Source organism: Mesorhizobium sp. M1143, assembly GCF_040318435.1.
In the GTDB taxonomy this organism is placed as follows: Bacteria; Pseudomonadota; Alphaproteobacteria; order Rhizobiales; family Rhizobiaceae; genus Mesorhizobium.
The window spans coordinates 1-47,443 of the sequence record NZ_JAMYMJ010000046.1 but is presented as its reverse complement, the minus strand read 5'-3'; the positions used below and the strand labels follow the sequence as shown (position 1 = coordinate 47,443).

Annotated in this window: 65 protein-coding genes and 1 pseudogene; 36 read left to right on the top strand and 30 right to left on the bottom strand. The window is 60.6% G+C overall.

Annotated elements, in window-relative coordinates; genetic code table 11:
• Nucleotides 1-130 precede the first annotated feature (130 nt).
• Nucleotides 131-877, bottom strand: a complete 747-nt coding sequence (locus tag NKH35_RS24675) for a 3-oxoacyl-ACP reductase family protein (RefSeq protein ID WP_352916692.1) — start codon at nt 875-877, stop codon at nt 131-133.
• Between the two features lie 100 nt (nt 878-977).
• On the opposite strand from NKH35_RS24675, the gene NKH35_RS24670 reads away from it, so the two are divergent.
• Both NKH35_RS24670 and NKH35_RS24665 read left to right on the top strand, forming a co-directional pair.
• Nucleotides 978-1,586 (top strand): TetR/AcrR family transcriptional regulator, encoded by a 609-nt coding sequence (locus NKH35_RS24670; protein ID WP_023690748.1) that lies wholly within the window; start codon nt 978-980, stop codon nt 1,584-1,586.
• Between the two features lie 62 nt (nt 1,587-1,648).
• Nucleotides 1,649-2,047, top strand: coding sequence for a rhodanese-like domain-containing protein (locus tag NKH35_RS24665; protein ID WP_023690747.1), 399 nt, complete (start codon nt 1,649-1,651; stop codon nt 2,045-2,047).
• A gap of 45 nt (nt 2,048-2,092) precedes the next feature.
• On the opposite strand, the gene NKH35_RS24660 is transcribed toward NKH35_RS24665, so the two are convergent.
• Nucleotides 2,093-3,001 (bottom strand): alpha/beta hydrolase, encoded by a 909-nt coding sequence (locus NKH35_RS24660; protein ID WP_352916690.1) that lies wholly within the window; start codon nt 2,999-3,001, stop codon nt 2,093-2,095.
• 48 nt (nt 3,002-3,049) lie between these two features.
• Here NKH35_RS24660 and NKH35_RS24655 point away from each other — a divergent pair, with 48 nt between their 5' ends.
• Nucleotides 3,050-3,502 carry a MarR family winged helix-turn-helix transcriptional regulator gene (locus NKH35_RS24655; RefSeq protein WP_023682500.1) on the top strand — a complete coding sequence of 151 codons (453 nt, stop codon included), beginning with the start codon at nt 3,050-3,052 and terminating at the stop codon, nt 3,500-3,502.
• 26 nt (nt 3,503-3,528) lie between these two features.
• On the opposite strand, the gene NKH35_RS24650 is transcribed toward NKH35_RS24655, so the two are convergent.
• Both NKH35_RS24650 and NKH35_RS24645 read right to left on the bottom strand, forming a co-directional pair.
• Nucleotides 3,529-4,140: a pyridoxamine 5'-phosphate oxidase family protein gene (locus tag NKH35_RS24650; protein ID WP_352916689.1), complete on the bottom strand. Its 612-nt coding sequence runs from the start codon at nt 4,138-4,140 to the stop codon at nt 3,529-3,531.
• 65 nt (nt 4,141-4,205) lie between these two features.
• Complete coding sequence (locus NKH35_RS24645; RefSeq protein WP_352916687.1) at nt 4,206-4,559, bottom strand: gamma-butyrobetaine hydroxylase family protein; 354 nt, start codon at nt 4,557-4,559, stop codon at nt 4,206-4,208.
• Nucleotides 4,560-4,759: 200 nt separating this feature from the next.
• Here NKH35_RS24645 and moaA point away from each other — a divergent pair, with 200 nt between their 5' ends.
• The 13 genes from moaA (at nt 4,760) to NKH35_RS24580 (ending at nt 14,620) form a co-directional block, all read left to right on the top strand.
• Nucleotides 4,760-5,755, top strand: coding sequence for a GTP 3',8-cyclase MoaA (gene moaA / locus NKH35_RS24640; RefSeq protein WP_031195678.1), 996 nt, complete (start codon nt 4,760-4,762; stop codon nt 5,753-5,755).
• Between the two features lie 115 nt (nt 5,756-5,870).
• A complete protein-coding gene (locus NKH35_RS24635; RefSeq protein WP_352916685.1) occupies nt 5,871-6,308 on the top strand; it encodes a hypothetical protein in 438 nt (145 codons plus the stop codon).
• Between the two features lie 96 nt (nt 6,309-6,404).
• A complete protein-coding gene (locus NKH35_RS24630; protein WP_023750703.1) occupies nt 6,405-6,761 on the top strand; it encodes a hypothetical protein in 357 nt (118 codons plus the stop codon).
• 228 nt (nt 6,762-6,989) lie between these two features.
• Nucleotides 6,990-7,910, top strand: coding sequence for a DMT family transporter (locus NKH35_RS24625; protein WP_352916683.1), 921 nt, complete (start codon nt 6,990-6,992; stop codon nt 7,908-7,910).
• 7 nt (nt 7,911-7,917) lie between these two features.
• Nucleotides 7,918-8,550: a molybdenum cofactor guanylyltransferase MobA gene (gene mobA / locus NKH35_RS24620; protein WP_352916682.1), complete on the top strand. Its 633-nt coding sequence runs from the start codon at nt 7,918-7,920 to the stop codon at nt 8,548-8,550.
• Nucleotides 8,547-9,050: a molybdopterin-guanine dinucleotide biosynthesis protein B gene (mobB, locus tag NKH35_RS24615; RefSeq protein ID WP_352916681.1), complete on the top strand. Its 504-nt coding sequence runs from the start codon at nt 8,547-8,549 to the stop codon at nt 9,048-9,050. The genes mobA and mobB overlap by 4 nt, the downstream gene beginning before the upstream one ends.
• Before the next feature lie 319 nt (nt 9,051-9,369).
• The gene (locus tag NKH35_RS24610) at nt 9,370-10,155 is read left to right on the top strand and encodes an ABC transporter substrate-binding protein (protein WP_023688509.1); all 786 of its coding nucleotides are present in this window, start codon (nt 9,370-9,372) and stop codon (nt 10,153-10,155) included.
• A gap of 74 nt (nt 10,156-10,229) precedes the next feature.
• The gene (locus NKH35_RS24605) at nt 10,230-10,946 is read left to right on the top strand and encodes an ABC transporter permease (protein ID WP_023669007.1); all 717 of its coding nucleotides are present in this window, start codon (nt 10,230-10,232) and stop codon (nt 10,944-10,946) included.
• Nucleotides 10,943-11,773, top strand: coding sequence for an ABC transporter permease (locus NKH35_RS24600; protein WP_023688511.1), 831 nt, complete (start codon nt 10,943-10,945; stop codon nt 11,771-11,773). Before NKH35_RS24605 ends, NKH35_RS24600 begins: the two co-directional genes overlap by 4 nt.
• A 103-nt stretch (nt 11,774-11,876) precedes the next feature.
• On the top strand, nt 11,877-12,746 hold the full coding sequence (locus tag NKH35_RS24595; RefSeq protein ID WP_023726595.1) for an NAD(P)-dependent oxidoreductase: 870 nt from the start codon (nt 11,877-11,879) through the stop codon (nt 12,744-12,746).
• Nucleotides 12,747-12,755: 9 nt separating this feature from the next.
• Complete coding sequence (locus NKH35_RS24590) at nt 12,756-13,460, top strand: DNA alkylation repair protein (RefSeq protein WP_023710489.1); 705 nt, start codon at nt 12,756-12,758, stop codon at nt 13,458-13,460.
• Nucleotides 13,420-14,004, top strand: a complete 585-nt coding sequence (locus tag NKH35_RS24585) for a GNAT family N-acetyltransferase (protein WP_023669011.1) — start codon at nt 13,420-13,422, stop codon at nt 14,002-14,004. Before NKH35_RS24590 ends, NKH35_RS24585 begins: the two co-directional genes overlap by 41 nt.
• A gap of 46 nt (nt 14,005-14,050) precedes the next feature.
• Nucleotides 14,051-14,620: a DUF3299 domain-containing protein gene (locus tag NKH35_RS24580; RefSeq protein ID WP_023669012.1), complete on the top strand. Its 570-nt coding sequence runs from the start codon at nt 14,051-14,053 to the stop codon at nt 14,618-14,620.
• A 48-nt stretch (nt 14,621-14,668) separates the two neighbouring features.
• On the opposite strand, the gene NKH35_RS24575 is transcribed toward NKH35_RS24580, so the two are convergent.
• From NKH35_RS24575 to NKH35_RS24560, 4 genes are all read right to left on the bottom strand, one after another.
• Nucleotides 14,669-15,160 carry an Lrp/AsnC family transcriptional regulator gene (locus tag NKH35_RS24575; RefSeq protein ID WP_023669013.1) on the bottom strand — a complete coding sequence of 164 codons (492 nt, stop codon included), beginning with the start codon at nt 15,158-15,160 and terminating at the stop codon, nt 14,669-14,671.
• A gap of 143 nt (nt 15,161-15,303) precedes the next feature.
• The gene (locus NKH35_RS24570) at nt 15,304-15,921 is read right to left on the bottom strand and encodes a uracil-DNA glycosylase family protein (RefSeq protein WP_352916698.1); all 618 of its coding nucleotides are present in this window, start codon (nt 15,919-15,921) and stop codon (nt 15,304-15,306) included.
• Nucleotides 15,921-16,532: a glutathione S-transferase gene (locus NKH35_RS24565; RefSeq protein WP_352916679.1), complete on the bottom strand. Its 612-nt coding sequence runs from the start codon at nt 16,530-16,532 to the stop codon at nt 15,921-15,923. Before NKH35_RS24565 ends, NKH35_RS24570 begins: the two co-directional genes overlap by 1 nt.
• Nucleotides 16,533-16,570: 38 nt before the next feature.
• A complete protein-coding gene (locus tag NKH35_RS24560; protein ID WP_352520351.1) occupies nt 16,571-17,194 on the bottom strand; it encodes a thermonuclease family protein in 624 nt (207 codons plus the stop codon).
• A gap of 75 nt (nt 17,195-17,269) precedes the next feature.
• On the opposite strand from NKH35_RS24560, the gene NKH35_RS24555 reads away from it, so the two are divergent.
• Nucleotides 17,270-18,793: a sensor histidine kinase gene (locus tag NKH35_RS24555; RefSeq protein ID WP_352916678.1), complete on the top strand. Its 1,524-nt coding sequence runs from the start codon at nt 17,270-17,272 to the stop codon at nt 18,791-18,793.
• Between the two features lie 9 nt (nt 18,794-18,802).
• Here the strand turns inward: NKH35_RS24555 and NKH35_RS24550 are convergent.
• Nucleotides 18,803-19,801: pseudogene (locus NKH35_RS24550) on the bottom strand (nicotinate-nucleotide--dimethylbenzimidazole phosphoribosyltransferase).
• A 187-nt stretch (nt 19,802-19,988) separates the two neighbouring features.
• On the opposite strand from NKH35_RS24550, the gene NKH35_RS24545 reads away from it, so the two are divergent.
• Together NKH35_RS24545 and NKH35_RS24540 are read left to right on the top strand one after the other, a co-directional pair.
• Nucleotides 19,989-20,222 (top strand): DUF1289 domain-containing protein, encoded by a 234-nt coding sequence (locus NKH35_RS24545; RefSeq protein ID WP_023824914.1) that lies wholly within the window; start codon nt 19,989-19,991, stop codon nt 20,220-20,222.
• Between the two features lie 13 nt (nt 20,223-20,235).
• A complete protein-coding gene (locus NKH35_RS24540) occupies nt 20,236-20,940 on the top strand; it encodes a TIGR02281 family clan AA aspartic protease (protein WP_023726599.1) in 705 nt (234 codons plus the stop codon).
• Between the two features lie 5 nt (nt 20,941-20,945).
• On the opposite strand, the gene dusA is transcribed toward NKH35_RS24540, so the two are convergent.
• Both dusA and NKH35_RS24530 read right to left on the bottom strand, forming a co-directional pair.
• Nucleotides 20,946-21,941, bottom strand: coding sequence for a tRNA dihydrouridine(20/20a) synthase DusA (gene dusA, locus NKH35_RS24535; protein WP_023726600.1), 996 nt, complete (start codon nt 21,939-21,941; stop codon nt 20,946-20,948).
• Nucleotides 21,942-22,169: 228 nt separating this feature from the next.
• Entirely contained in the window at nt 22,170-22,466 is a 297-nt protein-coding gene (locus tag NKH35_RS24530) for a hypothetical protein (RefSeq protein WP_023726601.1), read from the bottom strand.
• 248 nt (nt 22,467-22,714) lie between these two features.
• On the opposite strand from NKH35_RS24530, the gene NKH35_RS24525 reads away from it, so the two are divergent.
• The 3 genes from NKH35_RS24525 (at nt 22,715) to NKH35_RS24515 (ending at nt 24,285) form a co-directional block, all read left to right on the top strand.
• The gene (locus tag NKH35_RS24525) at nt 22,715-23,062 is read left to right on the top strand and encodes a DUF1294 domain-containing protein (protein ID WP_023726602.1); all 348 of its coding nucleotides are present in this window, start codon (nt 22,715-22,717) and stop codon (nt 23,060-23,062) included.
• Nucleotides 23,063-23,427: 365 nt separating this feature from the next.
• A complete protein-coding gene (locus NKH35_RS24520; protein ID WP_156931615.1) occupies nt 23,428-23,616 on the top strand; it encodes a hypothetical protein in 189 nt (62 codons plus the stop codon).
• Between the two features lie 129 nt (nt 23,617-23,745).
• On the top strand, nt 23,746-24,285 hold the full coding sequence (locus NKH35_RS24515; RefSeq protein WP_023726603.1) for a hypothetical protein: 540 nt from the start codon (nt 23,746-23,748) through the stop codon (nt 24,283-24,285).
• Nucleotides 24,286-24,308: 23 nt separating this feature from the next.
• On the opposite strand, the gene NKH35_RS24510 is transcribed toward NKH35_RS24515, so the two are convergent.
• From NKH35_RS24510 to NKH35_RS24460, 11 genes are all read right to left on the bottom strand, one after another.
• Entirely contained in the window at nt 24,309-24,902 is a 594-nt protein-coding gene (locus tag NKH35_RS24510; RefSeq protein WP_023734694.1) for a hypothetical protein, read from the bottom strand.
• Nucleotides 24,899-25,498 carry a L,D-transpeptidase gene (locus tag NKH35_RS24505; RefSeq protein ID WP_352916676.1) on the bottom strand — a complete coding sequence of 200 codons (600 nt, stop codon included), beginning with the start codon at nt 25,496-25,498 and terminating at the stop codon, nt 24,899-24,901. Before NKH35_RS24505 ends, NKH35_RS24510 begins: the two co-directional genes overlap by 4 nt.
• Nucleotides 25,482-26,645 carry a CpaE/TadZ family protein gene (locus NKH35_RS24500; RefSeq protein ID WP_352916675.1) on the bottom strand — a complete coding sequence of 388 codons (1,164 nt, stop codon included), beginning with the start codon at nt 26,643-26,645 and terminating at the stop codon, nt 25,482-25,484. The genes NKH35_RS24505 and NKH35_RS24500 overlap by 17 nt, the downstream gene beginning before the upstream one ends.
• Nucleotides 26,642-27,277 (bottom strand): TadE/TadG family type IV pilus assembly protein, encoded by a 636-nt coding sequence (locus NKH35_RS24495; protein WP_023726607.1) that lies wholly within the window; start codon nt 27,275-27,277, stop codon nt 26,642-26,644. Before NKH35_RS24495 ends, NKH35_RS24500 begins: the two co-directional genes overlap by 4 nt.
• Nucleotides 27,271-27,765 carry a TadE/TadG family type IV pilus assembly protein gene (locus tag NKH35_RS24490; RefSeq protein WP_023726608.1) on the bottom strand — a complete coding sequence of 165 codons (495 nt, stop codon included), beginning with the start codon at nt 27,763-27,765 and terminating at the stop codon, nt 27,271-27,273. Before NKH35_RS24490 ends, NKH35_RS24495 begins: the two co-directional genes overlap by 7 nt.
• A gap of 5 nt (nt 27,766-27,770) precedes the next feature.
• Complete coding sequence (locus NKH35_RS24485) at nt 27,771-29,222, bottom strand: TadE/TadG family type IV pilus assembly protein (protein WP_023726609.1); 1,452 nt, start codon at nt 29,220-29,222, stop codon at nt 27,771-27,773.
• 69 nt (nt 29,223-29,291) lie between these two features.
• Entirely contained in the window at nt 29,292-29,573 is a 282-nt protein-coding gene (locus tag NKH35_RS24480; protein ID WP_023753016.1) for a hypothetical protein, read from the bottom strand.
• Nucleotides 29,574-29,577: 4 nt separating this feature from the next.
• Complete coding sequence (locus NKH35_RS24475) at nt 29,578-31,023, bottom strand: type II and III secretion system protein family protein (RefSeq protein WP_023726611.1); 1,446 nt, start codon at nt 31,021-31,023, stop codon at nt 29,578-29,580.
• 51 nt (nt 31,024-31,074) lie between these two features.
• The gene (cpaB, locus tag NKH35_RS24470) at nt 31,075-32,115 is read right to left on the bottom strand and encodes a Flp pilus assembly protein CpaB (RefSeq protein ID WP_023726612.1); all 1,041 of its coding nucleotides are present in this window, start codon (nt 32,113-32,115) and stop codon (nt 31,075-31,077) included.
• A gap of 92 nt (nt 32,116-32,207) precedes the next feature.
• Nucleotides 32,208-32,426: a Flp family type IVb pilin gene (locus NKH35_RS24465; protein WP_023726613.1), complete on the bottom strand. Its 219-nt coding sequence runs from the start codon at nt 32,424-32,426 to the stop codon at nt 32,208-32,210.
• 29 nt (nt 32,427-32,455) lie between these two features.
• The gene (locus NKH35_RS24460) at nt 32,456-32,674 is read right to left on the bottom strand and encodes a Flp family type IVb pilin (protein ID WP_023726614.1); all 219 of its coding nucleotides are present in this window, start codon (nt 32,672-32,674) and stop codon (nt 32,456-32,458) included.
• 527 nt (nt 32,675-33,201) lie between these two features.
• On the opposite strand from NKH35_RS24460, the gene NKH35_RS24455 reads away from it, so the two are divergent.
• The 5 genes from NKH35_RS24455 to NKH35_RS24435 are packed head-to-tail and all read left to right on the top strand — an operon-like array spanning nt 33,202 to nt 37,674.
• Nucleotides 33,202-34,590: a TadA family conjugal transfer-associated ATPase gene (locus NKH35_RS24455; RefSeq protein ID WP_023726615.1), complete on the top strand. Its 1,389-nt coding sequence runs from the start codon at nt 33,202-33,204 to the stop codon at nt 34,588-34,590.
• On the top strand, nt 34,590-35,561 hold the full coding sequence (locus NKH35_RS24450) for a type II secretion system F family protein (protein ID WP_352916672.1): 972 nt from the start codon (nt 34,590-34,592) through the stop codon (nt 35,559-35,561). Before NKH35_RS24455 ends, NKH35_RS24450 begins: the two co-directional genes overlap by 1 nt.
• Before the next feature lie 30 nt (nt 35,562-35,591).
• The gene (locus NKH35_RS24445) at nt 35,592-36,533 is read left to right on the top strand and encodes a type II secretion system F family protein (RefSeq protein ID WP_023753010.1); all 942 of its coding nucleotides are present in this window, start codon (nt 35,592-35,594) and stop codon (nt 36,531-36,533) included.
• 52 nt (nt 36,534-36,585) lie between these two features.
• A complete protein-coding gene (locus tag NKH35_RS24440) occupies nt 36,586-37,134 on the top strand; it encodes a tetratricopeptide repeat protein (protein WP_352670607.1) in 549 nt (182 codons plus the stop codon).
• A 9-nt stretch (nt 37,135-37,143) separates the two neighbouring features.
• Complete coding sequence (locus tag NKH35_RS24435; RefSeq protein WP_352916671.1) at nt 37,144-37,674, top strand: prepilin peptidase; 531 nt, start codon at nt 37,144-37,146, stop codon at nt 37,672-37,674.
• 658 nt (nt 37,675-38,332) lie between these two features.
• Here NKH35_RS24435 and NKH35_RS24430 read toward each other — a convergent pair.
• Both NKH35_RS24430 and NKH35_RS24425 read right to left on the bottom strand, forming a co-directional pair.
• The gene (locus NKH35_RS24430) at nt 38,333-38,833 is read right to left on the bottom strand and encodes a hypothetical protein (RefSeq protein ID WP_352916670.1); all 501 of its coding nucleotides are present in this window, start codon (nt 38,831-38,833) and stop codon (nt 38,333-38,335) included.
• 86 nt (nt 38,834-38,919) lie between these two features.
• Nucleotides 38,920-39,144: a DUF768 domain-containing protein gene (locus NKH35_RS24425; RefSeq protein WP_023741142.1), complete on the bottom strand. Its 225-nt coding sequence runs from the start codon at nt 39,142-39,144 to the stop codon at nt 38,920-38,922.
• 787 nt (nt 39,145-39,931) lie between these two features.
• Here NKH35_RS24425 and NKH35_RS24420 point away from each other — a divergent pair.
• Complete coding sequence (locus NKH35_RS24420) at nt 39,932-40,150, top strand: hypothetical protein (RefSeq protein ID WP_352497378.1); 219 nt, start codon at nt 39,932-39,934, stop codon at nt 40,148-40,150.
• Between the two features lie 270 nt (nt 40,151-40,420).
• Here the strand turns inward: NKH35_RS24420 and NKH35_RS24415 are convergent, their stop codons facing one another.
• Nucleotides 40,421-41,164: a hypothetical protein gene (locus NKH35_RS24415; protein WP_352916668.1), complete on the bottom strand. Its 744-nt coding sequence runs from the start codon at nt 41,162-41,164 to the stop codon at nt 40,421-40,423.
• A 490-nt stretch (nt 41,165-41,654) separates the two neighbouring features.
• Nucleotides 41,655-41,888: a hypothetical protein gene (locus tag NKH35_RS24410; protein ID WP_352670596.1), complete on the bottom strand. Its 234-nt coding sequence runs from the start codon at nt 41,886-41,888 to the stop codon at nt 41,655-41,657.
• Nucleotides 41,889-41,994: 106 nt separating this feature from the next.
• Between NKH35_RS24410 and NKH35_RS24405 the strand changes: the two genes are divergently transcribed.
• Nucleotides 41,995-42,399 (top strand): hypothetical protein, encoded by a 405-nt coding sequence (locus tag NKH35_RS24405; protein WP_156937238.1) that lies wholly within the window; start codon nt 41,995-41,997, stop codon nt 42,397-42,399.
• A 189-nt stretch (nt 42,400-42,588) separates the two neighbouring features.
• On the opposite strand, the gene NKH35_RS24400 is transcribed toward NKH35_RS24405, so the two are convergent.
• Nucleotides 42,589-42,786, bottom strand: coding sequence for a hypothetical protein (locus NKH35_RS24400; protein ID WP_023707506.1), 198 nt, complete (start codon nt 42,784-42,786; stop codon nt 42,589-42,591).
• A gap of 86 nt (nt 42,787-42,872) precedes the next feature.
• Here NKH35_RS24400 and NKH35_RS24395 point away from each other — a divergent pair, with 86 nt between their 5' ends.
• The 3 genes from NKH35_RS24395 (at nt 42,873) to NKH35_RS24385 (ending at nt 44,242) form a co-directional block, all read left to right on the top strand.
• Nucleotides 42,873-43,214 carry a hypothetical protein gene (locus tag NKH35_RS24395; protein WP_023734669.1) on the top strand — a complete coding sequence of 114 codons (342 nt, stop codon included), beginning with the start codon at nt 42,873-42,875 and terminating at the stop codon, nt 43,212-43,214.
• A gap of 59 nt (nt 43,215-43,273) precedes the next feature.
• On the top strand, nt 43,274-43,477 hold the full coding sequence (locus NKH35_RS24390; RefSeq protein ID WP_023706890.1) for a hypothetical protein: 204 nt from the start codon (nt 43,274-43,276) through the stop codon (nt 43,475-43,477).
• Nucleotides 43,478-44,059: 582 nt separating this feature from the next.
• Nucleotides 44,060-44,242, top strand: coding sequence for a DUF3606 domain-containing protein (locus tag NKH35_RS24385; protein WP_023734668.1), 183 nt, complete (start codon nt 44,060-44,062; stop codon nt 44,240-44,242).
• A gap of 199 nt (nt 44,243-44,441) precedes the next feature.
• Here NKH35_RS24385 and NKH35_RS24380 read toward each other — a convergent pair whose 3' ends face one another.
• Both NKH35_RS24380 and NKH35_RS24375 read right to left on the bottom strand, forming a co-directional pair.
• The gene (locus tag NKH35_RS24380; RefSeq protein WP_156937237.1) at nt 44,442-44,672 is read right to left on the bottom strand and encodes a hypothetical protein; all 231 of its coding nucleotides are present in this window, start codon (nt 44,670-44,672) and stop codon (nt 44,442-44,444) included.
• Nucleotides 44,673-44,777: 105 nt separating this feature from the next.
• Nucleotides 44,778-44,963, bottom strand: coding sequence for a DUF768 domain-containing protein (locus tag NKH35_RS24375; RefSeq protein WP_023734666.1), 186 nt, complete (start codon nt 44,961-44,963; stop codon nt 44,778-44,780).
• A 73-nt stretch (nt 44,964-45,036) separates the two neighbouring features.
• Here NKH35_RS24375 and NKH35_RS24370 point away from each other — a divergent pair, with 73 nt between their 5' ends.
• Nucleotides 45,037-45,300 carry a hypothetical protein gene (locus NKH35_RS24370; RefSeq protein WP_031262500.1) on the top strand — a complete coding sequence of 88 codons (264 nt, stop codon included), beginning with the start codon at nt 45,037-45,039 and terminating at the stop codon, nt 45,298-45,300.
• 11 nt (nt 45,301-45,311) lie between these two features.
• On the opposite strand, the gene NKH35_RS24365 is transcribed toward NKH35_RS24370, so the two are convergent.
• Nucleotides 45,312-45,524, bottom strand: coding sequence for a hypothetical protein (locus NKH35_RS24365; RefSeq protein ID WP_023672644.1), 213 nt, complete (start codon nt 45,522-45,524; stop codon nt 45,312-45,314).
• A gap of 80 nt (nt 45,525-45,604) precedes the next feature.
• Between NKH35_RS24365 and NKH35_RS24360 the strand changes: the two genes are divergently transcribed.
• The 3 genes from NKH35_RS24360 to NKH35_RS24350 all read left to right on the top strand — a co-directional run bounded on the left by NKH35_RS24360 (nt 45,605) and on the right by NKH35_RS24350 (nt 47,145).
• Nucleotides 45,605-45,838 carry a hypothetical protein gene (locus tag NKH35_RS24360; RefSeq protein WP_032894393.1) on the top strand — a complete coding sequence of 78 codons (234 nt, stop codon included), beginning with the start codon at nt 45,605-45,607 and terminating at the stop codon, nt 45,836-45,838.
• 284 nt (nt 45,839-46,122) lie between these two features.
• On the top strand, nt 46,123-46,656 hold the full coding sequence (locus NKH35_RS24355) for a J domain-containing protein (RefSeq protein ID WP_023672646.1): 534 nt from the start codon (nt 46,123-46,125) through the stop codon (nt 46,654-46,656).
• 240 nt (nt 46,657-46,896) lie between these two features.
• Nucleotides 46,897-47,145 (top strand): hypothetical protein, encoded by a 249-nt coding sequence (locus NKH35_RS24350; protein ID WP_023672647.1) that lies wholly within the window; start codon nt 46,897-46,899, stop codon nt 47,143-47,145.
• The last annotated feature ends 298 nt before the right edge of the window (nt 47,146-47,443 follow it).

Below are 47,443 nucleotides of genomic sequence, written 5' to 3'. Positions count from 1 at the left end.
TACTATCCGTTTCCAAAATGTTTCGTATACGCTTCAATAATTTTCCGAGTCCGGTTTGCTCACGGGTTAAAAAAAAGTTTCTCGTGTGTGCCGGGGTTGCCGTGCCAGACCGGTCAAAGCGGCTGCTGCTTCAGGCGTTGGCGCCACCGTCGATGGTGAGCGCGGCGCCGGTGACGAAGCGCCCTTCCGGACCGGCGAGCCAGGCAACCATGCCGGCGATCTCGTCAGCCTTGCCGAAGCGGGGCGTCGCCATCTTCCGCCGCTGGTGTTCGGCATGCGGGCCTTGGGCCGGGTTCATGTCGGTGTCGGTCGAACCGGGATGAACGACGTTGGCGGTGATGCCGCGCGGACCGAGGTCTCGCGCCAGCGCCTTGGTCAGGCCGACCAGCGCAGCCTTGCTTGTCGAATAGGCGCTGAGGCTGGTGTCGGTGACGCGCTCGGCCAGATTGCTGCCGATCGAAATGATGCGGCCGCCCTCGCCCATGTGAGCCGCTGCCGCCTTCGAGGCCACGAACGGCGCTCTCAGATTGACCTCAATGGTCTCGTCAAAGTCGGCCAGCGACATCTGTTCGATGGGCGCCGCGCGCCAGATGCCGGCGCTGTTGACCAGGATGTCGAGCCGGCCGAAGGCATTCACCGCCTCGGTGACCGAATTTTCGATGGCGGCAGCGTCGCGATTGTCGGCTTGGATGGCGATCGCGCGACCACCTGCCGCTATAATCTCGGCGACGACAGCTTGGGCCGGCGCCGAGCTGTTGACGTAGGTGATGGCGACGTCGGCGCCATCGGCCGCAAGCCGTTTTGCTATCGCAGCACCTATGCCGCGGCTGCCGCCGGTGACCAGTGCTGCCTTGCCGTTCAATCCGTTCGCTGACATGTCATTTCTCCGTTATGTAACGATCGATACATAAATATCTGGCAACCTTGCCTGGCGACGTCAAGTGAATTATGTGTCGATCAACACAGAAAAGATCGTCATGCCGGAAAGAGGCCGTCCCCGCACCTTCGATCGAACCGCCGCCTTGCGGCAGGCGATGGAGCTGTTCTGGGCCAAAGGCTATGAGGGCACCTCGATCGCCGACCTGACCGCGGCGATGGGGATCAGCTCGCCCAGCCTCTATGCCGCCTTCGGCAGCAAGGAGGCGCTGTTTCTGGAAGCGACCGAGTATTACACCCGCAACGAAGGCACCGAGATCTGGAGCGCGCTGGACGAAGCGCCGACGGCATGCCAGGCGATCGAGAATTTCCTGCGCCAGACGGCAATAGCGTACTCTCAGGACGACCGCCCGCAGGGCTGTCTCATCGCGCTGGGCGCACTGCACCAGGATTCAAGCAGCGGCGCGATCTGCGATGATTTGCGCCGCCGCCGCGCCGAAAACCACACCCTCTTGCTGAGACGGCTGGAACGCGGTGTGGCGGAAGGCGAATTGCCGGCGGGCTTCGACAGCAACGCGGCGGCGACCTTCTATGCGACGGTCCAGCACGGCATGTCGATCCAGGCCCGCGACGGCGCCTCGTGCGAAGCGCTGATGGCCACAGTGGCCGGAGCGATGGCGGCGTGGCAGGGGCTGGTCGGAACAGCGTGACAAAGCGCGGAGCTTGTGCTGGAAATCCAGTCGGCGGCGAAATGCGCCGGGAGGGATCATCCGTGAAAAAAGGGTATCGCGAGTTGCTCGACGAGGCCAATGCCGAGATCGAGGTGGTCTCGCCCGAGGAAGCGGCCGGGCTGCTCGACGACGAGGACACCATCTTCGTCGACCTGCGCGATCCACGCGAGATCGAGCGGGACGGCCAGATCCCCGGCGCCAAACATGTCACTCGCGGCATGCTGGAATTCTGGATCGATCCCGAAAGCCCCTACCACAAGCCGTTCTTTGCCTCGGGCAAGAGCTTCGTCTTCTTTTGCGCCGGCGGCTGGCGCTCGGCGCTGGCCACCAAGACGGCGCAGGATATGGGGCTGTCGCCGGTCAAGCACATCCTTGGCGGCTATACCGCCTGGAAGTCGGCCGGATTGCCCGTCGAGCCGGGCGGCAAGAAGAACGGTTAGCTCACCGCTCCGGCGTTGTCGGAGTCGACAATACACCCATTGGAATCAATGCAGTATCGGCTCGCGCTCGTTTTTGACAAAGGTGACGGCGCGTTCGATGACACCTTTGTCAGCGAGAATGCGACGGTGGCCGAGCCCATCGGCCCAGTGCAGCCGCACATGGCTGCCGGCGCCGGCGTAGCGCCTGGCATGGTCGGCCGGAACTTCGCGATCGTCCGGCGCATGGATGACCAGCGTCGGCACCGGCGCTTCGGCCAATTGGCGGTCGCCGGTGAATTCGTGCAGCGGCCGGCCCGACAACCTTTTCACCTGATCGGCCATGGAAACCTGCGAACGCGGGCCGACGTTGAGCATGCGGCTGAAGTCGGCGAAGATCGCCGGCAGGGAACTTGGCGCGGCCACCAGCACCAGCCGCTCGGCCGCCACTGGGTGGATACCCCTGATCGAACCGGCAATGGCATTGGCGGCGACGGCGCCACCGAAGGAATGGCCGACGATCGCCTTGAACGGACCGAACCATTCGCCGGCGACCCTGACCGCCTCGACCGCATTGACCATATTGAGATGACGGCCCAGCGACTGGCCATGGCCCGGCAGGTCGAGCGAGGCGACCCGGTAGCCCGCATCGCGAAAGCCTTCGATCAGCGCCCGCATATATTCCGTGCGCGAACGCCAGCCATGGACCACCAGCACCGTGCCGGCGGACGCCCTGCCCGGCTCGGGCCGGAATTCGTGCACCATGACGCAGCCGGCCTTGGTCGGCAGCCGATGATGGCGCGCCTCGGCCATGAAGCCGGCGGCGCGGTCGACCGCACGCCGTTCACCGTCGCTGAGCGCCTTGACGCTGGGCGTGCGGCAGAACAGTTCGAAGGCGGCGCGCCCGCTCAGGCGGGGCGCCACATGCTCGGCGGCGCGGAACACGCCCCGGATGACCTTCAGTCCAAATGATGCCATAGTGGCGATCCATCCATTCCGTTCAAGCATGAACATAATAGTTCAAACATGAACATTAAACAAGAGCTGCCCTGGGACAACCCGCGCTTTCGCAACTGGGTCGCGGTGGCGCGCGCCTGCCATGTGCTGGAGCGTACGCTGGCGGTAAAGCTGGCGCCGCTGGATCTCAAGCCGGCGCAGCTCGACGTGCTGATGAACCTCTATCGCCATCCCGGCATGTCGCAGCACGATCTCGCCCGCAAACTGCTGGTCGGCCGCTCCAACATCACCATGCTGTTGCCGCAGCTCGAGGCGCGCGGCCTGCTGCGCCGCGAAGGCGACGAGAAGGACAAGCGCGTGCTGCGGCTGACGCTTACCGAGGCCGGCACGGAGCTCCTGATGAAAGCGCTGAAGGTGCATATGGCGCTGATCGAAAAGGCGATGAGCCAGTCGACAGCGGAACAGTGCGACATGATCGGCGAACAGATGCGCAAGATCTATGACGTGCTGAAGGATACCTGAGCCGTTCGATCCACGCGCCTCCCACCTCACCACATCGTCTTCTTCGCCCGCTCCGGCCATTCCTTGTCGTAAGTACCGGCATCGATGTTCTTGCGGCTGGTGACTTCCAGGATTGTTCCGGGTGTCGGCAGCGATTTCGGGTCGACGTGCTTTGCCGGGTTCCACAGCTCCGAGCGAACGATGGCGCGGGCGCACTGGAAATAGACCGAATCGACATCGACCACGGTGACCGAGCGCGCCGGCTTGCCTTCGACGGCGAAGGAGGCGCAAAGCGCGGCGTCGGTGGTGATGCGGGCGCGGCCGTTGACGCGCAGCGTCGTGCCCGAACCCGGCACAAGAAACAGCAGCCCGACGCGAGGATTGCGGATGATGTTCTTAAGCGAATCGGCGCGGTTGTTGCCGCGTCGGTCCGGCATCATCAGCGTTCTCGGGTCATGCATGCGCACAAAGCCGGCGAGATCGCCGCGCGGCGAGCAGTCCAGCCCTTCCGGCCCGCTCGTCGCCAGAGCGACAAAAGGCGAGGCTTCGATGAAGGCGGCATATTCGGGAATGACGTGGTCGAGTTCCTTGACCGTCGACGCTTCGCCGGGCAAGCCGTAGAGCGCTTCAAGTTGTTCAACCGATGTGATCTCAGACATTTCCCGTCTCCGAACCGTTGCCAGCGTTTACCCCCAGTCAATGACGTTTTGCCGACAGTGCCGAACTAGCGGTCGCGGCTCAGTCCCTTCTCCTGGAGCTCGGCGAGATAGGCATTCCAGCGCGCGCCCTTTTCGTGGCCAAGCGTGTGCAGGTAATTCCAGGTGAAGATGCCGGTGTCGTGAAAATCGTCGAAGGTGATGCGCACGGCGTAGTTGCCGACCGGCTCGATCTTGAGGATGGCCACGTTGCGCTTGCCGGGAACCGTCACCCGCTGGTCCGGCGAATGGCCCTGCACCTCGGCCGAGGGTGAAGCGACGCGCAGCAGTTCGGCCGGCAGTTCGAACGGCCGATGATCGGGAAAGGTGACGGACAGCAGTTTTCTGTCCTTCGAGACCCTGAGTTCCTTCGGCGCCGTCATTGTTCTGCATCCCGCATCGATCCGCCCTTCCCTACGCTGCTTCGCGCGAGCGGAAAAGGCCATTTGGACCCGGCCGACATCGGATGTCGGCCGGGGAATGTCACCAAAGATCGAGAGCGGCTATCTTGAATGGCGGGTTGGATCGTATCACATAGCCGTATATAACGGCACCACTCGCAGCATTGGAAACGCTTGAACGCATGGACATGATCGATCCCTTCGGTCGCACGATCAGCTACTTGCGCGTGTCGGTCACCGACCGCTGCGATTTCCGCTGCACCTATTGCATGGCCGAGGACATGGCGTTCCTGCCCAAAAAGGACCTGCTGTCGCTCGAGGAACTCGACCGGCTCTGCACCGTCTTCATCGAAAAGGGCGTGCGCAAACTGCGCCTCACCGGCGGCGAGCCGCTGGTGCGCAAGAACATCATGCATCTGGTGCGCCAGTTGTCGCGGCACTTGAAGAGCGGCGCGCTGGAAGAGTTGACGCTGACCACCAATGGCTCGCAGCTGTCGCGCTTTGCCGCTGAGCTTGCCGATTGCGGTGTCGAGCGCATCAATGTCTCGCTCGACACGCTCGATGCCGACAAGTTCCACGCCATCACCCGCTGGGGCCATCTCGGCAAGGTCATGCAAGGCATCGATGCCGCGCAGGCGGCGGGGCTGAAGGTGAAGCTCAACGCCGTTGCGCTGAAGGACTTCAACGACGCCGAACTGCCGGAGATGATGCGCTGGGCACATGGCCGCGGCATGGACTTGACCGTCATCGAAACCATGCCGATGGGCGAGATCGACGCCGACCGCACCGACCAGTATCTGCCGCTGTCGCTGCTGCGCGCTTCGCTCGAGCGCCAGTTCACGCTGAGCGACATCCCCTACAAGACCGGCGGTCCGGCCCGCTACGTCCATGTCGCAGAGACCGGCGGCAGGCTGGGCTTCATCACGCCGATGACGCATAATTTCTGCGAAAGCTGCAACCGCGTGCGGCTGACCTGCACCGGCACGCTCTATATGTGCCTGGGTCAGGAGGATGCCGCCGACCTGCGCGCCCCGCTGCGTGCGTCCGAAGGCAACGAACTGGTCGCTGCTGCCATCGACGAAGCGATCGGCCGCAAGCCGAAGGGCCATGATTTCATCATCGACCGCCGCACCAGCCGCCCGTCGGTGTCGAGACATATGAGCGTCACCGGCGGCTGATTTTCTCCCCGATTGGTGCAGAATGCTTCCGTTGGAAGCGAGGGGGATTTCCATGCAGCGTGTTTGCCAACCCGGGCTGTCAGCGCTGGTCGTGGCCCTATCATTGGCGACCACAGTGGCGCTCGCAAAGCCGTTCACCTACATCAATGCGCGCTATGGCACGGTGTGCACGTTCCCGAGCCAGATTTTCAGCAAGCCGATGCCTGAGTCCCTCAATGGCGACGGTCGAAAATGGCTTAGCCCCGATGGTGCGAGCTTGTCCTGTTACGGCGGATACAAGCTGACGGAAGATACGCCCGACAGTCTGGTTGAAAAGGAAAAAGCCGACCCTGACTCTGGGGAAAAGGTCACTTACAGCAAAACCGGTAAGAACTGGGCAGTGGTCTCAGGCACCAAAGGCGACAAGATCTTCTATACCCGAATCGTCTTCGAAAAAGAGGATGCAATCCATACAGTCTGGATCGAATATCCCGCCTCGCTCAAGGCCAAGTACGACCCACTGGTCGGCGCTATCGGCGACAGCCTGCATGGGGCTGAGCAACACTGGGAATAAATCGCTCTCGACGCTGCAAACCCGATTTACCGCCATCGCGTTCCGCCCTAAATTTCGGCCTATAGCGGCTCGTCGCTCGGTTTGAGGGAATACGACATGCGCACATTCTTACTTTCTCTTGCAATGCTTGGGTTTGCCGCCGCGCCGGCAGCAGCACAGTCCATCGGTGGCAGCTACACCGTTGCGGGCACCAATTTCGACGGCTCGAAATATGGCGGCCAAGCCACCATCACGCTGACCAGCGAGACCACCTGCACCATCCATTGGGAGACCGGCGGATCATCGTCGGACGGCATCTGCATGCGCAACGACGATGCCTTCTCCGCCGGCTATGTCATGGGCAAGGAAATCGGTCTCGTCGTCTACAAGGTAGAAGATGACGGCTCGCTGCACGGCCTGTGGACCATCGCCGGTAAGAACGGCAGCGGCACCGAGGTGCTGACGCCGAAATGAGCCTGCCGGTCATCCGGCCAGCCCTCTCAGGGATTTCTATGGGTCACGGGTGAAAATCCGTGGCCTATTTCTTTGACGTTGCTGTCTTGCCGCCGGCTGCTACAGGCTTGAGCGGTTCACCGTTTTGCCGAAACGTCGAACCGCTTTATTCTTTGTTTTCACGCAATTCCGGACGGAAAACCGTTTCACACTTTTCCTGGAATTGCTCTTGCAAAACCGGTAACGCCCTTGCCTCTTTCCCCAAACATTCGCGGCGCGCTGTGCATGATGGTGGCCATGATCGGCTTCACCCTCAACGACGCCATCACCAAGTTCTCGTCGGAATCGATGAACATGGCGCAGGTCATGCTGGTGCGCGGCGCCTTTGCGTCGCTGCTCGTCGGCCTGCTCGCCTGGCAGCAAGGCGCGCTCGCGCGACCGAGGTCGATGCTGCAGCCGCTGGTGGCGCTTCGCGTGGTCGCCGAGGCCGGCGCCACCGTCGCCTTCCTTGTGGCATTAGCGCATCTGCCGATCGCCAATGTCTCGGCGGTGCTGCAGGCGCTGCCGCTGGCGGTGACGATGGGGGCGGCACTCGTATTCAACGAAGCGGTCGGCTGGCGGCGCTGGCTGGCGATCGCGGTCGGCTTCGGCGGCGTTCTGATCATCGTGCGGCCAGGCTTCGAAGGCTTCAGCGTCTATTCGCTGTACGCACTCGTCAGCGTCGCCTGTTGCGCAGTACGTGACCTCGCCACCAAGCGCATCCCGAGGGCTATCCCGACCTTGCTGGTGTCGACGGCAACGGCAATCGCCATGACCATCGTTGGCGCCGTGCTGCTGTCGCCGATGGGCGGCTGGACGCCGATGTCCGGCAAAGGCACGGCACTTTTGGCATTGGCGGCGGTGCTGGTGCTGATCGGCTACCAGTTCATCATCATGGCAATGCGGTCTGGCGACATCTCCTTCATTGCGCCATTCCGCTACACCGCCCTCTTTTGGTCGATGCTGCTTGGCCTCATCATCTTCGGCGATGTCCCCGACCTGCCGATGATCTTCGGCTCCGCCATCATCATCGGCTCCGGCCTCTACGCGCTCTATCGCGAGCGGGTCGCCGGCCGGCAAAAACCCGCAGCCGAAAGCGCTGGACCCGACATGGCGCCGGACGGCATATAGCTTGGCCATGAGCCAAGACATTGCAGGAATTATCCTCGCCGGAGGCCTGTCACGGCGCATGGGCGGCGGCGACAAGACTTTACTGGCGCTTGGCGGGCGTCCGCTTCTCGACCATGTCGTTGCCCGCCTGTCGCCGCAGGTCGGATCGCTGGCGCTCAGCGCCAATGGTGACCCGGCGCGCTTCGAGGCGGCCGGTCTTCCGGTTCTCGCCGATGCGGTCGAAGGCTATGCCGGACCGCTTGCCGGAATCCTCACCGGCCTCGAATGGGCGGCAGCGAACACCGCTTGCACGGCATTGGCGACGGCCCCCGGCGACACGCCGTTTCTGCCGGTGGATCTGGTGGCAAAGCTGGCCGCTGCCGCGACCAGTCGGCCGGGCTCGATGGCGGTTGCCAGTTCCGGCGGCAGGCGGCATCCGACCTTCGCGCTGTGGCCGCTCGTGCTGCGTGAGGCCTTGCGGCATTTCCTGATCGACGAGGACAACAGGCGCGTCTCCGCCTTCATCGAGCGGCACGACTGTGTCGAAGTGGAATTTCCGTTGCTGACCCACGGCAGTGACGAGATCGACCCGTTCTTCAACATCAACACACCGCACGACCTTGCGGTGGCCGAGCGTCTGTTGCAGAGCATCGGCCCATGAACATCTTCGGCATCACCGGCTGGAAGAATTCCGGCAAGACCACACTGACCGAGAAGCTGGTCACAGAGCTCGTCCGGCGCGGCTGGACAGTGTCAACGGTCAAACACGCCCATCATGAGTTCGACATCGACAAGCCTGGCGCCGACAGCTTTCGTCACCGCCAGGCGGGCGCCACCGAAGTCGCGGTGGTGTCGGGCAAACGCTGGGCGCTGATGCATGAATTGCGCGGTGAGGACGAGCCGACGCTGGAGACGGTCCTGTCGCGGTTGGCCCCGTGCGACATCGTGCTGGTCGAAGGCTACAAGCGCGAGGCGCACAAAAAGATCGAGACCCGGCGGCGGGAGGCCAAGGACCGCTCGCCGCTGTCGGCCAACGACGGACATATCGTGGCGATTGCCGCCGACTTCGCGGTTACCGGCGAAAGCCTGCCTGTGTTCGATCTCGACGACTCGGGAGGGATAGCCGGCTTCATCGAGCGCATGACCGGCCTCAAACCTTGAGGCCCCTGCCCTCGCCCGGGTCAGCCGCCCTCTTCAGCCGTTGCATTGTCTAAGCGCGTCGCGCCTGAACGGCCTCATGCGACGCGCTTCAGGTTGTTTTATTTATGCATGTCGTCGTCCCAAAACCGCTGCGCACTTTTGGGCGACATGCATTAACCCGGCGTCGGCATTGGCTGGACCCGCAAATCCCGCAAGCAACGGTTTTACAGTTGCTTTTCTCCCGAAAACAGTGGGAGTATCGCGCCAGCGGGCGGTCAAAAGCACCGCCCCACAGAGCCGTTCCGGAACGACGGCCGGGAGCCATAAAGAGAGGACTATCATGCGTATTGCACTGCGTATCGCGCTCGCCGCATCGGCTGCGCTGCTGACGCTCGGCGTCGCCCAGGCTCAGGAAACGACCCTGAGAATCGGCACCGAAGGCGCGTACCCCCCATTCAACAACCTGACCTCCGACGGCCAGCTCGTGGGCTTCGACATCGACATCGCCAAGGCGCTCTGCGACGAGATGAAGGTCAAGTGCACCTTCGTCGCCCAGGATTGGGACGGCATCATTCCGGCCCTGCAGGCCGGCAAGTTCGACGCCATCGTCGCCTCGATGTCGATCACGCCGGAGCGCGCCGAGAAGGTCGACTTCACCCACAAATACTACAACACGCCGTCGGCGATCGCGGTACCCAAGGATTCGACCCTCAAGGGCGTGACCAAGGAAGACCTGGCCGGCAAGACCATCGGCGTCGCAACCACCACGACGCATTTCAATTATGCCTCGAAAACCTATACGGACAGCACGGTCAAGGGCTATCCGAGCAGCCCCGAAGAGCAGGCCGATCTCGCCAATGGCCGTCTCGACGCGATCGAGGACGATATCGTCGTGTTGCAACAGTTCCTGGATTCGCCTGATGGCGCCTGCTGCAAGATTCTCGGCCAGCCTTCGCCGCAGCCGGTCGATATCTTTGGACCGGGCGCCGGCATCGCCGTGCGCAAGGGCGAGACGGATCTGGTCAACAAGTTGAACAGCGCCATCGACGCAATCCGCGCCAACGGAAAGTACAAGGAAATCAACGACAAGTACTTCAAGTTCGACGTCTTCGGCGCCGAGTCCTGATCGTCTGAACAAGGCGGCAGGGGAAGTTTCCTCCTGCCGCCTTGGCCTGACAGAAGTGGAGACAAGACCCGTCAATGCCAAGCCAGAACATATGGATACTTCTCACTTGGGGACCCGATGGCTGGATTGACGATATTGCCTATGGCGCACTGGTCACCATTGCGCTCGCGCTGGCGACACTGCCGATCGGCCTGACGATCGGCTTTTTCGTCGCCTGGGCGAAACAATCCGAAGAGCCATCGCTTCGCGTGGCTGCCAACATCTACACCACGGTGTTTCGCGGACTGCCGGAACTGGTGACGCTTTTCCTGTTCTTCTTCGGCATGCCGATCCTCTTGCAGTATGTCATCCGTCTGTTCAGGCCGGAAGCGACGGTCGATGTCGACAGCTTCCTCGCCGGCATGATCGTGCTGTCGCTGATCTTTTCGTCCTATTCCAGCGAAGTCTTCCTTTCGGCCTTTCGCGCCATTCCGAAGGGCCAGTATGAGGGCGGCTATGCGATCGGGCTGTCGAAATGGCAGACGATGCGCAAGGTGATCCTGCCGCAGCTGCTGCGCATCGCCTTCCCCGGCCTTGAGAATTGCTGGCTGAGCCTGCTCAAGGACACGGCCCTGGTGTCGGTCGTCAACCTGGCTGAAACCTTGCGCAACGCCGGCGTGGCGGCCCGTGTCACCAAACATTCCTTCCTGTTCTACAGCGTCGCGGCGATGGTGTTCCTTATCCTTGCCATCCTGTCGTCGATCGCCACCGGCTTCATCCTGCGTTCGCTCGGGAGGAGGGAGGCACGATGAGCGTCGTGACGCGCGCCGCCGTCGACATCGAGAAGCCACCACCACGGGCGCGAGGCTGGCCGCGGGCCCGTATCGTCGGCTACGCGCTGGTCGGCTTCTGGATCCTGTTCGGCATCGGCATCGCCGTCTATCTGGTTTACGCTTGGAATGGCGAATTCTTCGCCAGATACGCGCCGGCCTATCTGCAGGGCTTGGGAACCACGCTTGCGCTGGTGGCCATCTCGATGGTGCTCGGCGCGCTTTTTTCGCTGCCCGTCACCTATGCCCGCATGTCGAAGAACCGCTATCTGTCCGTCCTGGCCTATTGCTACGTCTACTTCTTCCGCGGCACGCCGCTGCTGGTCCAGGTCTATCTCGTCTATTACGGCCTGGGCTCGTTCCGGGTGCAGCTCGAATCCGTCGGACTGTGGTGGTTCTTCCGCGACGCCTTCAATTGCGGTGTGTTCGCCTTCGCGCTCAACACCGCCGCCTACCAGGCCGAGATCCTGCGCGGCGCCATAGAAAGTGTTCCGAGGGGCCAATGGGAGGGCGCTGCTTCGCTCGGCCTGCACAAATTGCAGACGCTGCGCAAGGTCATCCTGCCGCAGGCGTTTATCGTCGCGCTCCGGCCCTACGGCAATGAACTCGTCCTGATGATCAAGGCCTCCGCCATCGTTGCCATCATCACAGTCTATGATTTGATGGGCAACGCGAAGCTGGCCTACGCCAAGTCCTTCGACTTCCAGGCCTATGTCTGGGTCGCCATCGTCTATCTGGTGATGGTCGAGATCCTGCGCCACGGCGTCGAATGGATCGAGCGACGGATCACCATTCATCTGATCCGCTGAGCGTTCGGCTGTACCAGTCGATCGGCTCATGCGCGTCTTGACGAATGGCGCGTAGAGCCTAGAGCTGTCCAAGACAATTCCGTTCCGTCTGAAGGGCAAACCCATGGCATCTGTGGCATTTCTCGGTCTTGGCGTGATGGGCTATCCCATGGCCGGGCACCTCAGGAACAAAGGCGGCCACGACGTCACCGTCTACAACCGCACCGCGGCGAAGGCGGAACAATGGGTGGCCCAGCATGGCGGCAAGCTTGCTTTGACGCCGGCGGACGCCGCAGAGGGCCAGGATTTCGTCTTCTCCTGCGTCGGCAATGACGACGATCTGCGCTCGGTGACGACCGGGGCCGATGGCGCCTTCGCCGCGATGAAAAAAGGCTCCGTCTTCATCGACAACACCACCGCTTCGGCCGAAGTGGCGCGCGAACTGGCCGACGCCGCTGAAAAGGCCGGCTTTTCCTTCCTCGACGCGCCGGTTTCCGGCGGGCAGGCGGGCGCCGAGAACGGCGTGCTGACGGTGATGGTCGGCGGCGAGCAGGCTGCCTTCGACAAGGCCAGGCCGGTCATCGACGCCTTTGCCCGGATGGTCGGGCTGATGGGGCCGTCGGGCGCCGGCCAGCTCACCAAGATGATCAATCAGATCACCATTGCCGGGCTGGTGCAGGGACTGGCCGAAGGCATCCACTTCGGCAAGAGGGCCGGGCTCGACATCGAGAAGGTCATCGAAGTCATCTCCAAGGGCGCTGCCGGGTCCTGGCAGATGGAGAACCGCCACAAGACGATGAATGCCGGTAAATATGATTTCGGCTTTGCCGTGGACTGGATGCGCAAGGATCTCGGCATCTGCCTCGATGAAGCCGACCGCAATGGCGCGAGACTGCCGGTGACCGCCCTTGTCGACCAGTTCTACAAGGATGTGCAGGCGATGGGCGGCAAGCGCTGGGACACCTCGTCCTTGCTGGCGCGCCTGGAAAAATAAGCGTTCGCAATGGCCGAGCTTTCGCCCCAATCGAGCGCCGATGAAATCGTCGCCCATTTGCGCTCGATCGGCTCGGAGGACAATCGCCGCGGCATGTTGCGCTACGGTATCAAGACCGAGCGCGCGCTCGGCATCTCGCATGGCATGCAGCGGCAGATCGCCAAAAAGATCAAGCGCAACCACGAGCGAGCTTTCGAACTTTGGCAGACCGGCATCATGGAGGCGCAGTTCATCGCTTCCGTCACGGCCGACCCGAAGCGCTTCTCAGCCGCGGATGCACGACAATGGGCCGCGTCCTTCGATTCCTGGGATATCGTCGACGGCGTCTCCGATCTCTTCGTCGACACGGACGCCTGGAAGGAGCTGATTGAAGAGTTCGCGGCGGACGAGCGCGAGTTCGTTCGACGCACGGCCTTTGCCATGATGGCGTGGTCCGTCGTGCACCGGAAGCAGGAGCCGGTGGCGACTTTCCTCGGCTTCCTGCCGATCATCGAAGCGCATGCCGCCGACAGCCGCAATTTCGTGAAGAAGGCGGCAAACTGGGCGCTTCGTTCGATCGGCAAGCGATCGTTGGAGATGCACGGCGCTGCCCTTGCCGTGGCCGAACGACTGGCCCAGTCGGCCGACAAGACGGCGCGCTGGATTGGCAAGGACGCCGTACGGGAACTCACCAATGCCAAGATCGTCGAGCGGATCGCCGCCAGAAAAGGCTGACCTAGCCAACGTCCGGTTCACCGAGGTGACGCGGCAGACGCGCGCCGATTTCGAAGGCCTCTTCGAAGCGCAAGGCGGTCCGAAGTATTGCTGGTGCATGGCCTGGCGGCCCCTGCCCGGCCGCCGCGAGCATGTCCAGCACGCCGAGTTGAAACGGGCCATGATGGCGCTTGTCGAGGCCGGTACGCCGGTGGGAATCTTGGCCCAGATTGACGGCAAGACCGTCGGCTGGTGCTCGGTCGCGCCGCGCCAGACCTATCGGAAGCTGACGTCGCAACAGGACGATGACGAGACCGGCATCTGGTCGATCGTCTGCTTCTATGTGCCAAGGGCGCTGCGCGGCGGCGGGCTGGCGGCAGCGCTGCTTGACGCTGCCATAGATCACGCCTTTGCCAAGGGCGCCGGCGTGATCGAGGCCTACCCGGTCGACGAGGCATCGCCGAGCTACCGTTTCATGGGGTTTCGCGGCGTGTTCATCGCTCGCGGGTTCCATGAGGTCGGCATGGCCGGCTCTCGCAGACATGTGATGCGGCTCGAGCGTTGACGCGATCGGCCGCGGCGTCTTTACTCCTGCACAAAGGAAGCGGCCGATGAGCAGTCCTCTCAAATCGACCTTGGCGCTTGCAGCCGCGTTGTTGGTGTTCACCGCTACCAACGCCTCAGGCCAAACCGCGCACATCTTCTGGAAAGATCTGCGTCCTGCGACGCAGGCGGTGGCCGAAGATGCCGGCCTGCCGATGATTGCGGCAAAACTGCCCGATCGTGGCGAGACATTGTCGCTCAACCTGCAGGACAAGATGGTACAATTAGCCGGCTATGCATTGCCGGTCGACCGCGATGGCGACCTCGTCTACCAGTTCCTGCTGGTGCCGTGGACAGGCGCTTGCAGCCACATGCCGACGCCGCCGCCCAACCAGATCGTGCTGGTGACGCCGGCCCGTCCCTACAAGATGTCGCAGGCCTATGAGTCGGTTGCCGTGACCGGCGCCTTGCGGCCCGGCTTGGAGAAGAGCCAGTTGTTCATTCTCGACGGCGTCAGCATCATCCAGTCCGGCTACACCGTACGCAAAGCCGATGTGGTGGCAGTCGACACGGTGCCGGACACGATCACGCTGCCGGTCAACTCGCCCTGGAGTTTCCTCAACAAAAAGAAGAACTAAACGGCGCCTGCTTGTGCAGCGTCACCGCCCGGTCACAGACAACCGCGCTCAGGCCGCGTTGGCGCCGGATTCCTTGTCCAGCAGCATGTAGTCGAGCGGCATTTCGGTCGTGTACTTGATCTGCTCCATGGCGAAGGACGACGATACGTCGCGGATCTCAATCTTGGCGATCAGCCGCTTGTAGAAGGCGTCATAGGCGGCGATATCGGGCACCACGACGCGCAAGAGATAATCGACGTCGCCGCTCATGCGGTAGAATTCGACCACCTCGGGAAATTCCTGGATGACTTCCGAGAAACGCCGCAGCCATTCATGGCTGTGCGAATTGGTGCGGATCGACACGAAGACGGTGACGCGCACATTGACCTTTTCGTGGTCGAGAATGGCGACGCGCCGCTTGATGACTCCCTCTTCCTCCAGCTTCTGGATGCGGCGCCAGCACGGCGTCGTCGACAGGCCGACTTTCTTGGCGACATCGGCAACCGCGAGCGTCGCGTCCTCCTGCAGGAGGCGGAGAATTTTTCTGTCGAGGCGATCCATTGAGGTGCTCCTGGTGCAGGCCGCGTTCCCTCGGGCGCGACGCGCTTTGGGAATAGATTGGCTATACTCCCTCTTATTTCGACCTTTCACAAGAAAGAAATTCTGCCGGATGGCACAAAAGCGAGTGATATCTTGCTTAAAGTCTAATCTATGCGATAGCGGATTTCCGATCTCAGAAACGGCAGCAAATCCATTTCAAACCATGGATTCTGCTTCAGCCATCCTGAGTTGCGCCATGACGGGTGTGGCAGCGGCAGCACTTTCAGGCTGGCCGGCGCATCCCAGATGGTGCGCCAGTCCTTCACGGTTTCGGTCAGCGACGGCCGGCGCGTGGCGCCCATATGCCAGGATTGCGCGTAGGAGCCGATTGTCAAAACGAGGTCGATCTGCGGCATCAGCGCCATCAGCGGCGCGCGCCAGGCCAGCGCGCATTCTCGGCGCGGCGGCAGGTCGCCGCCCTTAGCGTCCTGGCCGGGGAAGCAGAACCCCATTGGCACGATGGCCAATTTATCCGTGTCGTAGAATTCCTCGCTTGTCACGCCCAGCCAGCTTCGCAAGCGGTCGCCGGAGGCGTCGGTGAACGGCATGCCCGACAAATGCACCTTTGTGCCTGGCGCCTGGCCGGCGAGCAGGATGCGGGCACTGGATGATGGCAGCAGCACCGGGCGCGGCTCGTGCGGCAGTGGCCTGCCGACCGGAGTGTCGACGCAGATGCGGCAGGCGCGGACCTTTGCCGTCAGGCGTTCGAGTTCCGCCTCCATCAGGCGGAAGCGCTCGGGCGACTGGAGACGGCATTGTACCAGCGCAGCACGTTGGTGCACTCGTCCGGCACCTTGATGCGCGCCGGTTTCATGAAATCCATGGCGATCATGCCGGTGATATCGGCGATCGAATAGGCGTCGCCGGCGGCGAATTCGCGGTTTGCCAGTTCGGGGTCGAGCAGTTTCAGGAATTCAACCGCTTTCGCCTTGTTGGCCTCGCCCCATTCGGGGATCTGCGGAATTTCCCATTCCTTCATCGCCGGATGGATGTGGCGAAAAGCCTGGGCGACGCAGCTGAGCAGATTGAACTCCATGCGCCTTTGCCACATCTCGACCTTGGCCTTGCCGAGCGCGCCTTGCCCGAACAGCGCCGGTTCGGGATGCAGTTCCTCGAAATAGCGGCAGATGGCGACGGATTCGGTGAGGATGGTGCCGTCGTCGAGCTCGAGCACCGGCAGCCGCTGCAGCGGGTTGCGCGACCTGACCGGCTCCTGTTTGTGCCCCATCGCACCCATGTCGACCGGCACCAGTGGCACTGCGATGCCCTTCTCAGCGACGAAAACCCGAACGCGCCGCGGATTGGGGGCGCGGCCGCCGTCGAACAGTTTCATGCTTTCCTCCCGATATGGTCCTTCAACTATAGTGCTCGTCACCAGACGCGAAACATCTCTCGCAAGGCGTCACCGACCGAAGCCAGCGTGCCGTGCTTTCTTTCGAGCGGGCCGCCGTGGTGGCTTTCGCGCCAGTCTTGCGGCGCATCGAAGGTGCCGGCCCAGATGCCAACCTTGCCGGCGCGGGCAATGGCCTGCTCGGTGTCGAAATCGCCATAGGCAATTGCCCAGCCGGCCTCAACCTGGGCCCGGTTGAGATCCTTTCCACCGGCCTTGCAATCGCCGAGCAGGCGGCCGTAGCGCTCGCGCTGCCAGCCGCTGCAGGTCACCGGATTTCCTGATATCAGCCGCACCAGCGCCTGGCGCGCCAGCCTGCCGCAGGCGTAGTCTGCGCCATCCCTACGGCAGATCTGCTGGTATTCCGGAGCGTCGATGCCGCGCATGCGGATACGTTCGGTGCCAAGAGTGAGTGAATCGCCATCGTTGACGATCGCCACCCCTTCCGCCTTGCGCGTCTCGAAACGGTCAAGGCGTGCGGCGAGCAGGATCAGCAGGCCGAGCAGAATGACCGTCAGCGCGTAATCCAGCAGCTTGCGCCACAGGCTTCGCGGCGGCGGCGGATAGTATCGCCGGGGCGGCCTTGGCGACCACGAACGGCTCATATGGCAAACAGTCTCTTAATCATTCGAACGTAGCTTAACGAATTGAGATCGCTGCGCGCATAAATCGAAGTTTCCATGCCTCTGCTACGCTCGAACACAGCGGATAAATTCATTGTGGACCGCCGGAAACCGCACCGCAACAGCGATGTGGCGCGCGCGGTGCGCAAGACGCGCGACCGTCTTTCGCAGCAGGTCGGCAATCTCGACTTCGACCGCGAGCTGCTGAAGCTGCATGCCGGGACCATGGTGCGCGGCGCAGCCATCATCCCACTGCTGGTGTTGGCGTTCGCGGCGGCCGGGCTGCTGGCCGGTGTGGACAAACAGATCAGCGTCTGGGCGCTGTTCACCCTGATCTGCTATTCGATCGTCGCCTTCATGGCGCGCCGCGTCGAGCGCACCGAAGCCGCCGAGCTCAATCCTGTTCGCACCCGCAGGGAATTCCTGATCGGACATTCGCTGTGCGGCCTCGGCTGGGCGTGGTTCGCATGGCTCGGCTGCGCCACCTGCCAGATCGACCAGTTCCAGGCCGCCAAGGCGGTGGTGCTGCTGCTGGCCATGGCGGCGACCGCTATCATGGCGTCGTCCTTGCGTGGCTCTCTGCTTGCCACCTTCGTCGTTCCGGTGGCGGTCTATGCCTATGCTGAAACGAAATTTTGGGTGCCGGTCGGGACGATCATGGTCGCCCTGCTGGTCGCGGCATTGCCGTTCTTTGCCTATATCGCGCGCCATCTCAACCGCTCGTCGCTGATACTTCTGTCCTTCCGCTCCGAAAAGGACGCGCTGCTCGCCGAGGTGGAGACAGCGAAATCGATGTCGGACGAAGCTCGTCGGCGGGCCGAAGACGCCAATCTGGCGAAGTCGCGCTTCCTTGCTTCTATGAGCCATGAGCTGAGGACGCCCCTCAACGCCATTCTTGGGTTTTCCGAGGTGATGGCCAATGAGGTGCTCGGGCCGATGAGCAACCCCACCTATCGCGACTACGCCCGCGACGTGCACGATTCCGGCCAGCATCTGCTCGACCTGATCAACGAAATCCTCGATCTGTCGCGCATCGAGGCCGGCCGCTATCAGCTCAACGAAGAGCCGGTGATGCTGCTCAACATCGCCGAAGATTGCTGCCACATGATGGAATTGAAGGCGCGCAACAAGGACATCCGCATTGTGCAGGATTTCGAAAGTGCCCTGCCGCGGCTGTTCGCCGACGAGCGCGCGGTGCGGCAGATAACGCTCAACCTCCTGTCCAACGCCATCAAATTCACCGCCACCGGCGGCGAAGTTCGCGTGCGCGTCGGCTGGACGGCGGGCGGCGGCCAGTACATTTCGGTCAAGGATAACGGGCCGGGCATACCGGAAGACGAAATCCCGATCGTGCTGTCCGCCTTCGGCCAGGGCTCGATCGCCATCAAGAGCGCCGAACAGGGCACCGGGCTCGGACTGCCGATCGTGCAGGGCCTGCTCGCCATGCATGGCGGCGAATTCGAACTTCAGTCGAAATTGCGCGAAGGCACCGAGGCAATCGCCATTTTCCCGCTCGCCCGAGTGATGGAGGAACTGCCGGCGCTGCCAACCAAGACCGTGGCGGCGGCCCGCCGACGTTGACAGCTTGTTCTAGGCTTTGACCGCCGCCGCCATGCCCGAACTGGTAAGCGCCGCCGCCTTGACCAGACCGGCGGCAATGGCGGCCCCTACCCCTTCGCCGTGGCTGATGCCGAGATCGAACAGCGGCCTGAGGCCGAGCCGCTCGGCGGCAAGCCTTTGGCCGGGTTCGGGCGACTGGCTGGCCAGCAGGCAATGGTCGAGCGCACCCGGGTTGGCGGCATGCAGCACGGCAGCGGCAGCGGTCGCGGCGAAGCCGTCGAGCAGCACCGGGATTTTCTGCATCCGGGCGGCGAGGATGGCGCCGGCAATGGCCGCAAATTCGCGGCCACCGACCCGGCGCAGTGCTTCCAACGGGTCCTTCAGAGCCGCACCATGGAAGGCAACGGCTGCATCGACTACATCAGCCTTGCGCGCCTGCATGGCCGCGTCGGCACCGGAGCCGGGGCCGACCCAGTCGGCGCCGCTGCCGCCGAACAGGGCCGCGCACAAGGCCGCCGCAACGGTGGAGTTGCCGACGCCGAGATCGCCAAGGCAAATCAGATCGGCGCCACCGGCGATGGCTTCCATGCCGAAGGCCATGGTGGCGGCGCAGCCGCGTTCGTCGAGGGCGGCGTCCTCGGTGATGTCGGCGGTCGCAATGTGCAGCGCCAGATCGAACACCTTGAGGCCAAGATTGTTGGCGACGCAAATCTGGTTGATTGCCGCACCGCCGGCGGCGCACAGCTCAACGGCGTTTGCGGTCGCAGCGACAGGGCGCGGCGAGATGCCGTGGCGGGTCACGCCATGGTTACCGGCGAAGATCGCCACCAGGGGCCGGTTCACCGCCGGCGGGGCGCGCCCGCTCCAGACAGCAAGCCAGGCGGCGATGTCCTCGATACGTCCAAGCGAGGCTTTCGGCTTGTCGGCCTTGGAAAACACGGTGCGCACCCGGTTTTACGCGACTGTATCGGCAGGCGGCAGGCTCGCCAGCAGATTGCGAAAGTCGTCGAAGGGCAGCGCGCTGGTCATGTCGGTCCTGATCATTCCCTGTGGTTGATCAGCGGCATAACCGCCTTGCCCGGCCGGCACAACTCCCCTCGACATTGGCGCGAAAGCGGTTGCCCGCGCCGCATTCCGAAGGGCTTGCATTGGCTTTGCCGTTGCACCATGTGGAGATGGAACGAGGGATTCCGGACGGAACCTTCAAGAGAAAGTCATGACGGCCATCGAATCCCCGTGCATCCTGGTCTGTTCGATCGACATGAAAACCGGCTTCTGCTTCGGCTGTGGCCGCACGCGCGATGAAATCGGCGCCTGGATGGGGATGACGCCGGAGGTACGCCGCAGCGTCATGGCCGAGTTGCCGGCCCGATTGGAAACGGTCGAGCGCCGGCCGCGCCGGGAAACACGCCGCAGCCGCATGGCGCGCGAGCGCGACGTCCTCTCTTGAAACGGCAGGTCCAATGAACCGACTGTTCTGGATCGTGATGGCGGCAATCGGCCTCGGGCTGGTGCTGCTGATGATCAACAACGACGCCGGCAGCACGTTCGGCATCGAGAATTACGATTTCAGCCGTCTGGTCTGGCTGGGGGCGATCGGCTTGCTGGTCAGCGCCGGCCTTGTCCGGTCCGGCAGGCCGCTCGGCGTCATGGCCCGCAATCTCGGCACGTGGGCCCTGATCGTGCTGGCGCTCGTCGCCGGCTACCAGTACCGCTACGAGTTGCAGGATTTCGCCAGCCGGGTGACGGCGGGCCTCGTTCCCGGCAGCCCGCTGGCGCTCGGCGTCGAGGACGGCCATGCCACCGTGACCCTGGACAAGGCCGACAGCGGCCATTTCGAGGCCCGCATCACGATCAACGGCGCGCCGATCCGCACCGTCGTCGATACCGGCGCGACCAGTACAGTGCTCACCGCCGAAGACGCTCAGGCGGCCGGCTTCAATCCGGCCGCGCTGAGCTTCACCGTCCCGGTCTCGACCGCCAATGGCATGGCACGCGCCGCTTCGGTGCGCACCGACGAACTGGCGATCGGCGGCATCGTGCGCAAGAACATGCAGGTCATGGTCGCCGCGCCCGGCGCGCTCAGCCAGAGCCTGCTCGGCATGAACTTCATCGGTTCCCTGTCGGGTTTCGACGTGCGCGGCGACCGGATGATCTTACGCGACTGAACTGCTTAAGCGGCCTTTTCAACACGGTCGAAATCGACGGCAGCGAACGCTGCCTTCAGCACATCCGGTCCGGCGCCGGGTTTCGTCGCGTCGGTGGACAGTATCTGCCGGAAGCGGCGCGCGCCCGGCAGGCCGTGGAACAGCCCGACCATGTGGCGGGTGACGTGGCCGAGCCGCCCGCCCTGCTCGATATGCCGCGCGGCGTAGTCGGCCATCGTGTCGATCAGCGCGGCAAAATCGTAGGCGCCGGCCTTGTCGCCGTAGAATGCCGCGTCGACGCCGGCCAAGATGCCTGGCGTGTGGTAGGCGGCGCGGCCAAGCATGGCGCCATCGACATGATCGAGGTGGCGAGCCGCCTCTTCGAGCGATTGAACGCCGCCGTTGATGCCGATGAATTTGTTCGATTTTCCCGCCTTGAGGCGATAGACCCTGTCATAGTCGAGCGGCGGGATGTCGCGATTTTCCTTCGGGCTCAGACCCTCCAGCCAAGCCTTGCGCGCATGCACCCACAGCGCGTCGGCGCCGGCCGCGAAAACGCCGTCGGCCAGCGCGTCGAGCGCGGGCTCCGGATCCTGCTCGTCGACGCCGATGCGGCATTTGACCGTCACCGGGATTTTCACCGCCGCCTTCATCGCCGCCACACAATCGGCGACGAGGTCAGGCACTTTCATCAGGCAGGCGCCGAACGTGCCGGACTGGACGCGGTCGGACGGACAGCCGACATTGAGATTGATCTCGTCGTAGCCGAAGCCCTCGCCGATGCGCGCCGCCTCGGCCAGCTTTTGCGGATCGGAGCCGCCGAGCTGCAGTGCCACCGGATGTTCGGTCTCGTCAAAACCAAGCAGCCGCTCGCGCGCACCATGGATGACAGCGTCCGCCACCACCATTTCGGTGTAGAGCAGCGCACGCTGCGTCAACTGGCGGTGGAAGAACCGGCAATGCCGGTCGGTCCAGTCCATCATGGGTGCAATAGCCAGTCTATGATCTTGATTTTTCAGCATTTTTTCTTTAACATCAAATCGTTAGAGCAGCCCGAGTGCACGCGAATTTACGCCAGAATACGACCCTTTTCGCCACGTTTCGATCTCTCAGTGCACACGGAGCGCACACGAGAAAATGGCCACCTACACAAAACTCTCGTCCGGTTCATGGCGTGTCCAAGTCCGTCGCAAGGGTCGCTACGTTAGCGAGACCTTTCTGCGCCGAGACGACGCCAGGCGCTGGGCAACCTAAACCGAGCGCCAAGTCGATCGCGGTGAGACGCCGACCAAGTCCGTATAGCGCGCCTGAAAACTTTCGGCGAACCCATCGACCTTCATATCGACGACATGTGCGATGTAGGCAAGTCCCCTCGCCGCTCCAAGGCCGCAGCCCTCGATATGCTCCAAAGACATCTGGGGAAGTGCAACATAGCTGCCCTTGATCGCGAACGGCTCATTCGTTTTGGTCGCGACCGGGCCGCCCAAGGTGCCGGACCGATGACGCTCGGCATCGACATTGGCTTTGTAAAACTCATTCTGGCTCATGCCGCTGCGGTGCACGGTCTGCCCGTCAAGGTCGAACCGGTTGATCTCGCGCGTATTGCCCTGAAGAGGCTTCGCGTGGTTGGAAAGGCCATCAGCGCGACAGGCGCCCGACGCAGGATGAACTCGACAGGCTCATCGGTCACTTCGTGTCACCATGACGACGTTTCAGATAGCCCATTTAGATGGACCCGTTGCCATCCGATGATTTAGCGGGCTTAGGTTATACTGGCCCGAAGGTGGAGGAGCGCATGCCGGGGCAGTTTGCAATCGGGGTCATCGGCTACGCTGTCGCGGTAAACTTGCTGGCTTACGCCACCATGTCGTTCGACAAGGCTAAGGCCAAAAACGGTGCCCAACGCATTCCAGAGTCGACGCTTCTTACACTCGCCATCATTGGCGGTAGCATCGGGACTGTGATCGCGCAAAAGACGATCCGGCACAAGACGCGCAAGGAGCCGTTCCGCTCCAGCCTCGCTCGCATCGTCCTGCTCCAAGTCCTCGCGGTAATCGCGATTGAAGTGGGATTGCTCTTTCCGGGATTGCCCGAAGCGCTCTCGCAATTACTGACATTCGGAGGCGAATTCGGGGGCCTCTAGTTTCAAGGGTGTCAAGAGCGGACGTTCAAGCGGCACCGGATCAGCGATGAATGCCGGCGCGCGCCCTACCGGAACCGACCCCGACTGCTGGCCATCAATGCGCGGCTAGCGTCAACCTTCGCGAAAAAGGGACGAGCATCGGCACCTTTCGCGAGTACGCGTCGTATTCTGGAAAGGCGGCCAAGGACAAGACGCGTACTTCGTTCAACATCCGCCGGTATTGAATGGCAAAATTCACTGCGAGGAGCCAAGAATCGCGATCGTGGTTACCCGGTAGCCAGGCCATTGGAACCAGTTCGCGAATTCGGCGTTGCGAGCGGATGATCAGAAGTTTCGCTTACGCTCTTATCCTCGTCCAGGTATCCATGGCGACCGCGCTGGCTACACAGGTATTCCTGTCGACCGCCGAGGAAGCCCGTAGCTCAGAACTCTCGCTGGCGCCGGCGCCAGGCGAAGAGGGATGCGCCAAGGCGATGTGGCCCAATATTCCGGAACGATGTCTGCAACGAGTCGAGCCGAAGGTGGTGACGCTCGTGCTCACCCAAAACAACTAATGGCGCATGCCGCTTTCTGATATGCAGCTGCCATGCGCCGCTGGCTGCGCTGCCGCGGCACCACCAACGCTCCGTTAAGCCTCGCTCAATCTCTGCAAGCTATCTTGTTGCCAGTTTGTCGAGGGTGACATGAAGCGCAAGTCGATAATGCTCTTTGCCTTCCCAGCTCTGATCCTGCTTATCTTGGCAGGGGAGCGCATGGCGACTTTCTTGCTGGGAGCATATCCGGCCAGTCCCACAATGTGGCGGTTTTGGCTTGAACTAAGGCCGCTGTCGACCATGTTCTGGCAACAGGTCGATCTTTATCTCGGGTCGTCGATGGTTTTTGATGCCTTGATGCTGGCCGCCGCGTCGACCGCTTGCTGGATGGCGTGCCGCACAAGAAGGTCGGCCGCGTTCTTCTTCCTTGCCAACCACGTCGCCCTGCTTTTCGCCGGGTTGATGATCGCTGTCACCAGCCATTCCGAAACAGCCAGCACGATCGCCTCTTTCACGGTACCCGGCGGCCTTCCGTTCCAACTAACGGTCGATTTCACCTTGAAGAACAGTCTTGTGCTGTTTCTGGGCGTGACGGCATGCGCCTACTGCCATGTCATCTTCCTCAGCGAAACCCGACAGCGGTCCGAAGCGCTGGCCGCTAGGCTCGTTGCTCTGCAGCGAGATCTCTAGGACAGCCCCACCTTTTTCCGGCGTTAGTTGATCTTCCTGTAGTAAACCTTGCCGTCGGCCTGCTCTATGCGCTGGTAGTCGGGGCTTGGGGCAGGCGCTGCAGCTGCAATCCTCCTTTTGGGCGGACGCGGTGTATCGACGACGCTGGGCTCGGTCGCGTCTTCACCATCGAGAACAGCAGGCGCCTCCGCCATGCTGCCGGTCGCGACCATCGAAGGTTCCGTTGGGCTCGACATGACTTCGTCACGTGCAAGAGGCTGGTTCTGTGCCAGCCGGGCCATGCTCCGGTTGATTTCGCCAAAGCTGCTCTGCAGCTGACTGTCCAGTTTTTCAAATCGGCTCTGAAAACCGTTGTTGACCGTATCCAACTGGCTGCCGATTCGTTGTTCAAACGTCCCGAGTTGTTCCAGGCGCCCTTCCAGAAAGCGCATATCGCTGATGCCGCGGTAGAGATAGACTGCGGCTATTATGTTCACCAAGGTGAGCAGGGACGTGCCGATGATGACGGCGCCGACAATGCTTCTGTCGCTCGGTTTCACAACGGCAGCTTGCTCTCCAATGTGGGTTGCTGTCCCAATCTCGATTGCCGGCATGTCCGGTTCGCTGATCATCGTCATTGAACCACCACCTTTGCGCCGATCGCGACGCGCCTGAAGAGATCGATCACATCGGTGTTGGTAAGGCGAAAACACCCCGATGTTCCATCGAAGCCAACACCCTTGGGATCGTTGGTTCCGTGTATCCGATAGAGCGTGTCACGCCCGTCCCGAAGCAGATAGAGCGCCCTGGCGCCGAGTGGGTTGTAGGGACCGGCAGGCACCATTTGCGGCAGGTCCGGCTGGCGGGCGCGCATTTCGCGGGGTGGGCGCCATTCCGGCCATTCGGTCTTCGCCCCCACCTTGACGACCCCGGTCCAGCCAAATCCGTCGCGTCCGACGCTGATCTGATAGCGAAGCGCCTGGCCCTGTCGGGTCACCAGGTAAAGCGCTTTCTCGTCCTTGCGGATAACGATTGTTCCGGGCTGTTCTGTCGTCTCGAAGGCAACTGTCTTGCGCAGGCTGGGGCCCATTGCCGGCAGCGGCGGCCGATCCGAAAGTGCCGATCGTGCGCTGGCGAAATCCTGGACCAGCATCATCAGCGCAATGCTCATGACGCAGGCCAATCCCGGGCCAATCCGATACCTACTTGGCCGCCCCCTATTTGGCAGCGTCATCGAGCCGCTCTTTGAACATCCGCTTCAGGTCCTTGTTGAAGCGCGCACGCCCATCCACCTCGGCAGGCAGGATAGCACGGTTCAACGCATCGGTGAGGAGCGCATTGTCCAGCGCGACCGACTTGATGTGCGGCGCCTTGAAGATCTTTTCGAGCTCGCTGCGCGAAAAGTGGTTGCCGAACCATTTGCGCTTGTGCTTGTTGGCGACCAGCGTGATGCTGACAGCATTGCCACGCAACTCACGGATCTTCTTGTAGAGCCGTTTGCCTTGCCGCAGTGAGGCGACGTTGAGTTCGAAGACGATGAATATCTCATCGCTCGTCGACAGCACGGAATTGTGCCAAGGCGTCTCGATGTTCGGCAGGTCGATGACGATGTCGTCGAACCGGTAGGCCACAAGATCCAGCAGCCGGAAGACAAAATCACTGCCCTGCGGTTCAAAAGGCAATTGCGGCCTCTCGAAGGAATAGAGCGTCAGCCCGGACGGGCGCGAGAGCTTGATGACATCCATCAGTTCGACGTCGAGCCTCTCCGGCTGGCCGATGATGCCGCCGAGGTCGAACTGGTTGAACTGGTTGAGATAGGCGCCGCAATTGGCGCTCTGGAAATCGAGGTCGACCAGACAAGTGGAAGCCGCCCGCTCTTTCGACTTCGATGACAGGAACTCGGCCGCCGAGAGAGCGAGCGTCGTCGCGCCGGCGCCGCCGCTCGCACTGATGAAGGTGATGATGCGGCTTTTGGTTCCCTGGTTGCCGGTGTCGTGGAAGGTCACCGCATTGAGCAGTTCCTTGCCGTCGAGCGGCTTGTGCAGCCAGTCCGAAGCGTTCATGCGCACCAGCACACGCGTCTGCTCCGACGACAGTTCGTCGGAGACCGCGATCAGCGGCACGGTTGCCCAAAGGGCGCGCGCTTCGACGATGCCCGGCCTGCCGAGCAACTCGCCATTGCCGAGATCGAGGATGACGATGCCGGGGCGCGTGTCCGCGGGCGGCCCTTTAAGGAAGTCGCCGGTCTCGGAAACCCTGATGTCGTAGATCGCCAGCGCATCGAGCCGCGTCGCCACATCGCGCTTGAAATTCGCATCCGACGAGAACAGGGCGACCTGCTTGCGTTTGGTCGGTGTAACCTTGGTGTTGATGGCGTTCATGGGTAGCTACTCTTCATGTCTTCGCCCGTAACCGTGCTCAGCATCGAGGGCATGGTGATGTCGCCGAACCCGAGCAGTCCGCCGAGAAAGAAGAACTGGAAAGGATGATTGACTATGCTGACCGTTATCGTCGGAACCGGCCCGCTGGGACGCGTCCAGTAGCCGAGGCCGGAGGCGGCGTATTCTATCTGAATCTCGGATTTCTGGAGGGTGGGCAGAAGAGTGACCATGCCCGCCCGCCCCCCGCCACCGCTGAAAACAAAATCGAATGAGACCTGGCTCGCTGTGAGGTCCTGACATGTGCTGCCTGTGCGGCAAACGCACGAAACGGTGCCGGCGGTATTGGCGGTGCAGATGTAGTCGTACGTGCCCGCAGGAACGGCGGTTCCCACCAGCAAGGTGTCGGAGGGTGTCTTTGCCTCCTGCGCAAGCCCACTCGCGACCGGCGTCGAAACCTGCGCCAGTCTGGCGCCCATCTGTACGGCCTTGTTGCCCGCGTTCCATTGGTACAAGAGATAGCCAAAGTCGACAAAGCCGAGCAGCAGCGTCAGCAGCAACGGCATGGCAACGGCCATTTCAACCATTGTAGCGCCGGACTGATCCGCGCCGAATTTTGTCTTAGCCGTCACCATCCGAAGACTCGCTCCTGATGCGACACGGTTATTGTGAGAGCCCCGAAGCCCAGATAGCTCCAAAGCCCTAGATCGCTGTATGGGAATGAAGTGCTGACCTCTACGACATCCACTGTGCTGGTGCTGCTGAGGTATAGTTCGGTGCCAGTGGAGACATCGACCGCGTCAGCGAAACTCTTGGTGACCGTGACCTGTCCATTGGTCCAGCCTTTTACCCTCGCGATGCTGCCGGTCACAGTGCCATTTACAGCCAGGTTCGTTCCCAGGGTAACGCAATTGGCCCAGTTGCTGTCGTTACAGCGGGCCATGTAACGTGCGCCGTCCTCTACACCAGCCTCGAGCAGAAGGCGCGTGTTCAGGATGTTGGACAATTCGAACACACCCGCCGACAAAAGCAGCATTAAGGGTACGATGAGCGCCACCTCGACCAGTGCAGCGCCGTTCTCGTCGCCTCTGAAACGCCGGGTGATTTGCCTGAGCCTGATCATCTGCTCTACCGGTAGAGCTGGGCTTCATTGCGCTGAAGCTTCTTCAGCGTATTCTGACCGACGACCGTGCTGATGTCCTCGATCTCGCCGTAAATGTCGGCGTTGGGCGCACCGCCCGCCGGTTCGGTTACGAACACGCTGGCAAAAGCCTGCACCGGCAAAGTCTGCCCACCACCTTGGACTGTGTTGGCCACGCAGTCGATGATCGCCACGTAAAGCAGTCTTCTGTCGGCACCCTGCGTCGTCGTGTTGCACTGAGGGGCAGTCGCCTCCTGCCCGCTCTTCAGGGTGGGATTGGCAGTTTCAAACTTGTAGACACAGTATCGGCTGGGATTTGCGCCGCACGAGGTAATCACCCCGGCAGTGCTGGCGTTCCCATGGTTGACGGTCCAGTAACCTGCGAAGTCCCAGCTGCCATCTCCCAGCACGCCTGCCTGCGAACAACTGCCCGACGTAAAGCAATTGTCCCGGGGAAGCGCCTTATAATTGTTCGCCTGCCCGCTGTTGGGCGCATCATAGCTGCAGTTTGACTTTCCCGCATTCTTCACAACCATGCCTTTGCGGACATTGGGCGCCGGCGGGTTAAGTGTGGGATCGGTCTTATATGGCCCGCCATTGTCGTAAATGTCGAAACGGGTGTTGATTCCGGCATTTACTGGAGGAATGTTGCCCGGGCGGGTTTTTACGCCGTTCTGACTATAGCAGGCAGGCGGGCTGGTAACCGCGAACATTTCAGTAAGCGTCTCCGTCGATTTGTCGCCCTGCGGCGATGACAAGAACCCATAGTTGCCGGGACCATATTGTGCGCTGGAGCCGCCGGTCTGCTCCTTCAGCCAAATCATCGGCTTAGTGGTTCCCGACACGGCTGTCTGGAGAGCGCCGATAGACGTATAGGGATTGCAAATGAACATCGGTGTGAACTGACACAGGGCGTTGTTAAACCCTGCCACCGCCTGCGTCTGCAGGTTCATGGTGTCATTGCTTCCGACAAAACTCGCCGGGAAGATTGTAGCAAACGCAGTGGAGTTGACAGTTACCTCAGCGAATCTCGCCACCTTCGGATCTGTGGTGCTCCAGTTCACGCCGTTTTCGTCCACGCCGGCGGCGTTGAGCCCGATGCTGTCACTGGCGGGAATGCCGGACAGGTAGGTGACGGTCAGGTCGGCGGGAACCAGCTTGTGATAGTCAGCGGTAGAAAATTTCGTGGCATTTGTCTTCAGAAGATTGTCGCGAGCCCGGTTGGCCCTGGTAATAGCGTCCGTATTGCCATCCAGCTCGGCCGCTGCCGCCAGCGCAAATGCATCGGCGCCTTTCTGCATATCGTTATGAAGACTATTGGCCCGGCTCATGTCGATCGCCAGAAGCGCGAAGCCAACGAGCACCGGCACCATGATTGCGGCGAATAGCATCGCTAGGCCGCGTTGATCGTTCCAGAACGCCCTAATGGTCCCCAACATGACCTTACTCTCTGCTTCCTTTCACCGGGCCCCTCGCTCACCCGGCACAACGCGACCGCATCCTTCTGTTCAATTCGCTCCGTTGGTCACACCCGACCCGCCGACATTGACCGTTATCGCTGGCGGTGGCGGTGGTGGCGGTGGAAATTTGTAGCTCTGGGCAACAGCGGCAGCCCGCGTGCCGTCGCCTTCGATATGTGTGTTCTTCGCGTTCGGATTGAACGGATCCACCGTCTGCAGCAGCGAATTGTATTTCTGCGTGTCGCCGGCGGCGAGCGTCACTGAATCATAGTGGTTCAGATAGTCGGCGGCGCAGCCCGATAGTGCACCGGCGCACAGAATGAGGATCAAGGCGCTATTTCTTGACATAGAGCATCTTGTCCTTCGATTTGAAGTCCAGCATGTGGCCATAGGGGCCAGTCACGCCGTCGCCCGTTTCATATTTTCGTATCATGTCCTTGTTCACTTCGAGCTGACCGAGGATGAAGAACTCCGGGTCGTTGGCCGGACGTGTCTTGTCGAATGGTGTCGCCAGCTGCTCGCCGGGCTTCACCGGCCGCACGATGTGCGGCGTGACGATGACGACCAGTTCGGTCTCTTCCTTCTGGTTGCTCGAATTGCGGAACAGCGAGCCGATGACCGGAACCTGGCCGAGCCACGGAACCTGGTTCTGCAACTTGGTGGTTTTGGTGGACAGCAGTCCGCCGACGGCGAAGCTCTGGCCGTCGCGCAATTCGACGACGGTTTCCAGCTTGCGGTTGGTGAAGATCGGGTCTCCGGCGGTGGTGAAACCGGTGAGGTCGCTCACCTCCGGCGCAAGCTTCATATGGATCTTGCCGTCGTCGAGTACGACCGGCGTGAAATTGAGATTGACGCCGAACTGCTTGTATTCGATCTGGATCAGCCCGTCGGCGGTGACGCTGCGGATCGGGACCTGGCCTCCAGCGTTGAAGCTGGCCGGCTCGCCCGAAAGCGTCGTCAGGTTGGGCTCAGCCAGCGTGCGCACCACACCCTTGGCCTCGAGTGCTTCGATGATCAGATCGACCTTGATGTTGCTGTCGATGACGCGGGTGATCAGCGCCGCGAAGGGATTGGTGTTCGACAGCAGGCCGGTGATCAGATTGCCGGGCCCCAGCACCACATCATCTTCGTCGACGGCAGCAACGCCCGTGCCTGTACGGGTCGTGCCGCTGCGATTTGTGCTCTTGATCGACACACCGAGGTCGCGGCCAGCATTGCGCTTGGCTTCCAGCACGCGGACCTCGAGATTGACCTGCTGGCTATCATCCACAATGACGGAATTGATGATGGCGTCGGGACCATATTGCTGCGCCACTTCCATGATGGACGCCAGCGTGGCGCCATCCTTGACGTGACCGCCGAGCCTGACCTTGCCGTTGATCGAACCGATTTCGATGCGCGCCCTGGGCGCTACCTGGCGGATCGCCTGCGCCATGTCGCTGACATCAACGCCGACTTCGATCTGGATGACGCCGAGTGAGCGCTTCTCAGGCGAGAAGAGATTGACCGTGGTGGTGCCGGCGCCCTTGCCGATGACATAGAGCGTGCGATCGGTCATCGGCTGAGCATCGGCGATCTTCTCGTCGCCGACGACGATATCGCCCAGATTGGCGCTCACCTGAATCGTGACCGATTGCGAGATCGGCAGAAAAACACGATGGACACTGGGGTTCGAAACGTCGATGAAACGGTCAGCCGCATCGGCTGCAAGGCCCGATAGCATCAGCGCAGCCATACCGGACAACGCGGCCGCCCCCATCCTAGCCCAAAACCCCTGCATCCCCATCTCCCCAATCACTGCCGCCGGCAGCCCTCGATTACCGCGTGTCTTCTATGGTTGTCGCGGCACATCGTAGGATTCGAGCTTTACGCCGCGAAACACGCCCACTGTAACATTCTTCGGCGGTTCCGGCTGTACGTATTTTATCACTTCCTTAACGACTTCCCGGACTTCCGGCGCGGACGCCACGGCCGGAGCCGGCTTCACTTTGCCCAACTCGTCGAGGCGGCTGCCCACTCTATCCACCGCCTGGGTCAATCCGGCAATCTTGTCGTCGGCGCGCTTGCGCTCAGCTGCGGCCTCCGCTTCGGCGGCTGCCTGCTTATCCAGTTCGGCCTGCCTTTTAGCAACATCGTCAGGCGTTTCGCCGGTCAGATCCGAGAGCGTGACGCGTTCGGTCGTCTCGCCCTTGCTGGCCGCTGCTTGGCGAAGCGCCAGCGACAATTGGCCGGCGCCCGCCGCCAGGGTCAGCTTCTGCGCATCCTTGGTGCTGGCCTCCAGCGTTACGGCCTTGACCACGGTCGGGGCGTCCTTGCTTTCATCGGCGACCTGGTCGACGGCAAGCACCTTCATGCTCTGTAACAACACATCGACAAAACTCTTGTCCATACCGTCACTGTCGCGCACAGTGCGCGTCAGCAAGACATCGACCCGGTCACCCGGGAAGACGAATCCGGCGACGCCAAGCACGTCGTTGACGCGAATGGACACTGCTTTCATGCCTTCGCCGAGCACTGCCGAAAGCGTGGCGCGCTGGCCTGGGCCGGTGATCTTGTTGGCAAGCAGCGGTTCGTTGACGCCGATCATCTGCAGCGCCTGCTTCGCGCCTTCGCCCGCGAGCGCGTCCTTTGTTGTCTTGAATGCGCCTGCTGGAACCGCGCCCGCCGGCCAGGCGATTTCGCGCAGCTTTTCTGATGTCAGCGTGTCGCCGAACTTCAACGGCACCGCCGCCACCACGACCGTGTCGCGCTGGACGCCGTTTGCCTCGGCCATGGCGCTGCGCTGGTTGGCCAGCCAAATGTTGACAAGCACCACCGCGAGCACGCCAAACACGCCGGCGAGCACGATCATGATAAATGTATTGGCACGCATTTGACCCAAGCCCCCAGGCCACTGCGGGAACTCGCCCGCCTCGATTTAGGATCAGGCCCGGATTTTAGGATCCGGGCCTGATTTCTTGTCGATCAGCTGCCCGTCCCGGCGGCTGCATCGCAAAGTCCGCCGGCTTTGCCGTCGAGCTTGCCGCAGAGACCAGTAAAGCGCCCGGTCACCCAGCCACCGATCGCCAGAATGGCGAGAATGGCTGCACCAGCGATGATGCCAACCAAAATCGAATATTCGACCATGGCAGCACCACTCTCATCATCGCGAAACTGCCGCGTGATCGTCGTGAGTTTTTCCATGTCAGTTGTCCCGATGTCAGTTGTCCCGATCAGGTGCCGACGCCGGTGCCCTTAAGGCAGGTGCCGCCAGCCTTGCCATTCAGGGTGTCGCAGAGACCGCTGAAGCGGCCGCTGACCCAGCCGCCGATGGCGAGGATCGCCAGGATCGCCGCGCCGGCGATAATGCCGACGAGGATGGAATATTCGACCATAGCAGCGCCGTTTTCATCGTCGCGGAACTGCCGGGTCATCGTCATGAGCTTCTTCATGTCAATGTCTCCCTTTGGAGGTTGAACCCGACGAGACAGAGCCAAGGATGAACCCCATACCCAAGCATCCCCCGTCGTCTCGATCCTAGGTCGCACGAAAAAGCAGAGTCAAACGGATTAACGGTTCCTTAACCCTCCAATACCTGAACTTGCGCAATCAAAAGCCATTTGGATTGTAACAAGAGCTTGATTCGGCTGGATTTTCAACCGTCCTTAACCATTCGTTCACAATTTGGCCGCAGCCAAGGCAAAACCACAGTCGTATTAGCAAATCTGCATATTCCTTTATATCTAAGGGTTTACGGGGATCTTTCACCCGCATCTCATTTGTTGCGGTATGAAAGGTCCCGTGAGGTGGAAGTTGGGGAGACGGTCAAGCGCGCGGCATAGAAATAAAACGATATTTTTCTGGCCTCCTCCTTAACTATGTTGAAAGCATTGGCCTCACGCGAGACCCTCCAGCGCTTGTGCCTCGCTTGGTTAACGTTTAGTTTCCGCTAATAAGGGCTAGCGGGGTGTAAGGGATTATGCTGGGGCGGTTTATCAAGGGACCAAGCGAGCAGCAGGCTGCGATAAGGGCCGAGCAGCCGACGGTGCTGCCTGCCGCTCCGGCCCTTTCGCCGGCCGCTGATATTGAACCGCGCGGCGATGATTTTCTGACACTCAAGGTCGAACTTCATCGGCACCTTATCGATCGGTTCAATCTGACCGCTCTTGAAAATGCCAGCAAGGACGAGATTCTGAATGAGATCCGTCCGATCGTTCGCGAGTTCGTTCGAAATCGAAGTGTGCCGCTGAACGCCCGCGAGCTCGACCAACTGACCATCGACACGGCCGACGAGATGCTGGGCCTCGGGCCGATCGAGCCGCTGCTCAAGGACGACTCCATTACCGATATCCTGATCAACACCCACAAGCGTGTCTTCATTGAACGGCGTGGCCTGGTTGAAGAGACGGCTATCCGGTTCCGTGACGAGGCGCACCTGCTGCGCGTCATCAACAAGATCGTTTCGGCTATCGGCCGGCGCGTCGACGAATCGTCCCCGATGGTCGATGCGCGGCTGGAGGACGGCTCCCGCGTCAACATCGCGGTTCGGCCGATATCGGTGGACGGCCCGCTGGTCTCAATCCGCAAATTCTCGAAGAATCCGTATTCGCTCGAACGACTGATGACGCTCAATTCAATCAAGCAGCCGATGATCGATCTGCTGCGAATCGCCGTCCAGGCGCGCAAGTCGATCCTGGTTTCGGGTGGCACCGGCAGCGGCAAGACGACCTTGCTCAACGCGCTGTCGAGCTACATTCCTTCCAGGGAACGCCTGATCACCATCGAGGACGCGGCGGAACTGCAATTGCAGCAGCCGCATGTCGGTCGGCTCGAAACACGTCCGCCGAATGTCGAGGGCAAGGGCGAGGTCCGTCAGCGTGAGTTGGTCAAGAACGCACTGCGCATGCGGCCCGACCGCATCATCGTTGGTGAGGTGCGTGGCGAGGAAGCCTTCGACATGCTGCAGGCCATGAACACCGGCCATGAAGGCTCGATGACCACCATCCATGCCAACACACCACGAGACGCCATCTCGCGCCTGGAGCAGATGGTCGGCATGGCCGGCATGCCGATGACACACGAATCCATCAGAGCTCAGATTGCCTCGGCCATCGACATCATCGTGCAGACGCAGCGTCTTTCGGATGGGGGCAGACGGGTCATTTCGATATCGGAACTGACCGGCATGGAAGGCAATGTCGTTCAGCTTCAGGAAATCTATCACTTCGTCAGACGCGACGTCACTGCGGACGGTGCGATTATCGGCGATTTTCGAGCAACTGGTGTCCGTCCGCGTTTCTCATCGGAGGCGGCGACGCTCGGACATCACTTTGGCAAGGACGCCTTCAATCCGCAGGTTCCGCTCTGATGCTGTCCGGCCAGCCCTTGCTCTATTTCATCTATACGGTGGCGGCAGCGTCAGTCATTCTCGCCGCTGAGGCCCTGTATCTTTCTTATGCCAGTCGCCGCTCGCGCGCCGGAGCGGTCAATCGCCGGTTGAAGCGCCTTGCTGACGAGGTTCCGGCCGAGCAGACCCTGCAACGACTGCTGCGCGAGCGTGGGCTGACAAGCTCCGGTGACTTCCTTTTTGGTCTAGTGGGTCTGAATAGACTCTACACGCAATCCGGCATCACAGGGAATCCCGTGACTTTCGCGGTGACATTCATTGTCGTTGGGCTTGCCCTGGCAATGGTTCTCTCATTGTTCCTGGGTGTCTCGACCCTGATATCGTTCATCATTTTCCTGGTGACTGGGCTTTTGCTGCCAATCCTTGTTCTGCGACGCGCCCGAAACAAGCGTATCCGGAAGTTCGCCAGGCAACTTCCGGATGCGCTGGACATGATCGTGCGCTCGCTGCGGGCTGGACATCCCGCCACGGTGGCAGTTGGTCTCGTGGCCCGGGAGATGGCCGATCCTCTCGGCACCGAGTTCGGCATCGTGTCCGACGAGATCACCTTTGGTCTCAGCATGGAGCAAGCGGTGCGGAAGCTGTCTCAGCGTGTCGGCTTCGAAGGCCTTCATCTGCTGTCAGTGTCACTGTCGATTCAGGCAAAAACAGGCGGTAATCTGACGAATATCTTGCACAATCTCTCATCGGTGCTGCGTGAAAGGCATAAGCTTGGGATGAAAATCAGAGCGCTTTCAGCGGAAGGTAGAGTGTCAGCATGGATCATCTCGCTATTTCCAGTCGTTATGTTCTTCGTTCTACTGGTTCTTGCGCCTGCGTACTATGGCGATGTTTTGGGCAATCCAATAATTATGCCTGTATTCGTGATCTTTGGGACATGGGCACTTCTGGGTGATTTTATCATGTATAAAATGGTCAACTTCGACTTTTGACGGGAGGTAAGTATAAACATATTAGCAAATATGCCTGATGTGGGCCTTCTTGTCTCCCTTGCTGTCTTTATGGCGGCGGTGGCGCTTTTCCTTTTCGGCGCTCTTGTTTTCTTGCCCGCGTTGCAGACACGAAAGCTGGTCGCACAAAGCCTGACAGCCGAGGGGATCGTCGATCGCCGGTCAATGCTCGGCCTTGAGCAACAGGCTAAAGTCTTGGCCCAGCGACCCATCGAGGCGTATTTCCGATCCGTAGAGAAAGAGCGGGACGAGCCCAATGCCCTTGAGGCGAAGCTTTTTCGCGCCGGCTTTTATCAAGCAAGCGCTCCTTTCATATACACCTTGTCACGATTTGGAGCGGTTTGTGTCGGCTTCTCGTTGATGTATGCGCTTCTATCTCAAGTGCTGCCCCCTGATTTGCCCGCGTTTGTGACCCTTGCCGGGTCCGCTTTGTTCGGGCTTGCTTGCATCGTTATTCCGAGCATCATGCTCGATCGTTTCGAAAATTCGCAGAAGCGAATCTACCGGCGCGGCTTCCCCGATTTCATGGACATGATGATCACCTGTGCCGATGCCGGCATGAGCCTGGAGGCCGCTGTCGAACGGGTGAGCCAGGAACTGGTCGCGACCCACAAATGGCTGGGGATACAGCTTTCGATCATGACGTTGCAGCTGCGCGCGGGTAAACCGTTGCGAGAGGCTTTGCGTGAACTGGCGGACCGCATCGGCCTGGATGAGGCGCGAGCTTTGGCTGTGTTGTTTCGTCAATCGGAAGAACTCGGCACCAGCCTTACGGATGCGTTGCGCGTCTACAGCGATGAAATGCGGTCACAGAGAATCCTTCAAGCGGAAGAGCGTGCGAATGCGCTGCCGGTCAAGATGATGATCCCGTTGGGTATCTGTATCTTCCCGGTGGTGCTAATGATCGTCCTTCTGCCTGTTGTTATTCGGATGCAGGCCATTTTCAATCATTAACCTATATGCTTTGGTTCTAATTAACCGAGTCGAAGGAACCCTGGGGAACGAAATGACAGGGCCAATACGTCTCACCGCCGCAGCCAGCGTGTTGCTTTTCGTGCTCGCCGGTTGCCAGTCGACCGATAGCAGCTTGGGTGTCGTTCGCACCAACGAGCCATCGAAAGGCGACGTAACGTCCTTTGGCGATGCTTTCGACGGGCTGAAGACGGTCGGCGACGTCGAATACTATGCCTCGGACCAGGCCGTCGCCGAGGCCAAAAATCAGTTCCGTGCAGAAAATTACGGCAATGCCGGCGCCCTGTTCTTCAAGGCGACGCAACTGGCCCCCAATGATGGTGGCGCCTGGATGGGACTGGCCGCCTCATGCGACCGGATCCACCGCTTCGACCTCGCCGATCGGGCCTATGGCCGAGCCTTCAAGCTGGTCGGCGCGACGCCCGAATATTACAACAATGTCGGCTATTCCTATCTGCTGCGCGGCAAGCTGCAGGACGCACGCGCGAATTTCCTCAAGGCCTACGAACTGGCGCCCAACGATCCGACCGTGGTCAACAATCTGAAGCTGCTGTCATCCAGCGTGCAGAACATAGAGCGGTAGAGCCCCAGCATGTTGCTTGCCACGTCGCTGCTGCTGAAGGTGCTCGCCGTTCCGCTTCTCGCGAGAGTTGCATGGCTGGACATCACGACACAGAAAATATCCAATCGTGATGTGCTGCTGCTGTTGTGCCTGGGAATCGGATCGATGCAATTTATGTCGATTCAGGCCGGGTCATGGTGGGACATGGGTCTGAGCGTCATTGTGGGCTTTGCCCTGTTTGTCGTGCTCTTTCCCATCTGGGTCTTGCGCAAGGTCGGGGCCGGAGACGTCAAGCTTATAGCGGTGGTGCCGTTTCTGGCCGGCGGGACCGACCTCGTGTTGTTTACCTTGCTGTTGCTGGTCTTTGCGCTCATCACGGCAGCGGTCGTGAAGAATCCCTTCATGCTGCCTGCCGGTGCCTTTCGGCTTTACGCCGAGCATCTCGATCGCAAGGGTGTTGTTCCGTTCGGCGTGCCGATCTCAATCGCGGCGATCTGCTCGATCGTATTCCACATCGTCAGCCGACTAACGGGCTATGGCGGTATTGAGAATTTCCTCTGATGCGCAACGGGCTAGCTATTCCACGCCGGCAAGGGGCTGAGCAATAAAAAGCCCGCCACCGTGAGGCAGCGGGTTCTCTTTCGGAAATGATGAGCTGCCTTTTACGGCCGGCCTTCATGGGGCGGGGTTGAGGATGTCTCTGGCCGGACATTCGACGTCATTGAAGCGAGGCACTCTTCCAGACGTTCCAGCCGCGCCTTCTGGCATCGCAGTGTGTGCGCGACGTCATGCAGCCTGGATTTGCCCTGAGAGTTGGCGGCAGCGATCAAGTCTATTTGGAGCCGACTGATCTCGCTCCGCAGATCGCGAGCGTCAGCTTCCATCAGACCCCTGATCCATCCAGCCCCGCGCATTCCAGCACACCATCCACCGAGACCTGCGTCGCACGATAGCAGCGAGTTTGCTAACAACCATGACATGAACCTTCTCGAATTTTATGCATTGCTAATATATAAAAGGCCCGCCACCGTCAGGTGTCCGGGCAGTTTTTGCCCCGTCGGATCGGACTGTGAGGTTTGTCACGGACGCATCGACGTATCGGCGTAGGCTACGTGCAGTTTCCTGCAGGGGTAAAGGGAGTGGTCCCGATGCTTGTGAACCTTCCTATGCTTGTGAATCTTCCTCTTGTCGCAGTTGGTCCCCTTGCCGATTGGGTCCGTCATCGAGCCGAGCAGAAGGCGCTATTGAAGGCGACGGACGAGTTGAGCAAGTCACCAGACGACATGCTCAGCGACATCGGGATTTCCCGTGACGACATCACGACGTTTGCGTTCCGCAGCCCGGCGTCGAGACGTTGGGGCTGAGCAACAAAAAAGCCCGCCACCGTGAGGCAGCGAGCCAAATTATTCGAGAAGCAAACTGGATCGTTCCAGGTTCTGTAGCGCGGGAAGCGCGGCCGGTAGCCGAACACCCGGCCGAGGATGCGAATGCAAGAAGATGGCCCTCGTCCGCACACCAGGGAATCGAGAAGGAACGTCTCGTGCAGACTTCCCTTGGCGGCAAAGCGGCCCCCATAGCCTCGCCCGTGATTGTTGCGCCAGCTCATGGTTTGCGGATGACCGCCTCCAAACATGGCGACCACAACGCACCCGTCCTCCAGTTCCGCGTCTGGATCAATGATAAGGCTTTCAGCCCGAAGCTCGGGGTAGGTGTCTGTCACCGCAAACACGTTGTAGGCCCACTTGCTGGCGAGCCCCTTGTCAGGCAGTCCGGCATGTAGGACATGACCGGCACGTCGGGGAAGCCTCAGGCTAAGTCCACCCTTTCGGCGACACGACGATTCACTTCGATAATCAATTCGAAGACGCTTTCAAGCTCGCCGTTGATCTCGTCGGCAGGAATCCCGGCCTTCTCGGCAGCTGTCATCAACTGGTCTTTCAAGTCGCCAACCGAGATGGGGTCTCCCCGCGCCACAATGGGCAGTTGTTTGGCTACCCACTTATCGAGAAACCTCAGGCCACGGACGCTCATTTGTTAGCAACCTCTCATCCTTGACACTGCACCCGCCCGCGGCCGGGTGACACCCGATCGCATAAGCGTGACGATTCCCTCCTATGACTTCCCGTATGCGGTTGTCGATTCGACTTCGAAGGCCGTGATCGGCCATTATGGAATTAGTCGGCCCGGTCACGCGACAAGGTAACCGTCAGCCTGCGGCCACTGGTGACTGTCGACGCCGAGCACGTGCGCGTTGTTGAGAGCCATGTGGGGTCGCCACGGCGAAAAAAGCCGATTGTTGACAAAGCCTAACGGCGCTGCTTGAGGAGATCAAAGGCCTCGTCGCAGGGGCAGCCGCCGGAAAGAATGGGATTCGGGCCGCTTTGGATTATTATGCGGTTCCCGAGCCAGCACGGCGACAAGTACCGAGCAGTCGAGTTCCTCGTTGAACGAAAAGTGCGGGTCGGCCTCTGACAAGATCTGAGCCAAGCGTAGCGATTTCAACCTGGCTGTCTTGGCGGCACGTTCTGTGCATTCAACCTCATTGATCGCTTTCGCGGACCGCACTGCACCTCGGCGTTCTCCCAGCCAACACATTTCCTGGTAGCCTCATTCTCACCTCCCCCCAACGCAAATTTCTACATTCGGATGAACCATGTCGCCCTTCATTCTGATGAAGCCCAAGCTGAAGCAGCGGACCAGATGGCCCGCGATTGTGGGCTCGCACCGCCCGGCGAGGTGACGCGAGCCCGGCCGAGTCTTGCGGGACCCTGGACAAGGACAGCGCCGAGTGGCTGGGTCGGCGCTCCTCGATTTCCTCATGGAAGGCAAACACCCAGAAACACCAAAGATGACTGTTGAATCGGCCGCTGACGCCGCCAGAGGCCGCGACCAAGTTCTAACCGCCATTTTTGAAGGCATAGCAACAGCCTATCAAGCCACGCTCTATGAAAACAATGATCCTTTGGACAGTTGCGCGACCTTTGCAGAGACGGCACTAGCGTCGCTGGAGTCGACTGGCTTCAGAGTGGTGCGTTAAGCCACCTTTGCTGCCTGCACGGTTTCGGGCGAACCGTGCAGGTTGCCCAATGGGGCGACAGTGGAACAAACTGAGGATTCACATTCCCGGAGTTCCGATTTAGAATCATTCCATGGAAACGGTGTTCGATGATATCGCCAACGCCTCAGAGAGCCCCGCTCAGCCGTGTGGCGCCCAGTCCGCGCCTTCGCCCTCGATCTTGCCGCCAAGCTGTTCCTTGGCCTCGCTGTCGGCCTAGGCGTTTGCTTTGGAATGGCGCTGGCTGGTTAGCTATCTCGCTGCGGCCGGCTGAATTGCGACAGCAGCAAAATCTGCCGTTGAGTTTCCCGAAAACGTAGCAGTCTCTGATTCAGCGGAGGTCGAACTTGTTGATGCATGGATGCCAAGGAAATCCTTTCCACAAAGGGCACTAAAATCTTCGGTGACATTGCTCATGGACCCGGAGGTGGTGCCGGAAGCGATGAGCGAGATAAAAGCGATGCCATCGGCTGGAATGGTGATGGTAATCCTGTCGCCGCTTTCTGCAGCTATCGCGGCAGGTATCTCAGAAGCTCCAACCACTCTGTAAATCTGCGCCGTGACAGACGGGTTGCCGCCATCAAAAGTGAACCCGATGTCGGTCGACGTTGTGTTTTCCAATATGTCGCCGCTGCCGGCTGATATGAACCAGATCTCGGAATTGGCGCTTGAGGGCACATCATGACTGCGCACCAGGCGCCTTGCCCGAAGGTCGCCGACAGTTACGGTATCCAGCGTCCGCAACTCCCCGAAAAACTTCCATGAGACTTCGAGCCAGATATCCCTATCGGTAGCAACAGCACCAAGGTTTTTCGAGGGCGCCTTAACCGTGGGGCCAGGGACGAGCCCCCCAGTATTAAAGGCCGAGACAGCCGAGACCATGATCGGTGACGAGCGCCGTAAATTCTGAAAGCCAATGATCGCCGCCGTGATCGCCAACGCCGCCAGGACAAGGGCAATCGCTATCCAAACAACTGACCGGCGTCGATTTCGCATCGTTGCCCCAACCCTAGGGGAAATATCAACGTATTAGCAACTGCTTGTATTTCTCGTGAACCAGGATCATTCTGCTGCACGGAGGCCACCAGTAACGATGGAAAAGGGGAACGTCATGGAATCCGTTTGCTACGCCCAAAGCTCGATCTGTTTGCTGTCGCTCTTAGTCAACACCACGATGGCGCTTATTGTTTTGACGCCATTCGCAGCGACGCGCCTGCTGGTGTTGAGGATGCGCGCGGACTCGGGCCGAAACCTTCAACTCGCCTAAGGCGCCGTGGGCAAACCACGTTACCGAGGCGCAGACCATGCGAATATTTCTGTTGATCCTTGCCGCTGTCGCCGTGTTCTACATCTGGGACAACGTGGCGAACAAAGGGCTGTACACTGCCCAGATTGAACGCAGCGTGGGTCTAGTCGCAGGCTTCAAACTCATAAACTAGCGCATCGCGATTGGTTGCACATCATGGCCAGAAGGTTGCCGCAACCATCAGACTGCACCGATGTGGGCCATGAGATCGGCAATGACGGTGTCCCTCTCGGGTGCGCTCGGTACCGTCGAGAACGTTGCAAGCTCAAAAATCTTGCGGTCGAGATAGCCGCCAACCGATTTGCCGAGGCACATCTTGCGCGTCGTCAAATCGTTGATGGTATTACCCGACGCAACGGACGCCTCGATGCCGCCATTGACGGAGAATAGAGGCTCCCGCCTTCGTGGCGCCATGTCGTCACCACAGGCACGCCGGTCGAAATGGCAGTACTGGGAACCTGCCAAGGGTACGACACGAAATTCGATCCTTGGCCAATGGGCCCCGGGATAGAAGTGCCATTTGCAAATAACCAGCGTCGTCACCCCACAGGATGTCATTGTTAGCGGCGTTGCCTGCGCCAGTGTTGTTGGTGTTGTTGGTGTTGATGGCATCGATGTAGCCCGAACAGATCACAAAGCCGGACGACAGCCTCACGAAATTGGAGATGCTCGCGCCTATCAGTTGGCTGGTGATGCCGTTGAAATCGGCGCATGTCCGGCTGATTGGACCTGCAGTTGTAACGGCCGGCTGCGCACTGGTGACCCCAATCTTCTCGAAGTGCCGGCCGCCGCCGGTCTGGTCCTTGAAGGAATCGGTGCCGGGCGTCGGAATCTTCGCCGTGGAAGGGTTGTCGATGTTGGCTTCGATCTTCAGTGCTTCGAGCCTGCCGCTCAGACTCCGCCGAGCGTCGGTTCTTTGCGGTAGGCATTTTCCGCCGCGACGAATTCCGAGGTCGGTCTCGGGAGCTTCAGTGCTGATCTGAAGTAAGCGGCGCTGGCCGTTTTCGAAGAGCGAGATATCTTGGCAGCGATGTTCATTGCCATTATGTCCATCGCAAACGCGATGCGTCCCGTCGCGTTTGTCACGTTTGCCGAAAATATTCCCGCCTAGCCGCTACCTCGGCTTTCCATCTGCCGCCGACGCGCCGGCCGAAACCTTTCCGATCTTCTGGCCGAGAGCCTCGGCGGCAACCGCCGTCTCGACCCAATCTCCAGAACTCCGATCCTCGAACTCCGTTTCGATCTCAGCGACGAGCGCCGCTATTTGCGCGAGTTGGCGTCTGATCGCTGCGAGTTTGCGCACGGTGCTCATGGGCACGTCTCGATCGATGCCGGAACCAAAGTCGTTGAGCAAAGTTTCCTTACCGAAGGGCGTTTTAGGTTTTTGGAGAACTCGAAATGAAGACCATCATCCTTGGCGCATTGGCGCTTTGCTTGGCTGCGCCTGCGGTCGCGTCCGCAGAAGAAGGCATCGTCGTCCAGACCCAGCGACATCACCACCGCCATTATTGGGACGACAACAATAACGACCGTGTGGTCATCTATCGGAACGGACACCGTCTCCATCGCCGCCATCATGGCGAGCAGGCGTTTTACGACAATGGCGAGCGCGCCTGGCGCCGGCATCATCACCGGTCCAGCGACTTTGTGGTCACCGGATCGATCAACCGTCCGATGCATCACCGCCGTCACGTCGTCATTCAGCAGGACGACAACAACGATTATGACACCGACTATTGATCGCAGTCTAACGGCCCGGCCTTCGACGAGAGCCGGGCACCGGAGGGAGGGGTTTCGCCATGACGATGCTGTTTCAATCCTTGGACTTGGACGGTCACAAGCGCAGCGAGCTTTACCATGCGGCGCGGTTGTCGATGCTCCAATGTCGTGTGTTGACGCGCTTCGATCGGGTCGAAGAGGCTGCCGATAAGGTGCAAGCAGCGGCTGAGTTGTTCGCTGAGGCGGCTCGACCTGTCGGAAGCACTCAAACGCTCGGTATGTGAGCGCCAAGTCGGCGGCGGAACCGGCAGGCGGCAACGCGCGTTGCCTTTGCATGGTCGACTATCTCAAATCGGTACTGAAGGAACTGTGTCCTGCCTGGCTCATGCGGAAGGCGGGCGTCGTAGACGTTCGCCCTGTTGAGCAGCAGCCAGCCATAAGCGATCTAATAGGTGCGGCGCCGCCGACGCGATATCGTGGGCCGGTGCGGTCCGAGCCTCCCGACCACAGGCTTAACGAGTCCATAAGCAAGCGCAATTCGGGCTGACCCGCGACGCAGAAAGTTCGACAAGCTTCCAGGAAACCCCAGCCAAACAATTGATCAGGCAAATCACGAAGTTAGCGAACAAGGCCGCGACCGAACCGTGTTACATCGGTTTCCCGCTGTAACGCGCAAACCCTTGTATACCGGGCATGTCCCGTCCTGTACCTTGTTGTCATTGCAACATGACTGCAACACGGAAAGGCGGATTGTTCCCGTCATGTTCGCCAATGAAGGCGCGCGCCACCCATAGCCGATTGCGGCGCCAATTCTTTCCTGCAACTATCGGCAGGTCCGTGGACTTGGAAGCGACATGGAGAGAGCTATGGCTGACAACAAATCAAATCGGGGAAAGCAAGATCGGGCCAGGGTGTCCACCAGCGAGCCTTACGAGGTGAACTACTTCGCCCGGAAGCACGCAATCACAAAGGATATGGCCTTGAAAATAATCAAGGAAACCAAGGGCAACAGGGACAAGGCAAACGCCGCCGCTGAAAAGCTCAGGTAAAGAAACGCGACATGACAACAGAAAAAACCCGCCGGAATAGAGAAACCCGCCGCTGAGAGGGGGCCGAGGGCGGCGGGTTTCTTCACCTTGAATAGAGCGGCCACTTTCCGGAGAAGACCGCGCACGACATAAACCCGCAGAGGCGGCTCCTTGTTCCAGACAATTTTAAGGACCAGCCTGTCGAGGGCTACATGGTGTCCTAGTATTTCATCTTAGGGCCGCTCTCCACCAGCACTTCCTGAGATTTCAGATCCTCGCCCCAAATCACGGTTTCACCGTGGGTGTCCGGGCATGGCTCTGCGTCCGCGCCTTCCTCGTCGACGTTGTCCAGCTCTAGATCATCAAGGCAGCCAAGCGACGGCTCATCGTCTGCCGTTTCCTCCAGATCGCAATCAGCCTGCATGAGATCCAGTGCCGTTATCAGGCTCACGGCACGGTCTAGGAGGTCGTTCAGGCGCTTTTCTACGGACTGGCGCCATATGCGCGCGTCGGTTCCCTGCGGGCATCCCATGGGCTTTTAGAACGCGAAGGGCGCTCATGACACGCGCTGCAGTTCGAGGAAGGTCAGCGCCGTCATCATTTCATCACGGTGCCACCGGCTCGTTTCGTTGGTGTCAAGCAATGTTTGGAACGCGGTTACCGCCACTGGATCATCAGTCATTGCGTTGGGCAGGTGCTCTGCCATCCACCGATCGAGAAAGTTGATGCCGCGTGTGCTCATCAGCCGATAAGTTCAAAGCGCATATTAGGTTCCGCTACTTGAGCCCTGAGACGGCCGCACCAGACTCCAGTGCATGGCTAATGGTCTCAAGATCGGCGATGAGGTGGCGATCGACGCCACCACTATTCGACGCGTCACTGACGACAGGATCAGCGTGTCGATACCGACCTACGGATTTCCGCATTCCGTTCGGGATAGCACCACGAAGGTGGTCAAAGGTCAGACCATCGAACTGATCGGCAGCGTCACACGGGTCGAGAAGGACGCCGTAACGGTCAGCCTGGGTGGCCCGGTGGTGACGGTCGCGCTTGATGTTGTGCGGCTGGTGAAGCTCTAGCTTTCCCGACCTTACCGCCCTAACGGCTGCTTCGAAAGGGAGAGAAGTTCGGCCTCATCTTTTATCCCGGCCATGTAGTTGGCAATGATCCGAGAGGCCAACCGGCCCTGCGCATCGGGTGATTGGTCGTCGACGAGTTTAAGCTGCTCGAAAACGCGCCCTAGCAAGGCCAATTCGGCAGGCTTAAGGATCCCGGCATCCACGGCTTTTCGTCTGATGGGCATGACTAGTGTTCTTCCCTCACCGTCTCAAGCCGCGAGCCCGAAATCGGTTCCGGAACATTTTAGCTCAAACGCATGTTTCAATGGTTATGAAGATCGAAGCCGACGAATGCCGGGCAGCGTTGACGCTCATCCGGCGCACAATCGAGGACCACTGCCCGCCCGGCGTGCTGCCTAGCGAGGAAGCGGTGAACGGTCTCTATGGGCCGGGGCTCATGGATGAGGCGGAAGCGCTGGCGGCTGCCATCGTCGCAACGATCGACCAGATGCAATTGCGCGTGATGACGAAACCGCCTGACCGCGCTGTCCCATTATAGGACGGCGCGGTCAAACCCCAACCTTGGCTGCGCAGGCGGCTTCGGCATTGAGTTCTACCCCGAACTTCGGCCGGCGCTGATCAGGCAATCTCCCACTGCGGCCCCGGCCATTTTCGTTGCACCCCGCGCGGGAGCCGCCTTGGCTGACGTCCACTAGCTCCCGCTCATCTTGACCCCGGGCGCAATGTATTGTCCGTATATGAACTCGACGAGTGAGGGCACTGCATCGCCATGTAGGCGGTCGGCCCCCGCGGCTGTCGAGCGATGTTTGAGGGAGCAGCGCATTGTTCGTCGATTACTACGAACTCTTGGAGATCAGCCCAAACGCCAACTCGGAGACACTTGAGCGAATATTCCGCTACTTTGCGATGCGCTATCATCCCGACAATCAGCAAACTGGAAACGAAGCCCGCTTCAGCGAAATAGTAGAAGCACACAACGTCTTGAGGGATCCCGTTAAGCGCGCCCAGTACGATATCTCCTATCGAGAGCATGCCGGTGAGCGGCTTAAATTGGTCGAGGAGGCAAGCGACCCCAAAGGGGTCGAGAAAGATGCTTTGGTCCAGGCCAAACTGCTTTCGCTGCTCTATGTGAAGCGCCGCCAGGATGTCGGCAATCCGGGCATTGGCGACGTCGAAATCGAACGGTTGTTAGGCTGTCCACCAGAGCATCTGGAGTTTCATCTCTGGTACATGAAGGCAAAGGGATGGATTGCAAGAATTGAGAACGGGACAATCGCGATCACGGTTGAAGGCGTCGATCGCGCCGATTCCGAACTGCGTCGCGATACCAGCATTCGGCTCCTGAGTAGAGACTAGAGAGGGTATCTGCCCAAGTTCCGCAAGGCTCCAGGGGAGCTTCGCGCGTCATTTTGCCGAGACCAGATAGGCTGAGGAATAGGGTCTTCGGTGGCCGCTTGCGGACGGGGGCAATGAGGATCATGCTGACGCTGGTCCTATCGCTTCCCTCGAGTAGGCCAGCGAGCCCTATTGTGAGGCAGTCCGGCATGTAGGATTGTAGTCCTCGTTGCGGCGACCCCCCTCAAGCGGAGATCGCCAATGGCCAGAACCAAACCTTCCGAACAGCTTTCCCGGGCTGAAATCGAGCGCTTCATCGCGGCAGCCGAAGCGCTGCACAAGAGCATCGTCGGGCCGCTCCTGGCGTATCACAGCGAGCACTACCAAGCTCTACGTGAGGTCCATCGACCGCTGTTGAAGTCGATTGAGACCATTACCGGCAAGAGGGCGCCATTCATCCAGCCGAACATGACAGGACCGGCACAGCCGCGGGAGAAGCCTCCGGGCTAGTTCTCCTCGCGGAAGTCCTGCAGTGAGGCGTGGCGGAGGTCCTCCTCGCCGCGCAGGTGCTTCACAGCTCAAACTCATACGGGCACTCGGGAAGGGACCGAGTTTAAATCGGGTTATGGTTGCAGCGCGGATTAGACCATCAGGCTTAATTGCTGCGCTGTCATTCTGCGGGTAGGATCGGGGTGTGGTTAATGCCACTCTCCAGGTAGTGTGCTGAGAGTTCTGCAAATTCGCTGAGAGGGGGCGGTCATGGCAGGCTGGTGATTGTTCACGTCACCTGATTCCCGCGAAGGAACGC

What these genes read in the sequence shown, in the direction of transcription:
- NKH35_RS24660 (WP_352916690.1), bottom strand. Translation starts at nt 3,001, where the DNA reads ATGGCATCATTTGGACTGAAGGTCATCCGGGGCGTGTTCCGCGCCGCC.
- NKH35_RS24590 (WP_023710489.1), top strand. Translation starts at nt 12,756, where the DNA reads ATGGCCGAGCTTTCGCCCCAATCGAGCGCCGATGAAATCGTCGCCCAT.
- NKH35_RS24465 (WP_023726613.1), bottom strand. Translation starts at nt 32,426, where the DNA reads ATGGAAAAACTCACGACGATCACGCGGCAGTTTCGCGATGATGAGAGT.
- NKH35_RS24370 (WP_031262500.1), top strand. Translation starts at nt 45,037, where the DNA reads ATGGCTAATGGTCTCAAGATCGGCGATGAGGTGGCGATCGACGCCACC.
- NKH35_RS24395 (WP_023734669.1), top strand. Translation starts at nt 42,873, where the DNA reads ATGAAGACCATCATCCTTGGCGCATTGGCGCTTTGCTTGGCTGCGCCT.
- NKH35_RS24650 (WP_352916689.1), bottom strand. Translation starts at nt 4,140, where the DNA reads ATGTCTGAGATCACATCGGTTGAACAACTTGAAGCGCTCTACGGCTTG.
- NKH35_RS24565 (WP_352916679.1), bottom strand. Translation starts at nt 16,532, where the DNA reads ATGAAACTGTTCGACGGCGGCCGCGCCCCCAATCCGCGGCGCGTTCGG.
- NKH35_RS24475 (WP_023726611.1), bottom strand. Translation starts at nt 31,023, where the DNA reads ATGCAGGGGTTTTGGGCTAGGATGGGGGCGGCCGCGTTGTCCGGTATG.
- NKH35_RS24525 (WP_023726602.1), top strand. Translation starts at nt 22,715, where the DNA reads ATGCCGGGGCAGTTTGCAATCGGGGTCATCGGCTACGCTGTCGCGGTA.
- moaA (WP_031195678.1), top strand. Translation starts at nt 4,760, where the DNA reads ATGGACATGATCGATCCCTTCGGTCGCACGATCAGCTACTTGCGCGTG.
- NKH35_RS24570 (WP_352916698.1), bottom strand. Translation starts at nt 15,921, where the DNA reads ATGGAGGCGGAACTCGAACGCCTGACGGCAAAGGTCCGCGCCTGCCGC.
- NKH35_RS24385 (WP_023734668.1), top strand. Translation starts at nt 44,060, where the DNA reads ATGGCTGACAACAAATCAAATCGGGGAAAGCAAGATCGGGCCAGGGTG.
- NKH35_RS24435 (WP_352916671.1), top strand. Translation starts at nt 37,144, where the DNA reads ATGTTGCTTGCCACGTCGCTGCTGCTGAAGGTGCTCGCCGTTCCGCTT.
- NKH35_RS24670 (WP_023690748.1), top strand. Translation starts at nt 978, where the DNA reads ATGCCGGAAAGAGGCCGTCCCCGCACCTTCGATCGAACCGCCGCCTTG.
- NKH35_RS24350 (WP_023672647.1), top strand. Translation starts at nt 46,897, where the DNA reads ATGGCCAGAACCAAACCTTCCGAACAGCTTTCCCGGGCTGAAATCGAG.
- NKH35_RS24600 (WP_023688511.1), top strand. Translation starts at nt 10,943, where the DNA reads ATGAGCGTCGTGACGCGCGCCGCCGTCGACATCGAGAAGCCACCACCA.
- NKH35_RS24580 (WP_023669012.1), top strand. Translation starts at nt 14,051, where the DNA reads ATGAGCAGTCCTCTCAAATCGACCTTGGCGCTTGCAGCCGCGTTGTTG.
- NKH35_RS24530 (WP_023726601.1), bottom strand. Translation starts at nt 22,466, where the DNA reads ATGAGCCAGAATGAGTTTTACAAAGCCAATGTCGATGCCGAGCGTCAT.
- NKH35_RS24455 (WP_023726615.1), top strand. Translation starts at nt 33,202, where the DNA reads ATGCTGGGGCGGTTTATCAAGGGACCAAGCGAGCAGCAGGCTGCGATA.
- NKH35_RS24415 (WP_352916668.1), bottom strand. Translation starts at nt 41,164, where the DNA reads ATGCGAAATCGACGCCGGTCAGTTGTTTGGATAGCGATTGCCCTTGTC.
- NKH35_RS24485 (WP_023726609.1), bottom strand. Translation starts at nt 29,222, where the DNA reads ATGTTGGGGACCATTAGGGCGTTCTGGAACGATCAACGCGGCCTAGCG.
- NKH35_RS24575 (WP_023669013.1), bottom strand. Translation starts at nt 15,160, where the DNA reads ATGGATCGCCTCGACAGAAAAATTCTCCGCCTCCTGCAGGAGGACGCG.
- dusA (WP_023726600.1), bottom strand. Translation starts at nt 21,941, where the DNA reads ATGCTGAAAAATCAAGATCATAGACTGGCTATTGCACCCATGATGGAC.
- NKH35_RS24555 (WP_352916678.1), top strand. Translation starts at nt 17,270, where the DNA reads ATGCCTCTGCTACGCTCGAACACAGCGGATAAATTCATTGTGGACCGC.
- mobB (WP_352916681.1), top strand. Translation starts at nt 8,547, where the DNA reads ATGAACATCTTCGGCATCACCGGCTGGAAGAATTCCGGCAAGACCACA.
- cpaB (WP_023726612.1), bottom strand. Translation starts at nt 32,115, where the DNA reads ATGCGTGCCAATACATTTATCATGATCGTGCTCGCCGGCGTGTTTGGC.
- NKH35_RS24585 (WP_023669011.1), top strand. Translation starts at nt 13,420, where the DNA reads ATGCCAAGATCGTCGAGCGGATCGCCGCCAGAAAAGGCTGACCTAGCC.
- NKH35_RS24410 (WP_352670596.1), bottom strand. Translation starts at nt 41,888, where the DNA reads ATGGCGCCACGAAGGCGGGAGCCTCTATTCTCCGTCAATGGCGGCATC.
- NKH35_RS24495 (WP_023726607.1), bottom strand. Translation starts at nt 27,277, where the DNA reads ATGGTGACGGCTAAGACAAAATTCGGCGCGGATCAGTCCGGCGCTACA.
- NKH35_RS24505 (WP_352916676.1), bottom strand. Translation starts at nt 25,498, where the DNA reads ATGACGCTGCCAAATAGGGGGCGGCCAAGTAGGTATCGGATTGGCCCG.
- NKH35_RS24420 (WP_352497378.1), top strand. Translation starts at nt 39,932, where the DNA reads ATGGAAGGCAAACACCCAGAAACACCAAAGATGACTGTTGAATCGGCC.
- NKH35_RS24645 (WP_352916687.1), bottom strand. Translation starts at nt 4,559, where the DNA reads ATGACGGCGCCGAAGGAACTCAGGGTCTCGAAGGACAGAAAACTGCTG.
- NKH35_RS24605 (WP_023669007.1), top strand. Translation starts at nt 10,230, where the DNA reads ATGCCAAGCCAGAACATATGGATACTTCTCACTTGGGGACCCGATGGC.
- NKH35_RS24540 (WP_023726599.1), top strand. Translation starts at nt 20,236, where the DNA reads ATGAACCGACTGTTCTGGATCGTGATGGCGGCAATCGGCCTCGGGCTG.
- NKH35_RS24425 (WP_023741142.1), bottom strand. Translation starts at nt 39,144, where the DNA reads ATGAGCGTCCGTGGCCTGAGGTTTCTCGATAAGTGGGTAGCCAAACAA.
- NKH35_RS24560 (WP_352520351.1), bottom strand. Translation starts at nt 17,194, where the DNA reads ATGAGCCGTTCGTGGTCGCCAAGGCCGCCCCGGCGATACTATCCGCCG.
- NKH35_RS24445 (WP_023753010.1), top strand. Translation starts at nt 35,592, where the DNA reads ATGCCTGATGTGGGCCTTCTTGTCTCCCTTGCTGTCTTTATGGCGGCG.
- NKH35_RS24490 (WP_023726608.1), bottom strand. Translation starts at nt 27,765, where the DNA reads ATGATCAGGCTCAGGCAAATCACCCGGCGTTTCAGAGGCGACGAGAAC.
- NKH35_RS24510 (WP_023734694.1), bottom strand. Translation starts at nt 24,902, where the DNA reads ATGACGATGATCAGCGAACCGGACATGCCGGCAATCGAGATTGGGACA.
- NKH35_RS24375 (WP_023734666.1), bottom strand. Translation starts at nt 44,963, where the DNA reads ATGAGCACACGCGGCATCAACTTTCTCGATCGGTGGATGGCAGAGCAC.
- NKH35_RS24515 (WP_023726603.1), top strand. Translation starts at nt 23,746, where the DNA reads ATGAAGCGCAAGTCGATAATGCTCTTTGCCTTCCCAGCTCTGATCCTG.
- NKH35_RS24450 (WP_352916672.1), top strand. Translation starts at nt 34,590, where the DNA reads ATGCTGTCCGGCCAGCCCTTGCTCTATTTCATCTATACGGTGGCGGCA.
- NKH35_RS24520 (WP_156931615.1), top strand. Translation starts at nt 23,428, where the DNA reads ATGGCGACCGCGCTGGCTACACAGGTATTCCTGTCGACCGCCGAGGAA.
- mobA (WP_352916682.1), top strand. Translation starts at nt 7,918, where the DNA reads ATGAGCCAAGACATTGCAGGAATTATCCTCGCCGGAGGCCTGTCACGG.
- NKH35_RS24545 (WP_023824914.1), top strand. Translation starts at nt 19,989, where the DNA reads ATGACGGCCATCGAATCCCCGTGCATCCTGGTCTGTTCGATCGACATG.
- NKH35_RS24390 (WP_023706890.1), top strand. Translation starts at nt 43,274, where the DNA reads ATGACGATGCTGTTTCAATCCTTGGACTTGGACGGTCACAAGCGCAGC.
- NKH35_RS24360 (WP_032894393.1), top strand. Translation starts at nt 45,605, where the DNA reads ATGGTTATGAAGATCGAAGCCGACGAATGCCGGGCAGCGTTGACGCTC.
- NKH35_RS24675 (WP_352916692.1), bottom strand. Translation starts at nt 877, where the DNA reads ATGTCAGCGAACGGATTGAACGGCAAGGCAGCACTGGTCACCGGCGGC.
- NKH35_RS24440 (WP_352670607.1), top strand. Translation starts at nt 36,586, where the DNA reads ATGACAGGGCCAATACGTCTCACCGCCGCAGCCAGCGTGTTGCTTTTC.
- NKH35_RS24595 (WP_023726595.1), top strand. Translation starts at nt 11,877, where the DNA reads ATGGCATCTGTGGCATTTCTCGGTCTTGGCGTGATGGGCTATCCCATG.
- NKH35_RS24460 (WP_023726614.1), bottom strand. Translation starts at nt 32,674, where the DNA reads ATGAAGAAGCTCATGACGATGACCCGGCAGTTCCGCGACGATGAAAAC.
- NKH35_RS24655 (WP_023682500.1), top strand. Translation starts at nt 3,050, where the DNA reads ATGAACATTAAACAAGAGCTGCCCTGGGACAACCCGCGCTTTCGCAAC.
- NKH35_RS24500 (WP_352916675.1), bottom strand. Translation starts at nt 26,645, where the DNA reads ATGAACGCCATCAACACCAAGGTTACACCGACCAAACGCAAGCAGGTC.
- NKH35_RS24630 (WP_023750703.1), top strand. Translation starts at nt 6,405, where the DNA reads ATGCGCACATTCTTACTTTCTCTTGCAATGCTTGGGTTTGCCGCCGCG.
- NKH35_RS24365 (WP_023672644.1), bottom strand. Translation starts at nt 45,524, where the DNA reads ATGCCCATCAGACGAAAAGCCGTGGATGCCGGGATCCTTAAGCCTGCC.
- NKH35_RS24610 (WP_023688509.1), top strand. Translation starts at nt 9,370, where the DNA reads ATGCGTATTGCACTGCGTATCGCGCTCGCCGCATCGGCTGCGCTGCTG.
- NKH35_RS24400 (WP_023707506.1), bottom strand. Translation starts at nt 42,786, where the DNA reads ATGAGCACCGTGCGCAAACTCGCAGCGATCAGACGCCAACTCGCGCAA.